This is a genomic window from Flavobacterium sp. N2038 (genome assembly GCF_025947185.1).
Taxonomy (GTDB): Bacteria; Bacteroidota; Bacteroidia; order Flavobacteriales; family Flavobacteriaceae; genus Flavobacterium.
The window spans coordinates 3,114,253-3,171,923 of sequence record NZ_CP110001.1; the positions used below are offsets into that span (position 1 = coordinate 3,114,253).

General features: G+C 33.7%; 53 protein-coding genes (1 of these 53 running past the window's edge). 14 read left to right on the forward strand and 39 right to left on the reverse strand.

Annotation, left to right across the window (positions count from 1 at the left end; translation table 11 throughout):
- The 5 genes from OLM51_RS13770 to OLM51_RS13790 form a co-directional block, all read right to left on the reverse strand.
- Window positions 1-523: the 5' end (the start) of a DNA topoisomerase IB gene (locus OLM51_RS13770; protein WP_264551178.1), read on the reverse strand. The gene continues 563 nt to the left of window position 1, outside the view; 523 of the gene's 1,086 nt are visible here — the first part of the coding sequence; its start codon is at window positions 521-523; the stop codon falls past the left edge of the window.
- A gap of 11 nt (window positions 524-534) precedes the next feature.
- On the reverse strand, window positions 535-774 hold the full coding sequence (locus OLM51_RS13775) for a Rho termination factor (protein WP_264551179.1): 240 nt from the start codon (window positions 772-774) through the stop codon (window positions 535-537).
- 210 nt (window positions 775-984) lie between these two features.
- Window positions 985-1,662: a hypothetical protein gene (locus OLM51_RS13780; RefSeq protein ID WP_264551180.1), complete on the reverse strand. Its 678-nt coding sequence runs from the start codon at window positions 1,660-1,662 to the stop codon at window positions 985-987.
- 11 nt (window positions 1,663-1,673) lie between these two features.
- Window positions 1,674-2,069 (reverse strand): hypothetical protein, encoded by a 396-nt coding sequence (locus tag OLM51_RS13785; protein ID WP_264551181.1) that lies wholly within the window; start codon window positions 2,067-2,069, stop codon window positions 1,674-1,676.
- Between the two features lie 25 nt (window positions 2,070-2,094).
- On the reverse strand, window positions 2,095-2,967 hold the full coding sequence (locus tag OLM51_RS13790) for an XAC2610-related protein (protein ID WP_264551182.1): 873 nt from the start codon (window positions 2,965-2,967) through the stop codon (window positions 2,095-2,097).
- 407 nt (window positions 2,968-3,374) lie between these two features.
- On the opposite strand from OLM51_RS13790, the gene OLM51_RS13795 reads away from it, so the two are divergent.
- On the forward strand, window positions 3,375-3,791 hold the full coding sequence (locus OLM51_RS13795) for a DUF4142 domain-containing protein (protein WP_264551183.1): 417 nt from the start codon (window positions 3,375-3,377) through the stop codon (window positions 3,789-3,791).
- A gap of 175 nt (window positions 3,792-3,966) precedes the next feature.
- Here the strand turns inward: OLM51_RS13795 and OLM51_RS13800 are convergent, their stop codons facing one another.
- From OLM51_RS13800 to OLM51_RS13815, 4 genes are all read right to left on the reverse strand, one after another.
- Entirely contained in the window at window positions 3,967-4,950 is a 984-nt protein-coding gene (locus OLM51_RS13800; RefSeq protein ID WP_264551184.1) for an aldo/keto reductase, read from the reverse strand.
- An 89-nt stretch (window positions 4,951-5,039) separates the two neighbouring features.
- A complete protein-coding gene (locus OLM51_RS13805; protein ID WP_264551185.1) occupies window positions 5,040-6,092 on the reverse strand; it encodes an NAD(P)-dependent alcohol dehydrogenase in 1,053 nt (350 codons plus the stop codon).
- Between the two features lie 291 nt (window positions 6,093-6,383).
- Complete coding sequence (locus OLM51_RS13810; RefSeq protein WP_264551186.1) at window positions 6,384-6,791, reverse strand: cupin domain-containing protein; 408 nt, start codon at window positions 6,789-6,791, stop codon at window positions 6,384-6,386.
- Window positions 6,792-7,099: 308 nt separating this feature from the next.
- The gene (locus OLM51_RS13815; RefSeq protein WP_264551187.1) at window positions 7,100-7,972 is read right to left on the reverse strand and encodes a helix-turn-helix domain-containing protein; all 873 of its coding nucleotides are present in this window, start codon (window positions 7,970-7,972) and stop codon (window positions 7,100-7,102) included.
- A gap of 450 nt (window positions 7,973-8,422) precedes the next feature.
- Here OLM51_RS13815 and OLM51_RS13820 point away from each other — a divergent pair, with 450 nt between their 5' ends.
- The 4 genes from OLM51_RS13820 (at window position 8,423) to OLM51_RS13835 (ending at window position 10,638) form a co-directional block, all read left to right on the forward strand.
- A complete protein-coding gene (locus OLM51_RS13820) occupies window positions 8,423-8,806 on the forward strand; it encodes a hypothetical protein (RefSeq protein ID WP_264551188.1) in 384 nt (127 codons plus the stop codon).
- 18 nt (window positions 8,807-8,824) lie between these two features.
- Complete coding sequence (locus OLM51_RS13825) at window positions 8,825-9,670, forward strand: chromate resistance protein ChrB domain-containing protein (RefSeq protein ID WP_264551189.1); 846 nt, start codon at window positions 8,825-8,827, stop codon at window positions 9,668-9,670.
- Between the two features lie 80 nt (window positions 9,671-9,750).
- Entirely contained in the window at window positions 9,751-10,251 is a 501-nt protein-coding gene (locus OLM51_RS13830) for a hypothetical protein (RefSeq protein ID WP_264551190.1), read from the forward strand.
- Window positions 10,252-10,374: 123 nt separating this feature from the next.
- Entirely contained in the window at window positions 10,375-10,638 is a 264-nt protein-coding gene (locus OLM51_RS13835; RefSeq protein WP_264551191.1) for a chromate transporter, read from the forward strand.
- Here OLM51_RS13835 and OLM51_RS13840 read toward each other — a convergent pair.
- The gene (locus OLM51_RS13840) at window positions 10,631-11,101 is read right to left on the reverse strand and encodes a hypothetical protein (RefSeq protein WP_264551192.1); all 471 of its coding nucleotides are present in this window, start codon (window positions 11,099-11,101) and stop codon (window positions 10,631-10,633) included. The two genes, OLM51_RS13835 and OLM51_RS13840, sit on opposite strands and share 8 nt — an antisense overlap.
- Before the next feature lie 8 nt (window positions 11,102-11,109).
- The gene (locus tag OLM51_RS13845; protein ID WP_264551193.1) at window positions 11,110-11,610 is read right to left on the reverse strand and encodes a TlpA family protein disulfide reductase; all 501 of its coding nucleotides are present in this window, start codon (window positions 11,608-11,610) and stop codon (window positions 11,110-11,112) included.
- Between the two features lie 360 nt (window positions 11,611-11,970).
- Between OLM51_RS13845 and OLM51_RS13850 the strand changes: the two genes are divergently transcribed.
- The gene (locus OLM51_RS13850) at window positions 11,971-12,273 is read left to right on the forward strand and encodes an ArsR/SmtB family transcription factor (protein ID WP_012025367.1); all 303 of its coding nucleotides are present in this window, start codon (window positions 11,971-11,973) and stop codon (window positions 12,271-12,273) included.
- Window positions 12,274-12,279: 6 nt separating this feature from the next.
- Entirely contained in the window at window positions 12,280-13,386 is a 1,107-nt protein-coding gene (locus OLM51_RS13855; RefSeq protein ID WP_264551194.1) for an NADH:flavin oxidoreductase, read from the forward strand.
- 344 nt (window positions 13,387-13,730) lie between these two features.
- On the opposite strand, the gene OLM51_RS13860 is transcribed toward OLM51_RS13855, so the two are convergent.
- The 4 genes from OLM51_RS13860 to OLM51_RS13875 all read right to left on the reverse strand — a co-directional run bounded on the left by OLM51_RS13860 (window position 13,731) and on the right by OLM51_RS13875 (window position 19,971).
- A complete protein-coding gene (locus OLM51_RS13860) occupies window positions 13,731-14,885 on the reverse strand; it encodes an acyltransferase family protein (protein WP_264551195.1) in 1,155 nt (384 codons plus the stop codon).
- Window positions 14,886-15,040: 155 nt separating this feature from the next.
- The gene (locus OLM51_RS13865) at window positions 15,041-15,691 is read right to left on the reverse strand and encodes a DUF1349 domain-containing protein (protein WP_264551196.1); all 651 of its coding nucleotides are present in this window, start codon (window positions 15,689-15,691) and stop codon (window positions 15,041-15,043) included.
- 209 nt (window positions 15,692-15,900) lie between these two features.
- Window positions 15,901-18,117, reverse strand: a complete 2,217-nt coding sequence (locus OLM51_RS13870) for a glycoside hydrolase family 3 C-terminal domain-containing protein (RefSeq protein WP_264551197.1) — start codon at window positions 18,115-18,117, stop codon at window positions 15,901-15,903.
- A 210-nt stretch (window positions 18,118-18,327) separates the two neighbouring features.
- Entirely contained in the window at window positions 18,328-19,971 is a 1,644-nt protein-coding gene (locus OLM51_RS13875; RefSeq protein ID WP_264551198.1) for a DUF6377 domain-containing protein, read from the reverse strand.
- A gap of 130 nt (window positions 19,972-20,101) precedes the next feature.
- Here OLM51_RS13875 and OLM51_RS13880 point away from each other — a divergent pair, with 130 nt between their 5' ends.
- Window positions 20,102-20,446: a 5-carboxymethyl-2-hydroxymuconate Delta-isomerase gene (locus OLM51_RS13880; RefSeq protein ID WP_264551199.1), complete on the forward strand. Its 345-nt coding sequence runs from the start codon at window positions 20,102-20,104 to the stop codon at window positions 20,444-20,446.
- Between the two features lie 443 nt (window positions 20,447-20,889).
- Here the strand turns inward: OLM51_RS13880 and OLM51_RS13885 are convergent, their stop codons facing one another.
- Both OLM51_RS13885 and OLM51_RS13890 read right to left on the reverse strand, forming a co-directional pair.
- On the reverse strand, window positions 20,890-23,148 hold the full coding sequence (locus tag OLM51_RS13885; protein WP_264551200.1) for an acyl-CoA dehydrogenase: 2,259 nt from the start codon (window positions 23,146-23,148) through the stop codon (window positions 20,890-20,892).
- A gap of 310 nt (window positions 23,149-23,458) precedes the next feature.
- Window positions 23,459-24,376 (reverse strand): EamA family transporter, encoded by a 918-nt coding sequence (locus tag OLM51_RS13890; RefSeq protein WP_264551201.1) that lies wholly within the window; start codon window positions 24,374-24,376, stop codon window positions 23,459-23,461.
- Window positions 24,377-24,477: 101 nt separating this feature from the next.
- Between OLM51_RS13890 and OLM51_RS13895 the strand changes: the two genes are divergently transcribed.
- Window positions 24,478-25,899, forward strand: a complete 1,422-nt coding sequence (locus OLM51_RS13895) for a PLP-dependent aminotransferase family protein (RefSeq protein WP_264551202.1) — start codon at window positions 24,478-24,480, stop codon at window positions 25,897-25,899.
- Window positions 25,900-26,105: 206 nt separating this feature from the next.
- Here OLM51_RS13895 and OLM51_RS13900 read toward each other — a convergent pair whose 3' ends face one another.
- The 5 genes from OLM51_RS13900 to OLM51_RS13920 form a co-directional block, all read right to left on the reverse strand.
- Window positions 26,106-27,053 carry a bestrophin family protein gene (locus tag OLM51_RS13900; protein WP_264551203.1) on the reverse strand — a complete coding sequence of 316 codons (948 nt, stop codon included), beginning with the start codon at window positions 27,051-27,053 and terminating at the stop codon, window positions 26,106-26,108.
- A gap of 208 nt (window positions 27,054-27,261) precedes the next feature.
- Window positions 27,262-27,984 carry a hypothetical protein gene (locus OLM51_RS13905; protein WP_264551204.1) on the reverse strand — a complete coding sequence of 241 codons (723 nt, stop codon included), beginning with the start codon at window positions 27,982-27,984 and terminating at the stop codon, window positions 27,262-27,264.
- 77 nt (window positions 27,985-28,061) lie between these two features.
- Window positions 28,062-29,465 (reverse strand): sensor histidine kinase, encoded by a 1,404-nt coding sequence (locus tag OLM51_RS13910; RefSeq protein ID WP_264551205.1) that lies wholly within the window; start codon window positions 29,463-29,465, stop codon window positions 28,062-28,064.
- Window position 29,466: 1 nt separating this feature from the next.
- On the reverse strand, window positions 29,467-30,141 hold the full coding sequence (locus OLM51_RS13915) for a response regulator transcription factor (RefSeq protein ID WP_213256210.1): 675 nt from the start codon (window positions 30,139-30,141) through the stop codon (window positions 29,467-29,469).
- 150 nt (window positions 30,142-30,291) lie between these two features.
- Window positions 30,292-31,563 (reverse strand): BamA/TamA family outer membrane protein, encoded by a 1,272-nt coding sequence (locus tag OLM51_RS13920; protein ID WP_264551206.1) that lies wholly within the window; start codon window positions 31,561-31,563, stop codon window positions 30,292-30,294.
- 218 nt (window positions 31,564-31,781) lie between these two features.
- On the opposite strand from OLM51_RS13920, the gene OLM51_RS13925 reads away from it, so the two are divergent.
- Entirely contained in the window at window positions 31,782-32,360 is a 579-nt protein-coding gene (locus OLM51_RS13925; RefSeq protein WP_264551207.1) for a pentapeptide repeat-containing protein, read from the forward strand.
- Here OLM51_RS13925 and OLM51_RS13930 read toward each other — a convergent pair.
- The 6 genes from OLM51_RS13930 to glyA all read right to left on the reverse strand — a co-directional run bounded on the left by OLM51_RS13930 (window position 32,347) and on the right by glyA (window position 38,331).
- Entirely contained in the window at window positions 32,347-33,786 is a 1,440-nt protein-coding gene (locus OLM51_RS13930) for an MFS transporter (RefSeq protein WP_264551208.1), read from the reverse strand. The genes OLM51_RS13925 and OLM51_RS13930 overlap by 14 nt on opposite strands.
- A 40-nt stretch (window positions 33,787-33,826) precedes the next feature.
- The gene (locus tag OLM51_RS13935) at window positions 33,827-34,393 is read right to left on the reverse strand and encodes a TetR/AcrR family transcriptional regulator (protein ID WP_264551209.1); all 567 of its coding nucleotides are present in this window, start codon (window positions 34,391-34,393) and stop codon (window positions 33,827-33,829) included.
- A 133-nt stretch (window positions 34,394-34,526) separates the two neighbouring features.
- Window positions 34,527-35,024: a GNAT family N-acetyltransferase gene (locus OLM51_RS13940; RefSeq protein WP_264551210.1), complete on the reverse strand. Its 498-nt coding sequence runs from the start codon at window positions 35,022-35,024 to the stop codon at window positions 34,527-34,529.
- 18 nt (window positions 35,025-35,042) lie between these two features.
- The gene (locus tag OLM51_RS13945) at window positions 35,043-36,083 is read right to left on the reverse strand and encodes a GMP reductase (RefSeq protein ID WP_264551211.1); all 1,041 of its coding nucleotides are present in this window, start codon (window positions 36,081-36,083) and stop codon (window positions 35,043-35,045) included.
- Between the two features lie 244 nt (window positions 36,084-36,327).
- Window positions 36,328-36,921: a tRNA-(ms[2]io[6]A)-hydroxylase gene (locus tag OLM51_RS13950; protein WP_089055797.1), complete on the reverse strand. Its 594-nt coding sequence runs from the start codon at window positions 36,919-36,921 to the stop codon at window positions 36,328-36,330.
- A gap of 135 nt (window positions 36,922-37,056) precedes the next feature.
- Window positions 37,057-38,331: a serine hydroxymethyltransferase gene (gene glyA, locus OLM51_RS13955; protein WP_264551212.1), complete on the reverse strand. Its 1,275-nt coding sequence runs from the start codon at window positions 38,329-38,331 to the stop codon at window positions 37,057-37,059.
- Between the two features lie 108 nt (window positions 38,332-38,439).
- On the opposite strand from glyA, the gene fahA reads away from it, so the two are divergent.
- Window positions 38,440-39,723, forward strand: a complete 1,284-nt coding sequence (gene fahA, locus OLM51_RS13960; protein WP_264551213.1) for a fumarylacetoacetase — start codon at window positions 38,440-38,442, stop codon at window positions 39,721-39,723.
- A 500-nt stretch (window positions 39,724-40,223) separates the two neighbouring features.
- On the opposite strand, the gene OLM51_RS13965 is transcribed toward fahA, so the two are convergent.
- Complete coding sequence (locus tag OLM51_RS13965; RefSeq protein ID WP_264551214.1) at window positions 40,224-41,264, reverse strand: agmatine/peptidylarginine deiminase; 1,041 nt, start codon at window positions 41,262-41,264, stop codon at window positions 40,224-40,226.
- A 185-nt stretch (window positions 41,265-41,449) separates the two neighbouring features.
- On the opposite strand from OLM51_RS13965, the gene OLM51_RS13970 reads away from it, so the two are divergent.
- A complete protein-coding gene (locus tag OLM51_RS13970; protein WP_264551215.1) occupies window positions 41,450-42,970 on the forward strand; it encodes a choice-of-anchor I family protein in 1,521 nt (506 codons plus the stop codon).
- 77 nt (window positions 42,971-43,047) lie between these two features.
- Here OLM51_RS13970 and OLM51_RS13975 read toward each other — a convergent pair whose 3' ends face one another.
- The 6 genes from OLM51_RS13975 to clpB all read right to left on the reverse strand — a co-directional run bounded on the left by OLM51_RS13975 (window position 43,048) and on the right by clpB (window position 50,469).
- Window positions 43,048-43,938, reverse strand: a complete 891-nt coding sequence (locus OLM51_RS13975; RefSeq protein WP_264551216.1) for a carbon-nitrogen hydrolase — start codon at window positions 43,936-43,938, stop codon at window positions 43,048-43,050.
- A gap of 181 nt (window positions 43,939-44,119) precedes the next feature.
- Window positions 44,120-44,530 carry a hypothetical protein gene (locus OLM51_RS13980; RefSeq protein ID WP_264551217.1) on the reverse strand — a complete coding sequence of 137 codons (411 nt, stop codon included), beginning with the start codon at window positions 44,528-44,530 and terminating at the stop codon, window positions 44,120-44,122.
- A 342-nt stretch (window positions 44,531-44,872) separates the two neighbouring features.
- Window positions 44,873-45,763 (reverse strand): DUF808 domain-containing protein, encoded by an 891-nt coding sequence (locus tag OLM51_RS13985; protein WP_264551218.1) that lies wholly within the window; start codon window positions 45,761-45,763, stop codon window positions 44,873-44,875.
- 390 nt (window positions 45,764-46,153) lie between these two features.
- A complete protein-coding gene (locus OLM51_RS13990; RefSeq protein ID WP_264551219.1) occupies window positions 46,154-47,194 on the reverse strand; it encodes a hypothetical protein in 1,041 nt (346 codons plus the stop codon).
- A 21-nt stretch (window positions 47,195-47,215) separates the two neighbouring features.
- Window positions 47,216-47,707, reverse strand: a complete 492-nt coding sequence (locus tag OLM51_RS13995; protein WP_264551220.1) for a T9SS type A sorting domain-containing protein — start codon at window positions 47,705-47,707, stop codon at window positions 47,216-47,218.
- A 158-nt stretch (window positions 47,708-47,865) separates the two neighbouring features.
- Window positions 47,866-50,469, reverse strand: coding sequence for an ATP-dependent chaperone ClpB (gene clpB, locus OLM51_RS14000; protein WP_264551221.1), 2,604 nt, complete (start codon window positions 50,467-50,469; stop codon window positions 47,866-47,868).
- A gap of 205 nt (window positions 50,470-50,674) precedes the next feature.
- Here clpB and ytxJ point away from each other — a divergent pair, with 205 nt between their 5' ends.
- Window positions 50,675-51,064, forward strand: a complete 390-nt coding sequence (gene ytxJ, locus OLM51_RS14005) for a bacillithiol system redox-active protein YtxJ (protein WP_264551222.1) — start codon at window positions 50,675-50,677, stop codon at window positions 51,062-51,064.
- Window positions 51,065-51,238: 174 nt separating this feature from the next.
- Here the strand turns inward: ytxJ and OLM51_RS14010 are convergent, their stop codons facing one another.
- Both OLM51_RS14010 and OLM51_RS14015 read right to left on the reverse strand, forming a co-directional pair.
- Window positions 51,239-52,405, reverse strand: a complete 1,167-nt coding sequence (locus OLM51_RS14010; protein WP_264551223.1) for a hypothetical protein — start codon at window positions 52,403-52,405, stop codon at window positions 51,239-51,241.
- Entirely contained in the window at window positions 52,405-53,400 is a 996-nt protein-coding gene (locus OLM51_RS14015) for a DUF2157 domain-containing protein (protein ID WP_264551224.1), read from the reverse strand. The genes OLM51_RS14010 and OLM51_RS14015 overlap by 1 nt, the downstream gene beginning before the upstream one ends.
- A gap of 234 nt (window positions 53,401-53,634) precedes the next feature.
- Between OLM51_RS14015 and OLM51_RS14020 the strand changes: the two genes are divergently transcribed.
- Window positions 53,635-54,948 carry a T9SS type A sorting domain-containing protein gene (locus tag OLM51_RS14020; RefSeq protein ID WP_264551225.1) on the forward strand — a complete coding sequence of 438 codons (1,314 nt, stop codon included), beginning with the start codon at window positions 53,635-53,637 and terminating at the stop codon, window positions 54,946-54,948.
- Between the two features lie 82 nt (window positions 54,949-55,030).
- Here OLM51_RS14020 and argH read toward each other — a convergent pair whose 3' ends face one another.
- Window positions 55,031-56,311, reverse strand: a complete 1,281-nt coding sequence (gene argH / locus OLM51_RS14025; protein ID WP_264551226.1) for an argininosuccinate lyase — start codon at window positions 56,309-56,311, stop codon at window positions 55,031-55,033.
- A 60-nt stretch (window positions 56,312-56,371) separates the two neighbouring features.
- Entirely contained in the window at window positions 56,372-57,442 is a 1,071-nt protein-coding gene (locus tag OLM51_RS14030; RefSeq protein ID WP_264551227.1) for a M20 family metallo-hydrolase, read from the reverse strand.
- Between the last annotated feature and the right edge of the window lie 229 nt (window positions 57,443-57,671).

Genomic DNA, 57,671 nt, shown 5'->3' on the forward strand with positions numbered 1-57,671 from the left:
AAAGTCCGTACGATTTATTGTCTTTGGCATACTTTTCATTTCCAATTCTGATATGCGTTTCCTCCATCAATCGAATAACAAGCGCTATAACCTTATTTTTAGACCACTCCATCTCTTCTAAATCCTGATCGACACATTTCCTTATCGAAGGTAGTTTTTGTCCAAATTCGGCGATTTTATAGAATTTTGTCTGATTCCGTATTTGATTCCACTTTGGATGGTAGCGATATTGTTTCCTGTTTTTAATATCTAAACCAACTGCCTGCAAATGTCCGTTGGCCAAATCTGAAATCCTGACATTTACCCAGGCCGGCGGCAAAACCAAACTATTAAAGCGTTTCAATTCGCTTTTCTGTTTGATGAAACGGCCATTCTTTCTATATACAAATCCTTCTTTTTCCTGCAATCGCTCAATAGGCAATTTCTGATTGCTGATATAGACCAAATCTAATTTCTCCAGTACCAATTGTGGTGACTTGATTAATTGATTCATCATTTTTTCCTGAGCGATTTTTCCTGGCATGATTTTAAACTTTAGTTGTTTCTCAAAGAATATATTAATGCTTTCTTATTCATATACGAACGCCCTTTAATCCCCACTTTTGTGGCTTGTTTGAGCAAATCGACTTTTGTCCATTCTTCATAAGGCTTTGCTTTTCCGCCTTTTTCTCCCGCATCTGGTGTGTTGGCAATTCGAGCTGATTTCTCTTTACTGTAACCTTTTTTTACCAATGCCTCATATTGCGCTTCATTCTTAATTCGTGGATTTGGCATGACCTATTTTTTTTAGATTAATAATCTTAAATATATGGTATTCCAAAGTTCATCGAAAAGACAGATTTTTCTGTTATATAATTTTGGGGTTAACTTTCATAATTTGAGTTTTTTGTTAGTCGAAAGTTTTAAAGTCGAAAGTCATAAAGTCCGGAGCAAAAAAAATCCCAATTCTTTTGGAATTGGGGTTTTATAATTTTACAAGGGAGATTATTTAACTTTTTTAAAACTAAATATTTTTTCCTTTTTTATCTGGGTTTCATAAGAAATATCGAATCCTATTTTATCTGCATTTAATTTCAGCAGAGAAATTTTATCTTTTTTAATTTTCTTCCCTTTAATAATTATATCAGTGCCAAAATAACCTTTAAACTCAATTTCCAGATTTGTCTTGCTGATTTTATATTCAATTTTGGTAACAGTAAAATCTGCTTTATTCTTAATAGATGCAGGATTTAGTATTTTAATTATTTTTTGATCAAAACCTAAAGAAACTCCTTGTGCTCCAATCTCTATTCTACCACTTCCTTCTGAATTTTCTTTATCTATAAGCTCCTCAAAACTAACAGGAAATGAAGCAAATTTCTCTCTTAAATTCACGTTGAATCTTAAAATTACTCCCGAATGTAAAAAATTATACTCCCGTACAGACGTTGGTACGACTTTAAAGGCATAAAAACCACTAGATCTACTCGTAGATGTTTGTACATCTCCTACATAAATGGTTTTACTAGCAACTTTTAATTCTTCTCTAAAATAATTAATCTCCGGACTAAATAGAGATTCATCTGGATCATTTAAAAAGAAATCTGTAAATCTTGGATAATATGCTTGCGCAGAAACACTAAGATTTAAAAGAAACAATATAAAAAGGAAAAGTTTTTTCATTATTAAATTAATTAGCTCCAACTCATATTTATTAAAACTGTATTTCCTTCTATTTCAACTTTTCCTCCATAAGCGTCACTATCTCTTGGATGAATTTCATACGTTTTAATTCCATTTTTTATTTCAGGTTTGACATTCCTAAAACCTCTGCTTTTTAAAATCCAATTTTTAATTGCAGGTTTAGAACTTTTAAATTCAATAATAAATTGTCTGGTAAACATACTTCCTCTTTTTTCTAGACGAAAAATAGCAGCATCCTTAGGAATTTCATTTAATTGTCCCCAGCTTAAGGCGGCTTTAATCGCATCTTCTTTTTGCCAAGGCATAACAAATGACGAAAAGAAATTTAAGTAAAGAAAAAACATTCCTAAAAATAGTACTACAGCAATTACCTTAGTTATTTTCATTTGAAATTGAATTTATGCTAAACATTTAATCACATTTACTTTCGACAAAATCACCAGTTTTTTCATCTAATTCCTGACAAGTTTTCTTTATTAAAACCATTTTATTATTCACCACTTTATATTCGGCGTTCATGTGTCTACTTCCTGCACAACATTGATTGTGTTCGTAAATTCTTTTGGACTGAGAATCAAATTCTAAAGAAGTTCCGTTGAAACTACTTTCAAAATATTTTCCAGTTTTCGGATTATAAAGAAAATATAAACTAGAAGTATTCGGTCCGGCATAACTGCTTTCAAAAACCGAAAAATCAGGAATTCCGTCAAAATTATAATCGTCAATACTTATGTTGTTTACCCCCCAAAGCTGACATTCTAAATCTATTTTCTGAATCAGTTTATCTGTCTTTTTCTCAATGATTTTTACACCGGTAACCTGGGCATAAAAACTACCTTTTTCCTTAGAAATAATCAACTTAAAATATTTGCCTTTAAAAGATTCCGGTTGCAGAATTTCTCTATTTGTCCATTCAACATTATCGCCATAATCGATATCAAATTCTTTCGACAAAGTAATTTTAAGTTCTTTTCCTGAATTTAAATCTTTCCATATTCCATTTAACTGGTTGCTTTTTCCATTATAATTCTGAAAAGTCAATTTTGCAGTTTCCTTATCCGTTTTGTCTTTTTCGGTAAAAACCATAGTCTTTCCGGTAAGTTTAGCACTTAAAACAATTGGCGTGTCAAAATTAGAATAAGCATAAATAGCCGTTCCTACTCCATCAGAATAAACATAGGAAACAAATTCAATTGGGTATTTATCAATAAATCCAGTGTAGCTTATTTGGGCAGATAAAAAAGTTGCTGCAAGAAGAAATAATAAAGTAATTTTTTGTTTCATTTAATAATTTTTTAGATTAAATCTTTCCGATTTCTTCAACAGAGTCTTCTGATATAAATTTCGGTTTTAATAACTTCAAACTAAATCTTATCAGCTAATATAAAACTATTTCTATTACAAAATAACTTACAATAACAGTATCATATCCAAATCCTATAACAATCCCTAAAAATCCTGTAAGATATTCTTTTGGCTTCCTTAATACTTTTACATTATAACATTAAACTATTAAAATCATGAAAAAGATACTATTTGCCGGAAAAGTAATTTTAGGGGCGGGATTAATTATTCTGTTTTTAAACTCTTGCTAAAACGAAACCAAACAAGAAGATCCAAAAGAAGTAGCAGAAGACGCTAACGAAGCCAAATTTGACTCTATTGAAAGTAAAGAAGATGATTCGGAATTTTTGGTAGATCAGGCTGAAATTAATTTAGCTGAAATCGAAATTGGGAAATTGGCTCAACAAAAAAGCTCTAACGCCGAAGTGAAAAAATTTGGAAAAATGCTGGTTGACGAACATACTAAATCGGCATCTGAAGTGAGTGCTTTGGCTAAAGCTAAAAACTTTACTTTGCCTACTTCTCTTACTGAAGAAGGACAGGACGAATACAATAAACTTAGCGAAAAAACAGGTGTTGATTTCGATAAAAAATTCGCCGATATGATGATCGACGGCCATGAAAAAGCAATCGATAAACTACAGAAAGCTTCTAAAGACGCCACAGACAACGATGTTAGATTATGGGCTTCAAACAATATTGCAGGTTTAACAGCGCATTTGGAACATGCTAAAATGCTAAAACAAAATCTGGAAAAAAAGTAAGCAAAGGTAATTAAGGTACTAAGATGCTAAGATTCTGAGACGCTAAGTTTTCTCTTAGCAGCTTTTTGAAACTCAAAAAAATAAGGTTCTAAGAAAAACTTAGAACCTTGTTTTTTTACCTTAAATTCTCAACAAACAGAACTTAGAAGCTTAGCATCTCAGAACCTCAGTACCTCTATTTCCCAACTATCTTTTGTAAATGTTGCGGATAGCGTGATCCTTCGATAGTTATTTTTGAGGCGGCTTCGGTGATTTCTGTAATATCCTGAGCTAAAAGTTGCAGATTTACTGCTCCGATATTTTCTTCTAAACGATGCAGTTTTGTTGTTCCCGGAATGGGTACAATCCACGGTTTTTGAGCTAAATTCCATGCTAGTGCAATTTGCGCATTGGTTACCCCGCGGTCAGCTGCCATTTTGGCTAATACCTCAACAAATGCCTGATTTATTTTTCTGGCTTCAGGCGCAAAACGTGGTAATGTATTTCTAAAATCAGTACTATCAAATTGCGTATTTTCGTCGATTTTTGCGGTAAGAAAACCTCTTCCTAACGGACTAAAAGGGACAAAACCAATTCCAAGTTCTTCTAAAGTTGGAAAAACCTCATCTTCGGGATTTCTCCACCAAAGTGAGTATTCGCTTTGCAACGCTGTAACGGGTTGTACTGCATGCGCACGACGAATGCTCTCTGCTCCTGCCTCTGAAAGTCCAAAATGTTTTACTTTTCCTTCCTGAATCAAATCTTTTATCACTCCGGCAACATCCTCAATAGGAACATTAGGATCTACACGATGCTGATAATACAAATCAATAACATCCGTATTCAGTCTTTTTAATGAACCTTCGATGCTTTTTCTGATCCATTCCGGACGGCTGTCTAATCCTTTTTTAGAATCACCTTCCAAAAATCCGAATTTTGTCGCAATCACGACTTGATCCCTAAAAGGCGATAAAGCCTCACCCAAAAGCTCTTCGTTTAAAAACGGTCCATAACATTCGGCAGTATCAAAAAAAGTAATTCCTTTTTCATAAGCCGAACGAAGTAATGCTATCATTTCTTTTTTGTCATGAGCAGGACCGTAACCAAAACTCATTCCCATGCAGCCAAGCCCCAATGCAGAGACTTCAAGACCACTATTTCCTAGTTTACGTTTATGCATTTTTTTCCTTTTTTAGGGGCAAAGGTTCATAGGAACAGAGGTACAAAGGTTTTCCTCTCTGCCTCTTTGATCCTTTGCCACTTTGAACCTTATTTAAGCGAAGCCATATCAATTACAAAACGATATTTAATATCTCCTTTTAGTAATCTTTCGTAAGCGTTGTTTACATCGTTTACGCCAATTAATTCGATATCAGCAGTGATATTATGTTCTGCGCAGAAATCAAGCATTTCCTGAGTTTCGGCAATTCCTCCAATCAATGAACCCGAAAAACTTCTTCTGCCTAATATAAGGCTGAAAGACGTTACAGGAAGCGGATCCATTGGGGCTCCTACAAGCGTTAAAGTTCCGTCTACTTTTAATAAATTCAGATATGAATCAATACTATGTTCTGCCGAAACGCAGTCCAAAATGAAATTCAGACTTTTAGCGTGTTGCTCCATTTGTTCAGGATCTGTAGACAAAACCACTTCATCTGCTCCCAGACGTTTTGCATCTTCCGTTTTTGATAATGAAGTTGTAAAAACTACTACATGAGCGCCCATAGCTTTTGCTATTTTGATTCCCATATGGCCTAAACCTCCAATTCCAACAATTCCCACTTTTTGACCAGGACCAACTTTCCAGTGTTTCAGAGGAGAATACGTTGTAATTCCGGCACAAAGTAAAGGTGCAACTCCTGCAAGATCTAATTTGTCTGAAATATGTAATACAAAACTTTCGTCTACTACAATACTTTGAGAGTAACCTCCAAAAGTTTGTCCGCCAATATGAACATCCGGTGAGTTGAATGTCAGCGTACTTCCTTCATCGCAGTATTGCTCTAAATCATTTTTGCAATGGTCACATTCTCTGCATGAATCAACCATACAACCTACTCCTGCTAATTGACCTACTTTAAAATTCTTTACATGATCTCCAACTTTAGTAACACGGCCTACAATTTCGTGCCCCGGAACAATTGGATAAACCGTTCCATGCCACTCATTTCTGGCAGAATGTAAATCAGAATGACAAATTCCGCAATACAGGATTTCGATTTCTACATCGTGTGCCTGTACAGCTCTTCTTTTAATGTCTAATGTTTTTAATGGTGCTTCGGCAGCTTCTGTACCAAAGGCTTTAATGTCTTTTGTTTCCATTTTTTTATTGTTTTTTTGTTTCAAGTTTCAGGTTTCAGGTTTCAGGTTTCAGGTTTACTTGGCATGAAAAAGTTGCACGCGGATTTGGCAGATTTAAGCTGATTAACGCAGATAAATTACATATCTATTTCATAATGATGAAGTTATGAAAAATATTTCAGGAATTGATATAAAATAAAATCTGATGCTTTTATATGGTGATTATTACTTCTGTTTGAGAACAAATCCCAATAACCAGCAGAACAAAACCTTAGCGTCTTAGTAGCTTAGATCTCAGTATCTTTAAAAAAACTAAACGTTCTGAAAAGAAAAATATTCCTCGTCACTTACTTTATCAAGCCAGATTCCTACACCCTTATCTATTTCTGTAATGATTACGATGTATGAAAATTTATTAAAAGGAGTTGCTCCATACCAATGTTCAATTCCCGGTAAAATGGTAACAACTTCATCTTTTTTAAGCAATCTGATTGCGCTTCCTTTTTCCTGATAATAGCCAGTTCCATTGGTCGCAATTAATACTTGCAGACTGGCATTACTATGCCAGTTGCTTCTTGCAGAAGGTTCAAATGATACTTCTTTTATAACTGTATTTTCGGGATGAATGTTACTAGTTTGCTTTTTATATGACACTTCACCTGTCATATAAGTATTTGGAACTCTTCCTTCTTCGGTCACGGTGGTATATTGTGTCGACATAATTTAAGTTGTTTTTAGGTTAATAATGTATTTAAAAGTTATTGTAAACTATCTTTCGATAGAAAAATCAGAATATCCAGCCTCTTCAAAAAAGAGACTTCGGGTTACTTAATTCCTTAAAACTTAATATTATTTTATATCTGGTATTTAAAACTAAACCGTAAAGCGGGGACATCGCTTTTATGAAGTATTCTATTAGTCTTTAAAAACCGATAAATGATTTATGCATTAATCTGGGACAAATGTAGCACAATACTGCAATCCGAAAATTACAATATTCAAACAAAAAATTATGAAAATGAAACAATTTACATTCTCAACGATTTTGGAACCGTTCCTGTAAGTCTTTTAAAATAATTATTAAAGTAGCTTGGGTATTCAAAACCCAATGAATAGCCAATATCTGAAATACTCCAGTCTGTGTGCTGCAAAAGTGCTTTTGCTTCGTTTATAACGCGATCTGTAATATGCGAAGTGGTTGGTTTTCCTGTAACTTCTTTTACGGAGCGATTTAAATGATTTACGTGTACTGCAAGACTTTGCGCATAGTCCTGAGGGGTTTTTAATAAAAGGGGCTGATCTTTTGTCTCAATCGGAAATTGCCTTTCTAATAATTCTAAAAACAAAGAGGTAATTCTTGAAGAAGCATTTTTAGGTTTAAAAAAGTTTTCTGAAGGCTGCATCTTCATGGATTCATGCAGAATCAAATTAATATAATTACGCATCAAATCATCTTTGAAAGCATAATCTGTAGCTTGCTCTTCGATCATTTTTTGAAATAAAGAATCAATAAAAACCTTTTGTTCAGGCTTTAAAGAAAAAATAGGAGTTCCGCCTATTTTAAATAAAGGCGATTCGTGAAGTGTTTCTGAACGGTCTTTGGATTTCAGAAACTCTTCGGTAAAAACACAAGCATAACCATGATGATCGGGAGATACAAACTCCCAGGAATATGGAATAATCGGATTACCGAAAAACAGAAAAGTTCCATCGGTTTCTATACCACGATCTGCATAATGTATAAGACTTTTGCTGGTATTGATGCATATTTTGTAAAAATCCCTGCGGTTGTAAGTCGGGATTTTACTTACATCTCCATTTACTTCGTATACTTTAAAGCCTTTTAGTTTTAAATCTAAAGTATTAAAATCACAATTGTTGTTTTCTGTCTGATTATCCATTTTGCAAAGTTATGAAAATCAAACATTATTCTTTTGTTATTTTTTTGTTTCAGGTTTCAAGTTTTTAACTATTGGAAACAATTAAAGTTTTTGACTGGATACAATAGTCTCACAAAGCTGCAAAGTCACAAAGTTTTATTTTCTGTGCACGTTTCGCGAATCCTTTATAAATTTTGCAATTAAAATCCTGAACCTGTTTTAAGTTTAATATTCCAACTCTTAATTAATTCTTATAAAAAATGGTTTGGTAAAACAAGAAAGAGCAAAATCATAAATTAAGTTTTAGAATGATTATGGTTAATCGTATTTTATCAAAAACATAAAGTATAAATGCTGTATACCTGGCTAAAAAAGGCTAATAAAAATTTAGAATCATTCTATTGGCTCTACTTTCAAAAATGATTTTCTTTTGATGTAATTTTATACTAAAATTAAAAAAACAAAGAATTTATGAGTGTTATAAAAGATGAAAAAAAGCTTCTTACCACCATTAAACGTATCGATGAAAAAATCGATAAGATTAATGATCAAAAGATAGTTGCCTTTTTTGATTCTCTTGGATTAACAGAAAGAGAAGATGTTCCCAAAAATTTTCTGGATTGGGACACAATTCTTATTGTCGTTCCTGACAGACACATTTCCCAAGAGTTAAAATATTATAAATTCTCTATATCAAGACTTTTCTTTGTTACAAATCCGTATGCTGATCAAATTTATATTTATGATTTTGATGAATGGAAAAATGTTACGCGAAATAAGACACAGTTTCAGATTAGAGAAATGATGAAAACGAGTTTTGGTGGTGTCAAAAAAACGGCTTCCGAAAACGATTAATTCCAAGATCATCAAAAAATGAAATGGATCACGCGCGAAAGACCCAAAATTGACAGAATTGCATGCCCATGGCTGATTCAAAAATTTGTTGACCCAAAAGCTGAATTCATATATGTTCCTTTTAATGAAGTTTTAGACAAGGCAAAAGAATTAGATGCAATTCCATTTGATATTCCTAATGTAGAATTCACGCATTATAATGAAGAATGCACTTTTGATTATATTATCAAAAAATATCAAATAAACGATCCTGCTGTTTTAATCATGGCAAAAATTGTGCGTGGTGCCGATACGGATCAACATAATTTAGCTAAAGAATCAGCAGGACTGTGGGCAATTTCCGCGGGACTTTCGTATAATATTACAAATGATGCCGAATTATTAGAAGCAGGTTTAAAACTCTACGATGCATTGTACAGCTGGGCAAAACATTTGTACCAACAAAATCATCTCCAAAATAGTCCTTTTGAAAGCTTACTGCATGAAGTTTATAAGAAGTTTCTAATTGAGAAAAAAACGAGTAAAAAAACGCCAGCTTGGGTTAAAGAATTAAAAAATATTATTCAGGATCAAATAGATGCACAATTTACGTTTGATTTAAAGAAAATCTCCAATGATTTAGAACTTAATTCTTCTTATTTGTCAAGAGAATTTTCTAAATATTTTGAAGATTTGAATTTTGGCGAATATGTTCGAAAACTGAGAATCGAAAAAGCCATCAATCTGATTCAGAGTTCAACTTACACCTTAACCGAAATAGCTTATATGACCGGATTTTCAGATCAAAGTCATTTTACCAGAATATTCAAATTACATACTGGTAAAAACCCTTCTTCGTACAGAAAAAGTGCTTCAAAAAAGTAACTTATATACAAAAGGTAAATAGCATTCTATTTAAAAGTTTACATTCTCGATAGTTTTGTTTTTTCACTAACAAAACTATCATGATTTTATTCAGACAATTTATCCTAATTACTTTATTCTCTTTAAGTTTAAATGCTTTTTCTCAAACTACTTATCCAAAAATTACAGGTTATTTTGGAATCCTGCACCCTATCGTAACTTTTAACAGCGAGCAGACAACTGTAAATTTTCGTGATTACTATGCCGTTGGTTTTCCTACCGGAATTAATATTTGGAAGAACCAAAAAATAGGTTTTTCTTTTGAAATCGTGCCTAATATCAAAGTTCAGGGAAATAGTGATAAAGTAACTAATTTATTATTTCATCCCGGCGTTCTGGTCGCTTTAGGCAACGGCTATACTTTTGCCGGAAGAGCCGCTTTTGAAAGCAGCGGAAGATACGGCATAACTCCTGTAATCAATAAAACAGTTATAAAAAGCCAAAACTGCAGCTACTTTGCTGCTATTCCACTGCCTATTCGTTTTGGTAATGATCATCCGGCATCTTTTACTATTGGCTTTCAATTTGGAATTGCTTTTTGAAAAAAAAAGTTTCAGGTTTTAGGTTGATCATAAAATAAACCCGACAGGTTTTAAAAACCTGTCGGGTTTAAAACTTGAAACAAAGAAAACCTGGAACCTGAAACAAAAAAACTATTTTGCTATTTGTTTACTATTGCAATGGCTCCTTATTTTCATAAAATTGCAGAAAATAATTCAATAAAAGCATTTGTTAATGGTATCACTGCTGCCGTTGTTGGCGCATTAGTAGGTTCTGTTTTTGTAATTGCTTCCCGAACCATAATAGATATTCCAACACTATTAATTGCAATTATTACCGTTCTTGCTTTGCTTTATATAAAGAAAATTCAAGAACCGGTAATTATAATTGTTGCAGCTGCTTTAGGAATATTGATAAAGCTTATTTAATTTCAAAAATACGAACAAACTTTTGCTCTAGTTTTTTTTTCTTTTTCTCTTCTTTCCATCTCGAATAGAAAGCCATAAAAAGCAAAAACAAATTGACAATTGTTGACGCTCGCCTGAGTCCTTTTGCAAAAAAAAGAAAAAATATATTAATTGCCAGTATAATAACTATTGGAGAAAACCTTGACCAAATTAATTGAAATTTATTATTTGGTTCAACACTATAATCTACTTTAAGTGTATTATTAATGCTTTCATATTTTCCTTTTACAACATAAAATGTTGGAGATACTATCGAATTTACAGTTAAACTAAAAGTTTTATCATCAAAAAGTCCGTAAAAAGGTTTTATTGCGCCACTTACAGGAAAGACTCTAACCTGACCTAATGTTGCTTTTGGAGCCCCGATTTCTGTATTGTTTTGTAATCTTGTACGGAATTCTGACAAACTGAGTTTTGAAGTCATTAAAATTTCTAGTTTTGTTGCGGGGTCAACAAACTGTTAACCATATCTTCTAATGCTTTCCCATGAATATTTTTAGCTAATATGATTCCGTTTTTATCAATTAAAAAATTCAAAGGAACTGATTGTAGCATATAATCTAAAGCAGCTGGAGATTTCCAGTATTGTAAATCACTTACTTGTGTCCATGGCAATTTTCCTTTTGCGATGGCACCAATCCACAAAGGTTTTTTGGTATCCATAGAAACACTGTAAATCGATAATTTATCAGGATAAGCAGTATATAACTTCTTTAATAAAGGTTGTTCTTTAATACATGGGCCACACCATGATGCCCAAAAGTCGATTAAAACCAAAGAACCTCTAAATGATGTAAGAGCAATATTATTTCCTTTTGTGTCCGGAAGATCAATTTCGGGAGCAATATCTCCAACTTCAACACCAACAACCTGGGCTTTTGAGCTGGTTACTACACAACATAAGAATCCTAAAATGAGTAATGTTTTTTTCATAATTGATTAAGTTTATTTTAGATAATTGGGGCTATCTGGTTTTAATTCTATTTTCAAAATTAGGTTGAATTCTCTCGTAAAGTCACTAAGTATTTTCATTTTTGTCATTTCGACGAAGGAGAAATCTCCGTTGCTGAATCGACAAAGATTGACTTTTCTTTGTGGAGTTTCTTGCGAAGATTTCTCCTTCGTCGAAATGACAAGTTTGTGTCTTAGCTTCGCGTCTTCGCGAGATTAATTCGTAAGCAAATATAAATTTTCTTTATTAAATTCTTTATCATTTCCTCTCCTCCATCATAAAATTTTCCTAAAAACATTTTACTTAATTGGTATATCGGGAAAAGTCGATATATTTGCGTCATGGAAAATATAGAAATTTTTAAAGCTTTATCAAATAAGTCCAGACTACAAATGCTGGAATGGCTTAAAGAACCCGAAATTAACTTTCCCGGCCAGCTTGAGCATGGTGGATTTGAACACGGAGTCTGTGTGGGACAAATTCAGGCCAAAGCCGGCTTAACACAATCTACAGTTTCAGAATATCTGTCTATTTTACAACGTGCAGGCTTTATAGAGGCTAAACGTGTTGGACAATGGACTTACTATAAACGTAACGAAGGTGCCTTTGAAGCACTCAGTAAATTAATTCAATCTAATTTGTAAATTACTATGAGTACAAACAACCTATTTTCGCCATTTAACTTAAAAACGTTAAATCTTAAAAATCGAATCGTAATGGCGCCAATGACGCGCTCATTTTCTCCAAACGGAGTTCCAACTAACGAAGTTGCTTCTTACTATCAAAAAAGAGCTGAAGGTGAAGTTGGTTTAATATTATCTGAAGGTACTGTAATTGACAGACCTTCCTCATCAAACGATGCTAATGTTCCTCATTTTTATGGCACAGAATCATTAAAAGGCTGGGAAAAAGTAATTAATGAAGTTCATGCTGCCGGCGGACAAATGGGGCCACAAATCTGGCATATGGGAATTATGGATAATCATCATTCGGGATGGGTTCCTCCTGTTCCTTTTGAAGGACCGTCCGGATTAAATCGTCCTGATTTCAGAAACGGAATTACTATGTCTGAAAAAGACATAGAAGATACTATTCTGGCTTTTGGAAAAGCTGCAGCTGATGCTAAAAGATTAGGTTTTGATACTATCGAAATTCACGGTGCACACGGATATTTAATTGATCAGTTTTTCAGGGCTGAAACTAACTTACGTACTGACATTTATGGTGGGAAAACTTTGCCAGAGCGTAACCGTTTTGCTATTGAAGTGGTAAAAGAAGTTAGAAGACAAGTAGGAAATGATTTTGCTGTAATCATGAGATTTTCTCAATTTAAACCTTCTGATTATAATTATAAACTGGCGAAAAACCCACAAGAATTAGAAGCCTGGCTTACACCACTTGTTGATGCAGGAGTTGATATTCTGCACGCTTCTCAACGCAGATTCTGGGAACCAGAGTTTGAAGATTCTGATTTGAACTTTGCAGGATGGGCTAAAAAGGTGACCGGAGCTCCAACAATTACGGTTGGTTCTGTTGGTCTTTCCAGTGATTTCTTTGGTGCATTTGCGGGAGAAAGTTCTGAGCCAACATCTTTAGAAGAATTAAACAGACGTTTTGACCGAGGCGATTTTGATTTAGTTGCTGTTGGAAGACCTCTTTTATCTGATCCAAACTGGGTTGCTAAAATTAAAGCGGGGCAATTAGATCAGTTAAAAGGTTTCAGTAAAGAAGCTTTGGGTCAATTGATTTTAGAATAATTTTTTGAGATTCTAAGATGCTAAGACTCTGAGATTCTAAGTTTTTCTTCTATTCTTTATTTAAGATTAAGAATAGCTTTAAATACAAAAGGGATAAACAAATTGTTTATCCCTTTTTTTGTTCTTCTATCGTTTCGTTTTTCTCGGTAGAGACGCACAGCAGTGCGTCTAATCAATGAGTATGTTAAAAAATCATTTTTAATCCTAATAATCTGTGGCAAAAAAATAGATGCACACCAGTGCATCTCTACATTACATTGAAACAAAATAAAAAGGATGAAATCAATTGACTTCATCCTTTTTTTGAATATCTATAACTAACAAAATTAGAAATTCAATATCGTTTATTCGGCAATTTCGACAATAACAGGTTTTCTTTTTTGAACCTTCTTCTGAAGCCAATTACGTACTGGTTCATCATACAGCTTCAGACATAAATATGCAATTACGATGCTGGAAATTAAAACTCCGATTCCTATAATATAACCGTCTTTTAGAGGAATTTTATTCTCGAATACCCAGGCTGTGTACCAATAAATTAATGGATAATGTATGATGTAAATTGGATACGAAATATCTCCCAGGGCTTTACATATTTTCAGCGAAAGCGGATTCTTTATCTCTCCTCCTGCTCCAATGGCAACAATTAACGGGAACATTAGAATAATACAGAATGATTCGTATAGACCATTCATCCATAAACTATTCTCGTCTCCAATTCTTGGTATACTGAATACTACAACAATCATAATACTGCAAATCCAAAATGCTCCTTTTACATGGATCAACTTTCCTAAACGGGAAAGTAAGACTCCGGCAAAAAACGGATATAATAAACGGGTAAAACCAACATTCATTTGTTCCAGATTCAATGACCAGCCGCCAATAACATCTCCTTTTGGCCCAAAAACGGTATAATTAATCAGCATTCCTGCAAAGATTACAACAAATACTCCTAATACTTTATTAGAGAATTTACGGAAGAATAGTGCGTATAGAATATTGGCAATATACTCAAAGAAAAGTGACCATGCAGGTCCATTTAGCGGATGCATTTCTCCCCAGCCTCTTATTTCTAAAGACGGCGGAATTGGAAGTAATGTAAATCCAATTACCATGGTTAAAATTACTTTCCAGACTTCCATTCCTGCTATCATTGGAAATACTGTGTCTGAAGCCTGAAAATAATAAAACAAAGCTCCAATAATCATCCCCATAATGACCATGGGCTGCAAACGGATTAAGCGTCGTTTGTAAAATTCCCATTGACCCATTTTCCCCCAACGGTCGTCATAGGCGTAGGCCACAACAAAACCGGATAAAAGAAAGAAGAAATCGACCGCGAGATAACCGTGATTCATGATTTGCTTAAAGCGGCTTCCTTCATTAAAAGTTTCTAAAATGTGAAAAATAACTACTAAAAGAGCGGCTACTCCGCGCAGGCCGTCTAAAATTTCATAATGCTTTTTTGGTTTAATGTCCATTGAAATTGAACTCATAAAAATATTTTTTTGTGGTTAAATGGTTAGTATTGTTTTTTGGTGAAAGCTAAAATAAGATTTTTTTAAACAATTAATATTTGCTCTATTGGATAATTATTAAACAACTCATTCATAATTATCTAATTATCTAATTGCCAAATTATCTAATTAAATTATTCCTGATGATTTTTAAGCCATTCTAATCTGCGTTGATCCGGTAAGTGTGTTACTTTGAAATTTTCAAATTTGGCTTCAAAACCTTTTCCGTCCGGAGATGCAGCCATTAAACCTACCATAACAGGCTTATTATCTTGCAATGGGGCATTTCTGGTTAGAATATAATTTTTGTCATCATAGGAAAAGAAAACCTCAACAGCATCTAATCTTCTCACGACTTTTATCCATACAAATGGTGGCGCTTTATCCAGAGTAGTAACACTCCAGTCGCTTTTATCGTGCGTTACGACTGTACTTATATTAAATTTCCCATCTACAAATTCAACTCCGGTTTTGATATAGTTTTTTTCATCAACGCGAATCATTAATCCCATTTGGTCAAAACGGGCGATGTAATTTCCGGTCAGTTTTACTTTAGCTTCAAATTCTCCTCCGTAATTAGCGTAGTAAAATGGTGCGTCATCAACTGTAAAACCGTAATGCGAAATACGCCAGTAATCACTATTGGCAGTAACATTCATAATCAAAGCGTTGTTTTTAATTTCCCATTTTTCAGGTTCATTAAACCATTGCATTTTATTCAGGCTTTGCGCCGAAAGGTTTTGTACCAAAAACAAACCCAATACTACAAGTATATTTTTTTTCATGTCAATTTTTTGTTTTTTTTTTACCATTAAGATATTAAGCTAATTAAGCATTGTGTTTGCGACACTAAAAAATGGATTTACTATTAAGAAAGTTAAGTTTTGTACTTAATATCTAAATCGTGAGAAAATAAAAATCTAGTTTTAAAAAGCAAAGCTGCAAACTTTTACACTTGCAGCTTTACAAACCAACCAATTTAGAAATAATGAAATTATTGAAGTGAAAAAATCACTTTAGATTTTATATCTGTTGAAGAGGCTCCAACAATAGCTTCAAAATCACCTGGCTCGGCAACCCAGTCATGTTTTTTATCGTCAAAGAAACTTAATGCAGTTTTATCAACTGTAAAAGTTACTGTTTTTTCTTCTCCTGCTTTAAGCAAAACTTTCTCAAATCCTTTTAATTCCTTAATCGGGCGTGGTAATGAAGATTTTAAATCACTAATGTACAATTGTACAGTCTCAGCTCCTTCTCTGTTTCCCGTATTTTTTACTTTTACAGAGAATGAAATTTTATCTCCGGCAGCTAATTGTTTTTTATCGGCTGTTACTTTTCCATAAGCAAAAGTGGTATAGCTTAACCCGTGACCAAAAGAAAATAAAGGTTTTACCTTTTGCTTGTCTGCCCAACGGTAACCAACAAAAATTCCTTCGTTGTATTTTACCTCGTCACCACCAGGAAATTCCCCTAATGCGTGTGCACCGTTATCTGCTAATTTTACCGGGAAAGTAAAAGTAAGTTTCCCTGAAGGGTTTACATCTCCAACCAAAACATTTGCCAAAGCGTTTCCTGCTTCTGTACCTAAAAACCATCCCTGAACAATTCCCGGAACTTCTTTTACCCATGGCATTGCCACAGCATTTCCTGAAATATTTACAAAAACAATATTCTTATTTACTTTTGCTAACTCACTGATTAATTTATCCTGACCATAAGGCAATCCTAATGCTGCACGATCATGTCCTTCGTCATCCTGATTTTCGCTTTTATTTAAACCTCCAATAAAAAGAACAATATCTGCATCTTTAGCAATTTTTAAAGCTTCAGCAGTTAATTCTGCCTGCGGACGTTTTTCTTCTAAACTTACTTTTGCAATTACGCCATTATAATTACTTGTCGGATCACCAACATAACCACGAGCGTACACAATTTCAGCCTGATTACCAATTCTTTTCTTTAAACCCTCAAGTGGAGTAATTTCATATCTTGCTTTTAGAGACGAACTTCCACCTCCAACAGTCATCATTTTGATTGCATTTTCACCAATTACCGCAATTTTCTTTGTTTTAGAAAGGTTAATTGGCAAAATGTTATTGGTGTTCTGTAATAATACAATTCCTTCTTCAGCAATTTTACGTCCTGCATCTGCATGTTCCTGAGTTCCAAACGATCCAAAAGGACGATTTTTATCCATTGTAGTTAAGAAAGCTAAACGAAGTACACGACGTACTTTTTCGTCTAGTTCTTTTGTTCCTACTTCTCCTTTTCTGATCATTTCAGAATATGGTTTTGCTAAAAAGTAGTTATCATAAGCATTACTTGTTCCCCATGAAAGGCCGTTTGTCCATGAACCAAATTCCATATCCAGGCCATTATGAATAGCTTGTTTGGTATCGCTTACTCCGCCCCAATCTGACACCACAACTCCTTTGAAACCCCATTCTCCACGAAGAATGTCATTTAACAAATATTCGTTATGACAACATTGTTGCCCTTTGTATTTATTATAAGAGCCCATAATTGACCAAACATCCCCTTCCTGAACTGCCGCTTTAAAGGCCGGAAGATAGATTTCGTACAAAGCACGATCATCAACAATTACGTTTACAGAATTTCGGTTTGTTTCCTGATTGTTTAAAGCAAAATGTTTTACACAAGCGGCAACTCCGTTTGCCTGTACACCTTTTATATAAGGAACCACCATTTTTGAAGCTAAAAACGGATCTTCTCCCATATATTCGAAGTTACGGCCGTTTAATGGGCTTCTGTAAATGTTTACTCCTGGTCCTAATAATACATTTTTGTTACGGTAACGTGCTTCTTCTCCAATAGATTTACCATATAAAGAAGCCAAATCTTTGTTCCAGGTTGCAGAAAGGGCTGTAAGGGCCGGAAAAGCAATACAAGAGTCGTTTGTCCATCCTGCCTGATCCCATTCATCCCATTTAACCTCTGTACGAATTCCGTGTGGTCCGTCGGTCATCCAGTTTTCAGGAATTCCAAGACGTTTTACTCCAGGAGAACTAAATTTAGACTGTGCATGGATAATGGCAATTTTCTCCTCGGTTGTCATTCGCTTAAGCGCATCTTCTACGCGCTCATTAATTGGCATTTTATCATCAAGATAAACCGGAACTTTATTTTGCGCATTCAATCCGAATGAACTCAATAAAACTAAAACAACGATTGTTTTAACGTTTTTAAACATAACTAATTATTTATTTAAGCATTCAATATATAATCTAAAAGATACTAGTAGTCAATAGTACCTTTTAATAATATTGTAAAGCTAAAACGTTATAGTGTGTGTTAAATTTTTAAACGAAAAAAAGTAGTAAATAAAAAAATTAAAACATTAATTATCAGATATATAACTAAAAATAAAACCAAAAAAAAGTAGTGATTTTAAAATAAATCTTTATGATTTCAATGTAATTAAACCAATTTTCATGACCATTTCTTCAAAATCATTTCGGGAAACAGCAGCTTTATTTCTGCCTCTTGTTCGATAATTATAAATTGTACTTAATGAGTAACGAAGAAAGGCTGCTATTTTGACACTATCTGTAATTCCTAAACGAATCAGTGCAAAAATGCGAAGCTCCGTATTTAACAATTCTCCTTGTTTTAAAATTATTTGCTCGTCTTTAGTAAGCAACTCGTTAAAGTCTTTCACGAAAGTGGGATATAAATTCAAAAAGATAATATCAAAATTCTTGTACAATTCTTCCAGTTCATTATCAACTAAAGTTGTTGATTTTAGAATTTTATAGATTTCGTCAAACTGTTTTGCTGTTGCTTTTTTGTTTAAAATAATACGGTAGTTTTCTAGTTTATTGATATAAGTAGAACAAAGACTAAAGAAATGAGCAATATATTCTTCTTTAATATGATTTGATTCAGACAATTGCGCATTACGTTCCTGAAGCTGCTCGTTGGTTTTGGTAATGTCCTGATTTAGTCTGGCTAGTTCTTGACTAGTTTCATAAAGCTCTCCACGAATTCTGGAAACTTTTTTCATTTGTTTGTAAACATAAATCACTGCTGCAATCAAAAATACAGACAGTAAACTTATACACAACAAATAAAGCTGCAATTCTGTTTTTCGTTTGGCTTCTTTCTCTAAATAAACGGTATTAATGATCGAATACACTTCAGACATTAACAGGGTTCTAAACTGAACATTACAATACAGGGCATCTTCAATGGCTGATTGTGTCAGTTTATAAGCCATATCTACATCGCCAATTTTATAAAATACTAAGGCCAGTTCCTGAAGTGAAGCATTGTCTTTATTAGCATTTTTGATATCTGCTGTTGCAGAAAGTGCATAATATTTTTTTCTCAGTTCAAGCTGGTTTGTGTTTTCATAAATATTGCCCAACAGATACGTTATCATCGCATATTGGGGATTATCTTCTTTGATGTTTTTTAATAAAATTAGCAACTGCTTTTGAGAGCTGACAAATTTTTTCTGCGAAATTCCCTGTTGAATTTTATTGATTTTGTAATTTAAAGTATTTGGATCCAGGACTGTCAATAAAGAATCTCTATAGCTGCGAATTTGCTGAATGTATTTTGCATCGTAGCTATTTGCAGCATAATGCTCAAAAAACTCACGATACGCAACGTAATAAGTGGGCAATAAAGAAGCTGACAGTTTCTTTTTGTCGATACTTTTTAGAATTGCTTCAGACTCCCGGTATTTTCCAGAAGAAGAGTAAAGCGTAACCAATTGCAAATTGGCCAGATCAGACAATTCTTTATTTTGAAGTTCAGCGGCAAGTTTCAGATTCTTTTTAACATAAAAAATAGCCGAATCCGAATTGAATTTTTGATATTCAGCATACAATGCTTTATTGTAATTGTATTCCTGTTCTTTGGTTAAATTATCGGACTTTATTTTTTTGAAATTTAAAATCCGTTCTTCCTTTAACCGAACATAATGTGCTTTGTTTTGCAAGGCCAGATTTAAGTTCGTCAGAATATCATCTGTACTTTCCGTCGCATTAACAGTACAGCAAATAAGAACGATAAAAAGAAACAGAAATGGATTTTTCAAACTAATAAAAAGATAAATGAAACATACAAATATAATAAAGCTTCGATAGAAAAATATACTTTATAAGATTATTACAAGTATTGTTTTTTATATTTTTGTTACAACAGAAACTAACTTAAAATATAAGATCATGCCACATTTTATAATTGATTGTTCCGAAAATGTAATACGATTAAAATCTCCGGATGAAATAATGCAAGAGGTTTTTGATTCGGCTTCATCAACAGGGCTTTTTCCACTCTCGGAAATTAAAGTACGCATAAACCCATTTAGTTATTACAATAACGGAAATAGTCTGGATGATTTCATACACGTTTTTGGATACATCATGGAGGGCCGAAATTCTGAACAGAAAAGCAATTTATCTCAAGGTATTATAACCCGTTTAAATACTTTACTTCCTGAGGTTTCTGTTATTTCAATTAATATTAGTGACTTTGAAAAGGCTAGTTATTTTAATAAAACGATGATTTAAAAAGAGTTAATGATATAAATAATTTTATCACAATAAACTAATTACTATAACAAAACAATATCTCACAACATAATCTTATCATTGTAAGGAACGAGAAATCGCACCACAGAATCAACAAAGATTATAAACATAGCCCGCAGTTTCAACCGTGGGAACGTATAGAAGATTTTGATAACCGTTGCGTTCCCGCGGTTGAAACCGCGGGCTATAATAATTTACATGAATTCTATTTTTAGATTTCGCATCTATGTCTTGTCATCCAGAGGAAGGAGAAATGGCAAGATTGTCGATTATGATCGCGAAGGATGGATTAAAATCCATCCCTACAATATAATTTGTTCCTTTGGAACGCTTTTAAAAAATCATTTTCAATCCCTCTAATCTGTGACTAAAAAAACAAAACTTTAAATGAACTTATATAACTTATATGGTTCAAAAAAAAACTAAACAGCAATTGGCGCCGCCAAACAACTCTCAGGAATATCAAAAGCATTTACCAAAGCCACCGCATCAGGACGAATATCCCAGCATAACTGATTGACCATTTTTCGAACTGCTTTTGTTTTTACCGCTTCCATATACCCATCTTCCAAAAACCAGCCTTTGTTTTTTTCTAATTGAGAAAGTGCATATAGCTGATTTAATCTGGTTAGTATTTCTTTTGTTTTCTGATCTTCAACTGATTTAACTGCTAATTGAAATTGCTCTAAAACAACCCGTTCCAAATAGGCCTGCGCCACATCTATCATTTGATGCTGCACTACATTAAAAGCATCATAAGCATCTAAACCTCCATCTATTAATTTTTTAATACGTTTTGCTGCAGATGCTATAATTGTTTTTTCTCTGTGAACAAACGCCTGCAGATGAAATTCACCATCTAATAAATGTTCTTCATCTGTTCTGCGGGTTGCAATGGGATTTTTCTCTGCCAGTGCCGTTTTAGCATTTTCATAAACATAATTTATAATTCCGGCTGCTCCCATTTCACCAAATGCTTTTCTAAATTCAGATAAACGATTTTTGGCTACCAATTGCATTAAAACGGTGTTATCACCTTCAAAAGTGGTATAAATTTCGGTGTCATTTTTTAAGGCATCAATTCGGTTTTCAGACAAATATCCTTTTCCTCCGCAGGCTTCACGACATTCCTGTAGAATATCTCTTGTATTCCAGGTTGAATAGGATTTCATTCCGGCTGCCAAAGCTTCTATTTCCTGCATTTCGGCTTCGGTTCGGTTTAAAAATCTGCTGGTTAAATATTGAAGTGCAAAATGAACAGCATATGTTTTAGCCAAATTAGGCAATAACCTTCTCTGATGCATTCTGTAATTTAAAATCGGAACTTCTGAGCCGCCTTCAGGTCCAAATTGTCTTCTTTGATCGCTGTAGCGAATGGCGATTGTTAATCCTGATTTGGCTGCAGCCAAAGCTGAACGCGGAATTCCGATTCTGCCTCCTACCAAAGTCCCTAACATGGTAAAGAATCGACGATTATCACTCGGAATCGGGCTTTCAAACTCTCCGTTTTCATTTACAGAAGCAAAACGATCGAGCATATTGTCTTTTGGAATCACGACATGATCAAAACTAATGGTTCCGTTATCTACTCCGTTTAACCCCATTTTATGTCCGCAATCGCCAATAGTTACGCCTTTTACAACATTTCCGTTTGAATCACGCAATGGCACTACAAAAGCATTTACGCCATAATCATGATCGTCAATAATTAGTTTTGCAAAAACCGTTGCCATTTGCCCGTGAACGGCCGCGTTGCCTATATATTCTTTCTGTGCATTTTTATTGGGTGTATGAATAATAAAAGTCTGATCGTTATGATTGTAAGTTGCCGTAGTTTCCAGTCCTTTTACATTTGATCCGTGATGTGTTTCGGTCATCGCAAAACAACCCGGAAGTTTAAGCGAACCAATATCTTTTAAGTATTTGGCATAATGTTTCTCGGTTCCTAACGATTGAACGCTCATGCCCCAAAGTCCAAACTGAACGCCAAATTTTATTACCAGACTCAAATCGTGATAACTCAGCGTTTCCATAATGGCAAAATAATCTTCTATGTTTCCTCCACCGCCATATTCTTTCGGATAGGCCATATTTCCAAGGTTTTCTTTGGCCAGGATTTTACACCAATTGTATACAGTTTGTCTAAATACATGGATATCTGTTGATGTCTCATAAGCGAATTCCGGTCTGGAAATAATCGCTTTTACTCTTTTGATGATTGGAGCTTCTTTTCCGTCCAAAAGCTCCGTAATCTTCTTAACATCAAAATCAGAACTTACTTGTGACCCCGCCGTAAGAGAATTGACTTTGGTTTTAAAACTCTGAATTACTTCTTCACCTAAAACTCCAAGATCGTTTTCGAGTTTTGTAAAATCTGATTCTATTGGTGTCAAATCTAAATCATTTCCTGAAAGTGCTTTTGCAATATCAAAAATCGACTTAATGGATGATTTATCCTGAATACTTTTTTCGATATCCAATTTCCATTGCGTGAGTTCATTTCGCGAAGGCGGATTTGAAATATCTACTTTAGAAAGTAAATAATCTTTTTCTTCTTCTGATAAAACATTTAAGGAATTTATGAACTCTTTTAGTGTCGAAAACTCTTTCTGAGTCAAAAGATCATCAGACCACACTAAATAAAACAACGGAGTAAAGGCTTGAAGTTTGGAAATTTTCATAGAGAATAGTTTTTATTATTGGGCCACAGATTACACAGATTTAAGGGATTATTTTTCTTTGTGTTGAAAATTAGCCACGGCTCGAGCGATAGCGAACAGGCGAAGCAATTCACGATTTTTTTTAAATGTATTTTACACAATCATTCGTGAATTCGTGGTTAAAAAAACTTTTAAATCTATACAATCTATGTTCAAATTCAATTTTACTGCATAAAAAAACAGGAATGAAAAATACTCATTCCTGTTTTAAAACCCTGTTAAGATTCTCGTAATTTTACATTTTAAACCAATAAAAAATATAAGATTATGTCTATTGAGAATCTTTAGACGACAGGATATATTTTTGTTTTAAAGCAAAAATATGATGTGAATTAAAAACTAACACTGCGATAAAAATAATGCAGTATGCTATAATTTGTATGATCCCGAATGGTTCTTTATAAAAAAACATAGCCAAAAGGAAAGCAATCATTGGATTAATATTTAAAAGCATTCCAACGGTTGACGAATTAATTCCGGAAAGTGCGTACAGATTAAGAAACAACGGAAAAATGGTAAACAATATCGCAATGGTCTCTATACAAAAGTAAAACTTAAATTCCATAGGTACCACCCCGCTATATGCCGGATAAAATGGCAATAAAAATAGTGCTGCCAATGTGATATGAAATGTGAGTACTATAAATTTATCAAATCCTTTATTAATACGCTGACTTACTAAATAAGAAGCATATGTAAATCCAATAATGATACTAAAAAACATATCCATAATATTGGCATAAGATAATAGTATACAGCCTGAAACACTTAACCCGACCGCAATCCATTGTGTTTTACTTAATTTTTCATGCAAAATGAAATAGGCCAGTAATGTGGTTAGAATTGGACAAACCAAATAGGCCAAAGAAGTCGCTTTTACGCTTACATGATTCATCACATAAATAAAGGTAAACCAGTTTGCCATCAGGAAAACGCTTCCTCCAATGTTTAACAGAGTACTTTTTCTTTTCTCTGCTTTTGGCAATGCTTTAAAAGTTTCGATTGTTTCTCTGACTTTTTTTCTCCTGAAGGTAAAAGAAATCAGTAACATCAAAATACTACAACTGAAAACACGGTAAAACAAAATATCCAGAGAAGGGTAATCATGGATGGGTTTTAGCACTAAACTAAAAAATCCCCAGATTACAAAACAGGTAATCGCAGCAATGTAATATTTTGTTGTTTTCACAGGATCGAATTTTTAAATTTCTTTGATGAAACAAATTTCTAAAAAATAAAACAGCAATACAGATACAGTTTTTGTAAATTGCACCATAACAGTTTTTTTTTATGAAAAATTCAAATTACTTGTATCTTCAGTTTGCAGACCGAATCGAAAAACAAATAAAATCGGGCGTTTTAAGTGTTGGCGATAAACTTCCTTCTATACGTGAAGTCTGTGCCGAAACGGGATACAGCATGAGTACAGTAAGTAAGGCTTACTATGAAGTAGAAAGCCGTTCTCTGATTGAATCACGACCGCAATCAGGGTATTATGTAAGCAATACATCTGCCCGAATAATTACGGAGCCTTCGCCAAGCAGTCCTATTTTTAAAGGTGCAAATATTAATCGGGAAGATTTAATTGATCAGGTTTACGGTAATATGACGGATAAAAATATCACAATGCTTTCATTGGGATTTCCGTCAAATGAATTATTGCCTATTGCCAAATTAAACAAAGGAATGATTCAGGCCATGCGATCTCTGCCCAATAGCGGAACAAGTTATGATCAGGTAAAAGGGAATCTTAATTTAAGAAGAGAAATTGCACGCTGGTCGTTTACCTGGGGCGGATCGCTTACAGAAGAGGACATTATTACAATGCCGGGCTGCACAAGTGCGATATCACATTGCTTAATGACACTGACTAAGCCCGGAGATACTATTATTACAGAAAGTCCCGCTTATTTTGGTATATTACAACTTGCTAAATCACTAGGTTTGTATATCATGGAATTGCCTACTAATATGACTACAGGAATAGAGCTGGAAGCATTAAAAAAAGCATTGGCCTCTAAAAAGGTAAAACTATGTTTGCTCATGAGCAACTTTAGCAATCCTTCCGGAAGTATGATGCCTGCTGAACATAAAATTGAAGTGGTGAGATTAATGGAATTTTATAATATTCCATTGATTGAAGATGATATACACGGTGATTTGTATTTTGGCTCCAGCCGTCCAACGAATTGTAAAACGTATGATGAAAGCGGAATTGTACTTTGTTGCAGTTCGGTCTCTAAAACACTTTCTCCTGGATATCGTGTGGGCTGGGTTTCTCCGGGGAAATTCAAAAAGCAAATTCTACGCAATAAAATTTATCATTCTCTCTCCTCTCCTACTATTACCCATGAAGTTGTGGGAGATTTTCTTAAAAACGGCCGTTACGAAAATCATCTTCGCAAAATACGTCAGATTTTAAATCACAATTGCAATAATTATATCAATACCGTTTTAGAATCTTTTCCTGCGGGAACTAAAGTGAGTCAGCCACAGGGCGGTTTTTTTCTTTGGATCGAATTGGATAAAAGTATCGATACTGCTGATTTTTATAATTTGGCAATGCAACATAAAATTAGTATTGCTCCAGGCAGGATTTTCTCATTTCAGGATCAGTTTTCAAATTGTATGCGTTTGAGTTTTGGGCTTCCGTGGACTAATGAATTAAGAACTGCTATTCAGACATTGGGAAGATTAGCGAAGCAATTATAAATATTTTAAAACTCTTCAAATTAACATAGCCCGTGGTTTCAACCACAGAAACACACGGGAGGTTTTAATATTCTTTACGTTCCGGCGGTTGAAACCGCTGGCTATGTTTAAGATGTTTGTGTGCAATTCCTGTTTAAAAAAAAAAAAGCAGAACAGCACAATTAAGCACTGTCCTGCAAACAATTAACAAGACCAAAATTAAATTTTTACAGAACGAAATACGCGTCTTTTTCGACTTTCTTTGGTTCGTCTTTTAAATCAAATTCTCTTAAAATATCAAATTCACTTTGATATTCGTTTAGCATCTGTTTAATATTCTTCTCAATTGTATTCGCAATTGTTGTTACGGGCGTATCTGTAGGTCTGTTTTCAAACGGATCCTGTAAATGAATTGCCATTCTTTCAATCAGAAAAAAAGCTGCTGCAATGGCTGTAATCAATGGAATAGCAAACCAGCTTAATACACTGGTTAATCCAAATGGCAATAAGAAAACAAACAAACACAGTGTAAGTCTTATATACATACTGTATGTCGTTGGGAAGATCGTGTTTTTAATTCGCTCACATTTTCCCATTTCATCGCACAATCTCGACAATGTATTATCGATCTCAACCTGCTGATACATATTGAATCTCTTGTCGTTTTTTGCGTTTCTTAAATCTCTTGCATGAAGCATTAAAATTGCATTAGGAATGTTCTGATGGTTTTTGATGTATTTTATTTCATCTTCATTCATTAAACCTTCAAGTGGTTTTATGGCATCTTTATTTCGAAGCGCCTGACCTAAACTATAGCACCATGCGATTTGTCTTTTTGCGAAATTCTCTTTGAACTCACTGGCTTCAACAGAAAAATCAGGATCTTTGTAAAATGTCAGTACCTGACGTATTAAGGTTCTCGAATCATTTACAATTGCTCCCCACACAATACGGGCTTCCCACCATCTGTCGTAAGCCTGATTGGATTTGAAGGCCAATAATAATGATATAATGGTACCAATCATGGTTGGAATAGCAATTGGAATATCGACCGGCAGATTGATAAAGTAGTAATGAAAAATTTCAAATAAAATGGTATAAGCTAATACCAATAGTATTTCGACTTTAATTTTTCCGAGAACGTACTTCATTGGTATTCTTTTCTTTAATAACATATTTTCGGTTTTAAATTAATTTTTGGGCTGTTTAGTTCTAAGTAATTAGTCCTTAGTGATTAACATTTAGGAATTGGTTCTTTGTAATTGTCTTTAGACTCAATAAATGTTCTTAATACTATATCTATAAAGTTTTAGATTTTCAAAATCAACTCATTGCCCAAACTAAAACAGAAACAGCTACTAAAAACTAAGGACTAAGAAGTAATTAAACCATCTCTTCGTACAATGAAAGCACCGGAAGTCCCAGCTTTTCATTCATGTCCTGCTTTTTTGTTTTTTTGAATTTTATTTTTTCTCCTTTACGGGTTTCTACCAGCAAATCAATTTCATACTTCGAAATTGCTTCAGATAAAAAAGGAGCCAACTCATCGTAATTATCATCAATTTTAGAAGTCTGACTTACAATTTCATAAGAGAAATTCTCACTCAAAAATTGCTGAACATCTTTTACATGTAGTTGCGCACCAGAATTTTCAATGTAAAGTGCTTTATTGAAATCGTTTTTGATTTGTTCTGTCCCCAAATGCAGAATTGGACATTTCTGATTTCCTGCTAATTGAACCAAATATTGATGAATGCGCTTTGTCTCCTGCTTATAAGAGTTGGTCAGAATAACCAATTTTACAGAAAAATGCTCTATAACACGTTTAAAAATTGGAGATGAAAGCCCATATTGGTTGTGAATTTTGATTTTGCAGTTTTTAGTATGATCGATCATATATCGACAAGTTTCCAAAACCTCTTCCTGACTTATGGTAAGTCCGGTTTTCATTTCACGCAGAAAAAAAGACGACGAAAAGGAATCCGGGGTTTCAGCTACCATCATTAAAATGATTTCGCAGTTGCAGTCTTTTGCCTGGCTAATGGCTGATTTTACAGCACAAATAGTATCGTCTTTTAATGTAGTAGGTATAAGGAAATTTTTCATATGTATATTCTTTTAGTTTATACATACAAAATAACTCCGCTTACATTAGAAGGGTCTTAATCTGAAATTAGAATTTCTTAAGATTCAACATTAGAAATTTTAATGTTATTCTTCTTTATATTTGATTTATTGAAAATAAGAGTAACAATCGTTCCTTTATTTTGTTCTGATTGCACCTGAATTTCACCACCGTGCATTCTGATTATTTTGGAAGCCAAAGGAAGTCCTAAACCATAACCTATATACTTTGTAGCAATCTTACCTCTGAAAAAAGGTTCGTATAGATGTGGAATATCTTCCGGCGGAATACCAATCCCGATATCATTAATCGAAATTTTAATAGCTTCCTGATTTGCCGAAAGCGTTACAAAAACTTCATTATTATCAGAATACTTAACTCCATTGGTAATAATGTTATTTATTGCTAATTCTAAAAGTGGCTTATTGCACGGGATTAAAAGTAAATTTGAATCTTTTGGTGCAAAATTAAGTTTTATGCTTACTCTGTTATCAGGGAAAATCTTATCCAAATCTGATTTTACATCCAACAACAACTCGTCGATTCTGGCGATATCCAACACCTGTTTTTTGCCGTCATAACCGGTTTGTGTCAGTTTTAACAGACTTTCGGTTAGATTTCCTAATCTGGATGCCTGACTATATATATTTTGCAGAGATTCTACATACTCAGCAACATTTCTTTCTTTCAAAAGCATAATTTCAGCTTCGGCAATAATGGTGGTTATTGGAGTTTTTAATTCGTGTGAAGCATTATTTATAAAATTAGCCTGAATTTCAAAAGAGGTTTCCAGCCTGTCCAGCATATCATTGAACGTTGCGGTAAGATCTGAAATTTCGTCTGAGTTTTTTACTTCCGGCAATCTGTTGTGCAGGTTTGATGCACTTATTCGATTTACTTCTTTAGTGATTCTGGCAACAGGATTAATAACACGCTTTGCTAAAAAACGTCCTAAAAAAAAGGCAAGGAAAACAAATCCAATTCCGCCAAAAAGTAAAATTCTGACGATATAAATTGTTGTTGTTTTTCCACGTTTATCTCTGGCTCCAACAACTACAATATACTTTTGATTATTTTCTGTAAAAACCTGTCCTAAATAATATTTACTATTGATCTCAAAGTAATCTTTTCCGGTATTTAAAACATTGGTATAAAACTCATTCGGCAAATTTAGTTTTGTATTATAATCAAAACTATTGGCACTGTTTATTTTAAGAACAAATTCTTCTTCTTCAATTAATTCTTCGAGTCCGTTTTCTTTAAGATTACTATAGTACTTCTTTTTCTCAGGATCATTCTGAAAGTGAATTGAAGCCACAATTTTTGCTCTGTCTTCTAATCGTTTTAAGAAATGATAACGGTTATTTTCCTTGAATAAAACGAGTACAATAATACACAATAGCAAAGTGCTAAAGGTAGAAAGTGCAACATATGTAAAGGTTATTCTTTTTCTTATATCCATTCTATGGCTTTATCACATAACCTAACCCTTTCATGGTATGAATTAGTTTGGTTTTAAAAGGTTTATCTATTTTTTTTCGCAAATAGGTAATATATACATCGACAACGTTGGTATTCATATCAAAATTAATATCCCAGACATTATCCAGAATTTGATCTCTTGAAACAATACGTCCTGAATTTTTAGCCAGATAGTACAATAATTTAAACTCTTTAGCTGTTAAGATAATAGATTCATTATCTCTTTTTACTGTTTTGGCTTTGCCATTTATTTCTAAATCGCCAATCTGTAAAGTATCTATTTTTTCTGTATCCTGATTGGCTCTTCTGTTTAAGGCATTAACCCTCGCATCGAGTTCTCCAAATTTAAATGGTTTAACCAAATAGTCATCGGCTCCGGCATTAAGTCCGGTTACTATATTCTCTGAAGTTCCAAGGGCTGTTAAAAGCAAAATAGGTACGAAGTTTTTACTTGCTCGTAATCTTCTACAGATTTCAATACCGTTTATATCCGGAAGCATGACATCCAGTACAACAACATCAAAATCATAATTCTGAATCATCTCAAGGGCAGTTTTACCATCAAGAGCTACGCTTACTTCGTTATTATTTTCAGCAAATCCTTTGCGCAAAATGGACAAAAGATTTGGTTCATCTTCGACTATCAGTAATTTCATTTAAACTTGTGTATACAACAAAAATAAGGATTGAGTTCAAAAATAGTGCTCTAAACCATGATAATTATGATTTAATTATGAACAATAAAATTTAATAGAAGTCCTGAAGTTTGACTTTTATACCTTTTTTATCCTTTGAAATTATTCATTTTAGAATGTTTCTCCGGCATTTAAGTAAAATCCTTTAGAATTATTACCCCAGGCATAATCTACAATAAGATTGGTTCGGGTCGCTTTATCAATTAAAATACGTAATCCCACACCCGCTGCAGGTTGTATGGCGTGAAAAAGATTGGTGTTAGTATCAGGATTACTGGTTGTAATAAAGTTTGTAAAGACAGTTCCGCTAAACATCTGATTACAGCTAAGTGGAAATCTAAATTCAGCTGCTAAATACACCAAATTGGTTCCTCTAAATAATCCCTGAGTATATCCTTCTCCACTTCGACTGCGTTGATCCCAGCCAATTGCCGGCAAATTTAAATAAGGGACTTTACCTTTTGTCACAAATTGTCCGTATGTCCAAAGTGCCAGTATATATCTCTTATCTTTTGCAGAAACGGGAATAAAGTTTCTATATTCTGCATACAGTACATTACTTACTTCCTGATTATCAAACAATACAGGATTAAAACGATAATTTAAGTTAGCAAACCATCCGTGAGTCGCATTAACCTGATTGTCTCTTGAATCGTAAACCAAATTAAGGCTCATTCCGTTCAGGAAATACTCCTTATCATCAAACCCGTATTTTTGATTGTAATTGTAATGATAAGTAAACTTTCCGTTGGCTACATCAAGATCTTTGTCTACAATACTGGAATACCAGTCAATATTGATTCCTCCGCCAACATAAAAATTTTTCTTTACCTCAAAAGAAACAGATTGATGAAATTTAAAATAATTATAATCCATTGGCTGCGCAATAGAATCTATACTAAATCCAGGAACCTGATCCCGACGTGGTGGTATAATATCTGTTCCTAACCCATAATTAGGCTGCGAAAATATATACAAACGATAATCACCACTTAAAAATATCTTATTATTTTTTAGCAAAATATTGTTCTTTACATTTACAAGCCACTGTTTTTTTGTTGTATACGTTATCCCAAGATTTGCGATAGAATATTTATCGGCTTTTTCTTTTCCTTTAAAGGTATACTGTGCAACACCTCCAAAGAAAAACCCGGTTGCAGGCTGAGAACCAATTGCAGGAATTACTAAAAAGAAGCTGTTTTTTATAGGCTTAACGACATAAATAGAATCTTTCTTTTTAAAGATTTCCAGTATTGTTTTGGGTGGGCAAATTTTGGAGCTGTCTATTTCATTTTGAGCTGTTAAACTAAAAGAAATAAAAAAGAGTAATCCCAGGATTCTATATTTATTCTGAAAATAATTATTTTTTAAAAATTTTACCATTTTCAAGTTTTATTTTTTTAGAAGCAATAATTAATTCATTGTAAATATATAGCTTATTTTCAAGATATTACACTTAAACAATCAAAAACTTACCTCTTAAAATATGCAGCTATTATGCTCTTAAAAAAGCATGTTAATTTAAAATGTTTTAAAAATTAACTGAAATATTCAGTTGTAAATTAGTACCTTTTCAGTCTCAAAAAACAGCCAGAATAAACTTGAAAAAAGAAAGCGAATATTTCCTTGACAAGGAATACAATACTATTACTTACGCAAAAGAAGATCTGAATTTTAAAGACTTTGAATGCTGTATTTTTAATAATTGTAATTTTTCTGCCTGTACTTTTCTTGCCGTTACTTTTATCGATTGTGTTTTTAATGATTGCATTTTTAATGACGCAAAAATTAATTATGTTGCTTTTAGAACCGCTACTTTTAATCGTTGTGAAATCAAAGAAGTTAATTTTGCCATGTGCGACAAATTAATTTTCGAAATTGAGTTTAATGACTGTGTACTTGATTTTTCGAAGTTTTACACTTTAAAAATAAAAGGAACAACTTTCACTAATTGTAGTTTGATTGCTGTTGATTTTATGGCTGCAGATCTTACAAATGTAGTTTTCTACAATTGCGATTTATACCGGTCTGAATTTGATAAAGCAATCGCCAATAAAACTGACTTTCAGACAAGCTACAATTATACCATAGATCCTTCTAAAACTAAACTGAAAAAAGCTGTGTTTTCTTTGAAAGAAGTAAAAGGATTACTTTTTAAGCATGATGTTATTGTGAGTTAGATATAATTATCTTTTTTTCTTTAATTTTTTGCTTTTTAGGAAGTATTGATTTTGGCAAAAAAATCAAAATAGACAACACGCCGCCTAAGCAAAACAAATGAATAAAAGCCGTGTACAAAAAGGCATTATAAAAATGCTGAAAATCCCTATTCTCTTTTAGAAAATAATAAAATACACTTCCGGTTAGCGCAATTCCCAAAGCTCCAAACAATTGCTGAAGTGTTGAATAAACTCCAGATGCATTTCCAATCATATTTTCAGGTAAGCCTTTCAGAGCAATATTAGCAAATGAAGGTAAAACTAATGCTACTCCAAAACCATGTACGAACATTACCAGATATCCTCTAAAATCAATTATTTGGAAGTAAAAAAATACAAGCTGCAAAATCAACGCAAGAATTAGAAGTAATACACCAAAAATTAACACCGTCTTACCGAAACGCAGTACTAATCTCGCAGAGAAAAACGAAGCAAAAATAAATCCACCACCCTGAAATACAACAAAATACCCTGCTTGCATAGGTAACAATTTAATCCCCTCTTGTAAAAAAACTGCAAGCACAAAAAAATAAGCATCCAGCATTAGCATAAACAACGCCGAAGCAGAAACTGCAATATTAAAATTCTTGTTGCTAAAAAGTTTCAGATCCAATAATGGTTCTTTGTTATTTAATTTCCTTTTCTTTTGTCTAAAAAGGAATGCTAAAAGAAATAGTAATGATAGTGGTATGAATAACTTCATTAAGGTATTTTGCTCAAATCCAACGGCTATTGAAAACACCAATATTATAAGTCCGACACATAATATAAAAGCGCTGGTATAGTCTATTTGTAAAGCCGAATTATCTCTCGACTCATCCAGATAGCATATCGCCAAAACAAGAGCTATTACACAAATTGGAACATTAATAAGAAATATATACCGCCACGATTGATCAACAATAAACGGTTCAAGCTCTACAAAAAAACCTCCTAAAAATTGCCCCAGCATTGTACCTATACCAATGGCAATTCCGTACCACCCCATCGCATATGTACGTTCTTTATGATCAGCAAAAAGAACCTGGATATAAGAAAGTACTTGTGGAGACATCAATCCTGCACTTACTCCTTGAAAAAATCTCAAAGCGATAAGCTGGTTTGTTGACATCGCGATACCACATCCCACAGACGTACACAGAAAGAGCAACATTCCTAAAATAAAAATTTTCTTTCTGCCATAGTAATCCCCAATTTTTCCTCCGAATATTAAAAATGATGCAAACCCAACCATGTACATCGCAACTACCAATTGAATTTTTCCATCAGGAGATTCAAGTCCTTCCTGAATTGATGGAATAGCGACGTTTACAACAAAAATATCTAAAATTGTCAGCAAATGCGCCAACAACAGTATAAGTAATGAAATATGTTTTTTATTTTTCATGATATATAGAATGATCTATCTATTTTTAATTAAAAAAAAATTAAAATAATTGTGCAATTGCTTTTTTTACTTCGTTTAGATCTTTACTATTTCCATGTATACTTGCCGATACAACGGCACCTTCTATCATTAGAAAGATCATATTACCAAGAATATTCCTTTCTATCGAAAGCTTTTGTTCTGCACTGATTTCAGCAACGATTTCATCAATATAATCGCTTTGACGCTGTTTGTGAGCAACGATAAATTGCTCTATTTTAGCATCTGTTCGTCCTATTTCTGCATTTATTTTAATAAAATGGCATCCCGAATAACTTGCCTCAGTCTGGAGTTTTGTACGATAATCTACTAATTTAAGAAGCTTTTTAAGAGGCTGTTTTTCCTCTTTTAGATAATCATTAAGATTCTCGAAGTACTCAATTTCCTGCTGCTCCAAATAATGATACAATAAATCATTTTTAGATTGATAATGTTTGTACAGAGAACCTATTGCAATATCAGCCTCGGCAATAATCTGATTGATTCCTGTACTATTAAATCCCTGATGGTAAAACAAGCGTGATGATGTATCAAGTATTCGTTCTTTTACACTTTTTTTCTGGTTCATTTTGTTTTTTATCAAAGGTATAATAAAAAATAGATAACTCTATCTATTTTATCGCTTAAAAAATAAAAACTCTTTTACCCTAATAACCTTGTATTTAGTAAATTTCTAAAAGAATAAATACACTCAAAAGAGACTATAAAGTTTTCCCCATCACATAATCCTCCATCAAATATCCATTCCCAATTTCTATATCAACCGTCTCTTTAATTTCGAAACCTATTTTTTTATAGAAATTTAATGCCGTATTAAAACGGTTTACATTTAAGGAAAGGGCACTGGAATTGTTTTCTAGAGCCAATTTTTCAATTGAGTCAAAAACAATTTTTCCGTAACCTTTACCTTGTGTTTCCGGCAAGAGATAGATTTTATGGATTTTGGTAATGGCTTCATATTTATAATTATGCTCAATTCCTATAAAACCAATTGTCGATGATGAATCTGAAATTAGATAAAACAACTGTTCTTTATTCTCAATTTGTTTTGCTAAAGCTTCGTCAGAATAAAATAAACCTAACATATAATCTAACTGCTCCTGAGATAAAATTTCTCCATAAGTAATAGGCCACGTGATATTTGTAATTTTCTGAATTATTTTGATATCCCCTAAACCTGCTTCTGAAATTGTAATCATAATCTATTTAAAAGTATTTTAATTTGTAAAAACTTGATTTTCCTGTTCGCTTACGCGAATGAAGGTTGTTCGTTTGGTTAATTCTTTTAATCTGGAAGCACCAACATAAGTACAAGTACTTCGCAAGCCACCCAAAATATCTAAAACTGTTGCAATAACATTTCCTTTAAACGGAACCTGAACTGTTTTTCCTTCGCTTGCTCTGTATTCTGCTACTCCACCAACGTGTTTATCCATTGCAGTTGCAGAGCTCATTCCGTAAAACTGTTTATATTTTTCGCCTTTTATTTCAATTAATTCTCCTCCACTTTCTGCATGTCCGGCCAGCATTCCGCCCAACATTACAAAATCTGAACCTGCACCAAAAGCTTTTGCAACATCACCCGGAGTTGTACAGCCGCCATCACTTATAATGTGCCCACCTAAACCGTGGGCAGCATCAGCACATTCAATAATGGCAGAAAGCTGCGGATAACCTACGCCGGTTTTTACTCGTGTGGTACAAACTGATCCCGGTCCAATTCCGACTTTTACAATGTCGGCACCTGCCAATAATAATTCTTCTACCATTTCGCCTGTTACCACATTTCCGGCAATAATTACTTTATCAGGATATTGTTTTCTGGTTTGTTTTAAAAACTGAACAAAGTGCTCTGAATAACCATTGGCAACATCAATACAAATAAATTTAAGTAACGGGTTTGCAGTGATTACCTTCCCTATTTTCTCAAAATCATCTTTTCCCGTTCCGGTACTTATAGCGATGAAATTGTAGAAATCAGGAGTTGCGTTTTTCAAAAAATCATTCCATTGCTCTAACGTGTAGTGTTTATGAATCGCAGTAAAAAGCTTTTCTTTTGCCAAAACCTGAGCCATTTCAAAAGTACCTACAGTATCCATATTGGCAGCCATAATCGGAATTCCAGTCCAATTTGTTGTGCTGTGCAAAAACTTAAAATTTTGCTCTAGAGATACTTCAGATCTACTTTTCAGTGTTGATCTTTTTGGTCGAATCATTACATCTTTAAATCCCAATTTCAGGTCTGTTTCTATTCTCATGGCATTGAATTTTGATTACTTTCAAATATAATGATTTTAGATTTTAGATCGTAGATTTAGGTTGCTAACTGAACATTAAATTTAGCACACAGATGACACAGATTCGCTATCGCGAAAACACAGATTAAAACGGATTTTTTATTTTTGAAATTTCATAGAGACACACTGAGTTTCTCAAAGACTCACAAAGTTTACACGCTGTTATTTTGGAATTTGGAATTTTAAAATTGGAATTTTATTTTAATTATCCGTGTATCGTCTCTCCTTTTCCGTAATTAGTAATGATTGACTCTTCAAACTCCAACCATTCTCTCCAACGTTTTTCAACATCAATTCCAACTCCGTATTTACGTGCGTAAGTGATAAAAGTAGTATAATGTCCGGCTTCACTTTCCATTAATTCTCTGTAAAAAACAGCCAGTTCTTCATCTTTAATATTTTCAGAAAGCACTTTAAAACGTTCACAGCTTCTTGCTTCGATCATGGCAGAAAACAGTAATCTTTCTACCAAACCAGAAACACGACTTCCGTCACCGCTTTTCTTCATATATAAATACAATTCATTTACATAATCGTCTTTACGCTCACGTCCTAATTTTAATCCTCTTTTGATGATGATATTATGGACTTGTTCAAAATGATCGATTTCTTCTTTGGCCAGAGCCAATAAATCCTGGACTAAATCCTGATGTTCAGAATTGTTTGTAATAATTGTAATCGCGTTTGTTGCTGCTTTTTGCTCGCACCAAGCGTGATCAGTAAGGATTTCTTCAATATTTTTCTCAACAATATTTACCCATCTTGGGTCGGTTGGCAATTGTAATCTTAATACGCCCATTCTTTTAAGTCTTAAAGTTTGAAAGTCGAAAGTTATAAAGTCTAAAAATAAAAGTCGAAGATCAAAATTAAAATAGAATTTTACATTCCATTTCAAGACTTTCGACCTTCGACTTTAAGACTTTATGACTAATTTTTAATAAGCAAAAATTGGTCTTTCGCTCATCATTTCGTTTACTTGTTCAGCAACTTCTTCGATAACTGCTTCATTTGTATGATCAGCAAGTACTCTGTCGATCAAATCAACAATAGTTTCCATATCTTTTTCAACTAAACCACGAGTTGTGATTGCAGCTGTTCCTACACGAATTCCAGAAGTAACAAATGGAGATTTGTCATCAAAAGGAACCATGTTTTTATTTACTGTAATTTCAGCTTTTACTAATGCATTTTCAGCTTCTTTACCAGAAATATTTTTATTTCTTAAGTCAATAAGCATCATATGGTTATCTGTTCCGCCAGAGATAATGTTGTAACCTCTTTTTACGAAAGCATCAGCCATTGCATTTGCATTTTTCTGCAATTGCATTGCATAAGTAAAGAACTCATCTTTAAGAGCTTCACCAAAAGCAACTGCTTTAGCAGCGATAATGTGCATTAAAGGCCCACCTTGATTCCCTGGGAAAACAGCTAAGTCTAATAATGAAGACATCATTCTGATTTCTCCTTTTGGAGTTTTTAAACCTTGTGGATTTTCAAAATCTTTCCCCATTAAGATCAAACCTCCACGAGGTCCGCGTAATGTTTTATGAGTTGTAGTAGAAACAATATGACAATGTGGGATTGGGTCATTCATTAATCCTTTTGCAATAAGACCAGCAGGGTGAGAAATATCAGCAAATAAGATTGCTCCTACACTATCTGCAATTTGTCTGAAACGAGCAAAATCCATATCACGAGAATAAGCCGAAGCTCCTGCGATAATTAATTTTGGCTGTTCTTTAGTTGCAATTTCTTGGATTTTGTCATAGTCTAAACGACCAGTTTCTGCATCTACACCGTAAAAAACAGGACGATATAAACGACCTGAGAAATTTACAGGAGAACCGTGAGTCAAGTGACCACCGTGAGATAAATCGAAACCTAAAATAGTATCACCAGGATTTAAACATGCATGGTAAACTGATGTATTTGCCTGAGAACCTGAGTGAGGCTGTACGTTTGCATATTCAGCACCAAATAATTCTTTAGCTCTGTCAATTGCAATTTGCTCAATAACGTCAACTACTTCGCAACCGCCGTAGTATCTTTTGCCAGGATATCCCTCAGCATATTTATTAGTTAAAACAGAACCAGCTGCTTCCATTACCTCATCACTTACAAAATTCTCTGAAGCGATAAGTTCTAATCCGTGAATTTGTCTATCTTTTTCCTCTAGAATAAGATCAAAAATTTGTTCGTCGCGTTGCATTTTTTCGTTTTTCGTTAATTTGATGCAAAAATACAAAAAAACGTTTGCCAAACTGTTAGATTATGATATATTTGACATAGAATTTTTCAACAAATAATTAACACTCACATGCCAATAACCGCCAACGATACCAAAAGAAAATCATGGTTAGAAGTACCAGAAAATAGTGACTTCCCTATTCAGAATATCCCTTTCGGTGTATTTCTTACTAAAGAAAATGTCGTTACAGTAGGAACGCGAATTGGCGATTATGCCATAGATTTAGGGGCTTTGCAACAATTAAACTATTTTGAAGGAATAGATTTAACAGATGATATGTTTATGCAGGACACGCTTAATGATTTTATTTCCGACGGAAAAAAGACATGGCGTTTAGTCCGAAATCGTATTGCTGAGATTTTCGATGCAACCAACCCACAACTTAGAGATTCAACAAAAGATCGCGATATTGTTATTTTTAATATTGACGATGTTGAAATGCAATTACCGGTTTTAATTGGTGATTATACCGATTTTTACTCTAGTAAAGAACATGCTACAAACGTAGGAAAAATGTTCAGAGATCCGGAAAATGCTTTATTACCAAACTGGCTTCATATTCCGGTTGGATACCACGGAAGAAGTTCTACAATTGTGCCTTCCGGAATTCCGGTTCACAGACCAATGGGACAAACTTTGCCTGCTGGCCACGATACACCGGTTTTTGGTGCTTCACGTTTAGTCGATTTCGAATTAGAAACCGCTTTTATTACTACCGATGTAAACATAATGGGAGAAAACATCCCGACTTATGAAGCTGAAGATTATATTTTCGGAATGGTTTTACTAAATGACTGGAGTGCCCGTGATATTCAAAAATGGGAATATGTACCACTTGGGCCATTTTTAGCTAAAAACTTCGCAACTTCAATTTCTCCGTGGATTGTAACTATGGATGCTTTGGAACCCTTTAGAACTAAAGGACCAAAACAAGATCCGTCTCCGCTTCCTTATTTACAGACTAAAGGAAAAAGAGCGTTTGATATTCACTTAGAAGTTTCAGTAAAACCTGAAAATCAAGAAGAAACTGTTGTTTCAAAATCAAACTTTAAATATTTATACTGGTCAATGTGTCAGCAATTAGCGCATCATACTTCAAATGGTTGTCGCGTAAATTCTGGTGACATGATGGGCTCCGGAACAATTTCTGGCCCAACTCCGGATAGTTTTGGTTCGATGTTGGAATTAACATGGGGAGGAAAAAATCCGATTCAGTTAAATGGTGGAGGAGAACGTAAATTTATCGAAGATAATGATACTGTAATCATTAGAGGTTTCTGCGAAAGCAATGAAGTTAGAATTGGTTTTGGTGAAGTTTCCAGCCAATTATTACCTCCCTTCGTGAGACAATGAAGAGCAGATAATTTATCTGAAGAGATATAGAAATAGAAAAACCTTGTTAGTTGTCTAACAAGGTTTTTTGTTTTTATCCCTTACCACAGATTATATGGATTGAAATGATTTTTTATCTGAATATTTTAAATCTCGCAAAGTCGCGAAGACGCTAAGTTTTTTTATACATTGTCAGGCTGAGCGAAGTCGAATTCCTGCAAAGTTTTTTGTTGCCTCCAGTTTTAACTGGAGGGATTTATATTGAGCATAAAAAAGGCTTTAGCCAAAAATGCGAATTTTGGCTAAAGCCCTTTACGGTGACTTTATTTTTCCTCCAGTTAAAACTGGAGGCTATTTGATAAATTATAAAAACTTTGCGACTCTGCTACTTTGCGAGATTAAATCTTTATACAATACTTTGAAAAAAACTTTGCACGGCTTCTCCCGAAGCCTCGGGATCGCTCAGCCTGACAAAACAATTCAAAAAAACTTAGTGCCTTTGAGCCTTTGTGGCAAAAAAGCTAAGCAGGAATTTGCTGGCTCAAACAATGTAATGTCCCGAATCCCCAGATAAAATCAATACAACTTATTCCGATTACTTCTCTATCAGGAAAACATTCTGATAATATATTTAAAGCCACACGATCGTTGCTATCATTAAATGTTGGAACTAAAACACAATTATTCAAGATTAAGAAATTAGCATAACTTGCCGGTAATCTTAAATCTTCAAAATCTACTCGTTTTGGCATTGGCAATGCTACAACAACTGGCGATTTTCCGTTTTCTAATTTTGCATTTTGCAAACGTTTTAAATTATCCTGCAAAGGTTTATAATTAGAATCGTTTTTATCTGTTTCTACAATAGTTACGATAGTATCTTCATTTACAAATCGGCATAAATCGTCGATATGTCCGTGAGTATCATCTCCTTCAATTCCATCTCCTAACCAAATTACGTTAGTAACACCTAAATATTCTTTAAAAACTGCTTCGTAATCTTCTTTAGTAAATCCTGCATTTCGTACCTGAATTGTTGGATGCATTAAACACTCCTCAGAAGTTAGTAAAGTTCCTTTTCCATTTACATCAATTGCTCCGCCCTCTACAATTACCGGTTTTCCTTTGTACATCACCTGTGTTAAAGGAACATCAATAAAATCAGCTATTTTACCCGGAACAAATTTATCCAACTGATAATTTTTATATTTCGCCCAACCATTAAAGTTAAAATTTAGCGCTTCTCTTTTCGATCCGTTTTTAACCACAATCGGTCCGGAATCACGCATCCAGCTTCTGTTTGTTTTATGGATAATAAATGAAACATTTTTAGTGTTCACACGGGCTCTTTCAAGCATTTCAGCTACTTTCTCTTTTAGCTTTTCATCGGCTACAACCAGGAAAACAGTTTCAAAAGTCGCTACTTTTTTTATAAATTCTACAAAAGCCCATTGAACTGCCTCGTATTTTCCGGGCCAATCGTTACCATTATGCGGAAAACACAAAACAATCCCTTGTTGTTTTTCCCATTCTGCTGGAAATCTTCTATTATTTGTTGACATAAACTGGTTCTAATTTAGAAAGTGCAAAGATAAGCATTCGTTAGGATTATAAAACAACTGAATAAAATTCATATAAAATTTCACAAAAAATATCCTGCAAAAATTAGTTAAAGATTAAATAATACCTGCTTAATATACCGCTAAGTTATGCGAATTACTTTTGGCAAAACTAAAAACTAATAAAAATGAAAAAACTAACCATCTCATTATTAACAGCACTTTTAATTTTGACAAGCTGTAATAACGACGAAAAATCTAATAATGAACAAGAAGACCTTACGGCGAATGAAAATCCGGCAACTTTTAAAGAAATTGGTTCTATAACTATTGGCGGTGAAGCTGCAGCAGAAATTTCTGCTTATTGCGAAAAAACAAAAAAATTATTCACAGTAAATAATAGTGGAGTAAATCAAATTGATGTAATTGATTTAACTGACCCAACAAAACCTGCTAAAATTGGCAAAATTGATTTAACAGCTTATGAAGGTGCATCAAACAGTGTTTCTGTTTATGATGGAAAACTGGCCGTTGCCTTAGAATCTACTGTAAACAAACAAGGAAACGGTAAAGTTGTTGTTTTTAACACTACTGATTATAGCTTAATTAAACAAGTTACAGTTGGTGCTTTACCGGATATGATTACTTTTTCTCCTGACGGAAAATTTATTATGACTGCCAATGAAGGTGAACCAAATACCGATTATTCACAAGATCCAAACGGAACAATTTCAATTATCGAAACAAGTACTTATGCTGTAACAACATTAGATTTCAGTTCTTTCAGTGGTCAGGCTACAACTTTAGCAAAAGACGGATTCAGAATTTCTAAAGTTGCGAAAAGCTTTGCTCAGGATATTGAGCCAGAATACATTACTATTTCTGATGATTCTAAAACTGCATGGGTAACTTTACAAGAAAATAATGGCGTTGCAAAAGTAGATTTGACTTCTAAAACCATCACTGCTATTTATCCTTTAGGTTTAAAAGATTATAATACTACAGAAAATGCTATTGATGTGAGTGATCTTGATGACAAAATTGCTTTCAATCCATGGAAAGTAAAAGGAATGTATATGCCAGATGCAATCGGTCATTTTTCTGCTAACAATGTTCCTTACTTTGTTACCGCAAATGAAGGTGATGCAAGAGAATATACAGCTAATACTGACATCAAACGTATGAAAAGCTTTAAACTTGACGCAACCGTTTTTCCTGATGCTGCGAATTTAAAACTGGACAATATTTTAGGACGATTAAATCTTGTTGCAGATATGGGCGATACTGACGGCGACGGAGATTTAGACCAAATAGTAAGTTTTGGAGCGCGTTCTTTCTCTATCTGGAATGGAAATACAGGGAAAATTGTTTATGACAGCAAAAATGATGTTGACAGAAAAACAAATGAATTAGGAACTTATGATGACAAACGCAGTGATGATAAAGGTTCTGAGCCAGAAGCGGTGGTTGTTGCTAAAATGGGAAATCAGAATATTTTATTTGTGGGACTAGAACGATCTGATGCATTTATGACTTATGATGTTACAAATCCTGCTTCTCCACAATATTTACAAACTGTAAAAACAGGTGATGCTCCAGAAGGAATTTTATTCATTCCAGCTTCTAAAAGTCCAACAAAAAGAAGTTTGCTAGTGGTTAGCAGTGAAGGTGACGGAACTATAAAAATATATCAGCCGGATTTAAAATAAACGGTATTTTAAATATTAAAAAAAGCGGTTTCAAATTATTGAAGCCGCTTTTTTACTTTATATCAAGATAAACTTAATTATCTATCGATTGCTCTTTTTGTAATATCACCAAAGGCATCAATTCTTCTGTCTCTGAAGAATGGCCAGTTCTGACGAACATTTTCCTGTAAGTCTAGATCAACTTCGGCAATTAAGATTTCTTCTTTATCGTGAGAAGCCTGAGCTAAAATCTCTCCTTGTGGGCCAGCGATGAAAGAAGCTCCCCAAAACTGAATTCCTTCTGTTCCTTCAATATATTTTTCAAGACCAATTCTATTAGCAGCTGCAACGAAAACACCATTTGCAACGGCATGACCTTTCATTACATTCATCCACGCTCCATATTGGTTTTCTCCGTATTGCTCTTTTTCTTTCGGATGCCATCCAATTGCTGTTGGGTAAAATAATACCTCAGCACCTTTTAAAGCTGTAATACGTGCTGCTTCCGGATACCATTGATCCCAACAAATAAGTGTTCCAACTGTTCCTTTTTTAGTTTCGATTGCCTGAAAACCTAAATCACCCGGAGTAAAATAGAATTTTTCATAGAAATGCGGATCGTCCGGAATGTGCATTTTACGGTATAAACCAGCTTCTGTACCATCTGTATCGATGATATAAGCACTATTGTGGTAAATTCCAGCCATTCTTTTTTCGAAGAAAGGAACAATAATAACTACTCCTAATTCTTTTGCCAATTCGCTGAAAGCAACAAATGAAGTACTGTAAAGCGGTTCTGCTAATGCAAAATTATCTACATCTTCGCTTTGGCAGAAATAATGACTGCTATATAATTCCGGAAGTAAGATAACTTCTGCTCCCTGACTTGCAGCGTCTCTTACCCAGCTGATACATTTTTTTAGATTGTTTTCGGCAACATCATTCAGATTTAACTGAATAACCGATATTTTATATTTTCTTTTCGGCATGACATAAAATTTAGAGTGCAAAAATAATACTTTTTAAAGGAATGGCAAAGTCAATAACTTTTATATAACATCGAATAAAACATGGAAAATAATTAAATTAAAAAAACCATTTCACATCAGCTTAATACTAAACTTCCGCAAAATGGCTTTCAACCTAAAAAAATATCAACTAAGAGGGTTGTTATTCAATAACTACTTTTTGAGTTACAAATTCAGTTTCTGATTTTTTGAATTTGATTTCGAAAGTTCCTTTTTCAGTTGCTTTAAATTTGTAAACTGTCTTTTTAGGATCTGGTACCTGTTGTGTACAAAGTTCTGACGGGTATTTTGCTTCAACTTGCAATCCTTTTACTTCGCCAATTTTAGTTTCAGAAATTTTATCAAATTCTCCACAAGCATTATCTACAAGAAAAGTTACATCATAACTTAATTCATCATTTACTTTTCCAGTTTCCGGTCCTTTGATTTCTGTTACAAATGCAACTTTTGTTTTTATGGGAGCAACTGCTTTATCATCATCGTTACTGCATGAAATTAATACTGTAGATAAAAATAATACTACTAAAACTGATTTTAATTTAAAACTTTTCATATAAAATAATAATTAATTGTTAATTACTATGAAGACGCGATAGAGTTGCGATGGTTGCTTTTTAAAAATGTTAATTATTTCACCAAAACCATTAAACACCTGAAATTAAGAAACTTATTAAATAAAAATAATTTTAAAAAGAACCGTAATTTCTTATGAAAAACATATTTTATCATACAACCATTATAGCATTAGCATCCTTTTTCCCGCTCTTTTAGCACTAAAAAGACAGAGTACCAAGAGCTACCGGAAAGGGACTAAAAATGCAATAAAACCAGATTTTTTTTGCAAAAAAAACACCAGCCTTTCGGACTGGTGTTTGTAATTTATATGAAGTAATATTTAAAGTGCCGGTTCTTTCTTTTTAAATATCAGTTTGAAGAGATTTACAAATCCCAAAACCACAAATCCTAATACCAAACCTGCTACAAATTCTTTTATTATTGATGGGATGTTTATCTCGGCTGCTAAATGATGGAAATATGGAATATAATGCACGAAGATACCTCCGGCCACTAAAATTAAAGCTATTGTACCAATTACGGTTAAACTTTTAATAACCAACGGAAGAGCTTTTACCAAAATATTCCCAATGAATTTTGAGATACTTTTTTCTTTTTTACTAAACTTAATAAGTTTATAACCTGCTTCATCCATTCTCACAATAAGCGCAACAATACCATATACACCAATAGTTGCAATTAGTGCAATAATAGAAGTTACGATTATTTGTTGTGTTATAGGCTGTCCAATAACGGTCCCTAAAGCTATAATTACAATCTCTACAGATAATATAAAATCAGTTACAATTGCCGATTTTATTTTTCCTTTTTCAGCTTCCAGAATTTGTTCTTCTGTCATAACATCTTCTGTTATTCCCTGAGATTCTTCATGTTTGTGCGGAAAAATAAATTCATATATTTTTTCAGCTCCTTCGTAAGCTAAAAACAATCCTCCTAATACTAAAATTACGATTATCGCTACTGGAAAAAATGCGCTTAATAAAAAAGCTATTGGCAAAATAATGATTTTGTTAAGAAGTGATCCTTTACTAATTGCCCACAATACCGGAAGCTCTCTTGATGATGCAAAACCCGAAGCTTTTTCTGCATTTACCGCCAAATCATCACCTAGAATTCCAGCTGTTTTTTTTGCTGCAACTTTACTCATTACTGCAACATCATCCATAATTGCTGCTATATCATCTAATAGAACGAAAAAACCTGAAGCCATTTTTTAAATTTATTTTTAGTGATGCGAATCTAGACATTTTGCCTTAATCTTCCCAATAATATTACATCAAAATTTGTCTTTTTATCCCTAATTTTCTGTAAATAGATTTTAGCTGCATTGACCTAGAAGAACCCACAGGATTACAAAAACTATAATAGTCCCAAAGCATCCTCCTCCTAATTTTTTAGCTCCGTAGCCTGCCAATAACCCTCTAAATATGTTATTCATGATTTTAAATTTTAATTAATAATTTGCTGATTTTTACTTGTTTAAAATTGAACATTTTTTTTAACCTAATTATTATATGAATTGAGTAAAAAGTTTCAGAATTTAAGGATATAAAAAAGCATCAGCGGTCTACTGATGCTTTTTAAATATTGCATTTTTAAATTAATCTACCGTGACACTGTTACCTCTGGTTAATAAAGTTGCTTTATCAATAATCCCTTGTCCTGTTGGAGGAGCTGGAGGAGTTTGACCCTGCAACTGAATAAAATTTCCTGATGATGGTGTAATATTTAATAATTTATTTAAAATCGAATTAACCTGAGAGCTCGGAAGCCCATTATTGTTAAAGTTTAGACTTGTTTGAGAGTTATAAACTTTTGCAAGCATCGGAAAATCAATTGAACTAAGAGATGTATTGTAGGTAAAATAAATACCCTTGGTTTTAGTTAGTGCAGGAAAAGAAATAGACTTCAAAGATGAATTGTTCATAATACTAATCTCATACCCATGCATTACATTGAATACAGGAAACACAAGTGAACTTAATTTTTCGTTGTTTTCAATTTCTAAATCACCATAAACTTCAATAAGATTATCTACTTTTAGGGAAGTCAGTTTTAGATTATCCATTACAGTAAAATTGATTAAACTCTTTACAGCGCTCAAATCTAAGGTTGTTAAGTTTGTTGTATTCGTAACATAAATGTTTTCTGTATAAGAACCTAATTGCGCTTGTATTTGTGCTGCTGCATCTGCATCTGTAATATCGCCTGTCAATATAACACTAGTTTTTCCCTTATTTACAGTACCTCCAGCATATAATGCATACGGAACGCTTAAAAGCTGGCTTGTCCCGCTAATGGTGTAATTGCTTCCTCCAGTTGGATCAATTTCTGTTTTAATAAAATGCGATCCTGCACCCCAGTCTATCGATGCAAAAGTTCCGGTAGTTGCTGCTCCGCCACCTATTTCTATTGTTGCTAATCCGTTGCTGTTTGTTGTTATGGTTTGTGTTTCTGCGTACGAAGCTGTCCCCGTCGCCGAACCTAATAATATACTGGTTTTTATACTTACTAAAGTATTCGCTACCAACGTTCCGTCTGCTTTGCGAATAACAGACTGGTAATTCATTTTTTGAGGAGCTTGTGCAAATAAAATGCTGAAAGAACTTAGTAATAGTAATGCGAGAGTAATTTTTTTCATATATTTTCTACTGTTTAATCTTTATTTTTTAATGATTTTAAACGTTTTTATGTTTTTGGCATTGTCATTTACTTTCAGAAAATAAATTCCCTGGTTTAATCCCTGCATTGACACTGTTGTTTCTGAGGATACAATTTTTAGATTCTGTGACGCTACTCTTCCATTAATATCAAACAAACAACATGATAGATTATCAAATTTGTGATCAGTAACTACTAAATTGAGATTATCAGTTGCAGGATTTGGATAAGCAGACATTACAAGATTAATTGCGCTAAATTCATCTTTACCTAGTGTCGCTATTTCATAAGGCTGCTGAATCCCCTCTATAGCATATCGTTGATTCCCTGCTAAACTGGTATATACTATTTGTCCAACAGAAAAAGTAGATGTGCCTCCTGGCCCTGAAGAACTTCCGCCAGCCGCCACAATACTTTCCTGAGCATAGGTACTGCTCATACATAAAACACTAATGATAAGTGAATTTAAAAAAATTCGTTGGTTTCCTTTCATATATTTGATTTAATTGTTAATTACTCAAATATATAATAATTCTGACGTAAAATATTATTAAAAAAATGAAAGTTATATTTTTCTACATAAAAAAACACCAACATTTCTGCTGGTGTTTTCTAACTTTAAAAATATATTACTGCATTTAGGTTTATAAATTATTCTACTGTATGTGTCTGGTTTCTAAATACCAGATTTCCATCAAAAGCATCTATTAAAATAATACTGTCAGTACTAATATTTCCTGCCAGAATTTCTTTTGACAGTTGGTTTAGAACCTCTCGCTGTACCACACGTTTTACTGGTCTGGCTCCAAATTGAGGATCATATCCTTTGTCTGATAAATAAGCAATCGCTTCTGGTGTTGCATCCATTGTGATACCTTGTAAAGCCAGCATTTTTGAAACACTCTTTAATTGCAGACTCACAATTCTTGAAATATTATCCACTGTAAGTGGTGTAAACATTACAATTTCATCGATACGATTAATAAACTCCGGACGAACAGTTTGTTTCAATAATCCTAAAACTTCTGTTTTAGCTGCCTCTGTAGCTGCTTCAACGCCACCTTTTAGATTTTCAAACTTCTCTTGTATAATCTGACTTCCCATGTTAGAAGTCATGATGATAATTGTGTTTTTGAAATCGGCTAGACGACCTTTGTTATCTGTCAATCGACCTTCATCAAGAACCTGCAATAAAATATTGAACGTGTCCGGATGCGCTTTTTCGATCTCGTCTAATAAAATTACAGAATATGGTTTTCTACGAACGGCTTCTGTCAATTGTCCACCCTCATCGTAACCTACATATCCTGGAGGCGCACCAACTAAACGGCTCACACTGTGGCGTTCCTGATATTCACTCATATCGATACGTGTCATGGCATTTTCATCATCAAAAAGGTATTCGGCCAATGCTTTTGCAAGCTCTGTTTTACCAACTCCTGTTGTTCCTAAAAATAAAAATGTTCCAACTGGTTTTTTCATATCCTGCAAACCGGCACGACTTCTTCTAACGGCATCACTTACCGCTTCTATTGCTTCTTCCTGCCCCACTACACGCCTGTGTAATTCATCTTCAAGATGCAACAGTTTCTCTCTTTCAGTCTGAAGCATTTTCATTACAGGAATTCCGGTCCATTTAGCAATTACTTCTGCAATATCTTCTCTGGTCACTTCTTCTTTTATCAAAGAATTTCCAGATTGAAACTCCTGCAATTGTTTTTGCAATTTGTCCTGACGTTCCTGCGCTTCTTTTATTTTTCCGTAACGAATTTCGGCTACTTTTCCGTAATCACCTTCACGCTCTGCACGTTCAGCTTCATATTTAAAGTCTTCAATTTCTAATTTTACAGCCTGAATCCCGTCAACAATGTCTTTTTCAGATTTCCATCTGGCATAGATTTCATTTCGTTCTTCTTTCAGATTTGCCAAATCCATGCGCAAAATTTTCAGCTTACTTTCTTCTTTTTCACGCTTAATGGCTTCGATCTCAATTTCAAGCTGCATGATTTTACGATCCAAAACATCTAATTCTTCGGGTTTTGAATTGATTTCCATACGCAATTTAGAAGCTGCCTCATCCATTAAGTCGATTGCTTTATCTGGTAAGAAACGATTCGTAATATAACGTTGCGAAAGTTCTACCGCAGCAATAATTGCCTCATCTTTGATCTGAACTTTATGGTGTGCTTCATATTTTTCTTTGATTCCACGCAAAATCGAAATTGCACTTTCGGTATCCGGTTCATCAATTAAAACCTTTTGAAAACGTCTTTCAAGGGCTTTATCTTTTTCAAAATATTTTTGATATTCGTCTAAAGTTGTTGCTCCAATAGCTCTTAACTCCCCACGTGCCAAAGCCGGTTTTAGGATATTAGCTGCATCCATAGCACCTTCACCCCCACCTGCACCAACTAGCGTATGAATTTCATCAATAAACAAAACTATATCACCTTCTGCAGAAGTAACTTCTTTTACAACTGATTTTAAACGTTCTTCAAATTCCCCTTTAAATTTCGCTCCGGCAATCAAAGCTCCCATGTCAAGTGAGAAAACGATCTTATCTTTTAAGTTCTCCGGAACATCACCGTCAACGATTCTATGTGCCAAACCTTCTGCGATAGCTGTTTTACCAACTCCCGGCTCACCAATAAGCATTGGGTTATTTTTGGTTCTACGCGTTAAAATTTGCAATACACGACGGATTTCTTCATCACGGCCAATAACCGGATCTAATTTTCCAGTGCGTGCTAATTCGTTTAAGTTTTTAGCATATTTATTAAGCGAATTATAGGTTTCTTCAGCTGAAGCAGATGTTACTCTTTCGCCTTTTCTTAATTCCTCAATTGCTGCTTTTAAGCCTTTTCCAGTTACTCCCTGATCTTTTAAGATTTGAGAAACTTTACTTTTTGATTCAAAAATGGCTAAAATTAAATGCTCGATCGAAACGTATTCGTCGTTCATTTTTTGTGCGATAATTTCAGCTTCGTTCAAAGCTTTATTAGCATCTCTGGAAAGTAAAATATCACCTCCTGAAACTTTTGGAAAACTCTGAATTGTACTATCTAAAATTTGTAAAAACAAAGGCACGTTTACATTTAATTTTTTTAAAATAAACGGCGCCACGTTTTCATCAACTTCAAAAATTGCTTTGAAAATGTGTTCATTTTCAATTTGCTGCTGGCCATTTCGTTGTGCTAATTGTTGCGACAACTGAATGGCTTCCTGCGATTTAATTGTAAATTTATTTATATTCATATTTTTTCGATTTGTGATTGATTATTTGTTTGATTTTCTATAGGATTAAAGTTACGATTTATTGAGGTACATTATTAACTCAAATAATTTAACTTTGCATTGAAATAGACAAAATACATTCCATAGTAAAAAAACAGACAAAATGACGCTAAAAATCAAGTTTTTACTATTTTTAAATGTCAAAAAGTCGTAAAATAAGCCAAATATGAGTTTTTTAAATTCAATCTTTGGAAGTTCTGAAAATACAGAAACTCCAAAAAGCAATGTAAACTGGACAGAATTAACCGATATTGTTCAATTAATGGAAATCGAAGCCATCTCTAATGAAAAACCGGTTGTAATTTTTAAACATAGTACAAGATGCAGCATCAGCCGTATGGCGCTAAAACAATTTGAACGAGAGTACGATCTTGAAAATGTAGTTGATCCATACTTTTTAGATTTAATTGCCCATCGTGATGTTTCTAACGAAATCGCAAGCAGATTTGATGTGTACCACGAATCTCCACAATTGATCTTAATCAAAAACGGGAAAGCAATTTACAATGTTTCGCACAGCGATATTGATGCTGAAGCATTGAAAAGCAAGATCTAAGTTATAAGTTATAAATTATGAGTTATGAGTTAATTACTTAACTTAGATCACAACAAAATTAAAAACCTGAAATTATTTGTATAATTTCAGGTTTTTAATTTTTTATGTCAAGTCTAATTTTTATTCAAATTAGTGATCAACTCATAATTCACAACTCATAATTCACAATTAAACTTAAAAACTTCCTTCTGATCCTCCTCCGCTAAAACCTCCTCCTCCAAATTCCATTGGAGAATCTTGTGGTTTAGCTTCCGGTTTCATTCCAAAGGCAGAAGCAACTACTAAAGCTTCGGTATTTAAAAATGCATCAGAATTATTGATTCTATCTGACTTAAAGGTTAAACCTGTTTCTTTATGTTTTAATTTTTGTATTGAAAAATAGGCAATAGCAAACATAACTATTCCACCTATTGTCAACGCCACTTCTATTGGCATCACCGAATAGTAAAATCGGATGGTATAAATAGAAAAAGCTATCGCTAAAAAGCTGATCCAAAGCATTATTCTGTCTTTTGTTTTTAAGGCTTGTACCAAATAGACAACAGGAACAATAAATGTAAAAGCATAAAAGAAAATGGCAAAAGGAATGTCTTTACCCGGAAGAATTTCATTATCTAAAAGCATTACAGAAAGCTCTCTGACTACCAGATAATTACAAGAAAGATAAAACAAAACCAAACAGAATGCATTGACCAATAAAAGTCCGTTATAATGATATCTTTCAGTCAGATTACTTATTAGTCTTTTACTTAAGAAATAAAATCCCCCAGCAAACAGCATAGCAACAAAAGGCAAAATAGTTTTTCCGATTGGTCCAAATTCAAATAAACCGTAAAACAAAATAGCTGAACTGGCGAGACAAAAAACTAACAAAGCCAAAAGATGTAAATATCTCGAATACAATAAAAATGAAGCAACTGCTACAAAAGCTGCGATTACTAATTCATAGCCATCAGTTGTAATAGCAATTGCAAATCCAACGTTTAAAATAGCTCCTAAAATAAAAGCATCATCCAGACCATGATTATAATATTTTTGCGTAGCCAACAATTCCGCTCCAACAAAACCCACTGCTGCAAAAATATAGCAGCAAATTTTGAAAAAGAATTCTTCTCCACTAAGACCTAATAAGGAAATCGCGCCGCATATTGATAAGTATAAAAATGATCCTAACAAAAAGAATCCTAACCTAACCAAAACATTCTTTTGCCTTTTAAAATCGGGCAATTCTTTTTTAATCAAATCTTTTTGCTCTTTACTTATAAAACCTGCATGCTGTAAAGAATTTGCTTCATCAAGCAAAGTCAAATCCTTTAACAATTGTTTGTCGTGTGCTATCATTAGGCAACTTCTTTATTGAATTTTTTAATAAGTTTAATAAATACTACTATTGAGCCAATAAAATAGGCCGGCAACAGAAAAATAAACAATTCCCATATATCAGAGAAATCGACATTTTCAAAAACTCTGAACAGGAAAATATTAAACCCTATATAGGCATAGATAATCATAAAAACATACAACGAAATAGCCTTAAACTCGTAACTTGCTTTATAGAAATAAAAGGTAGAACCTGCTAAAACAAGGGCAAATAACATCCAGATTAAAGTATCATAACTGGTTAAATTGCTAATAGCCGCAATACTAACGATATGTAATGCAAAAGTTAGAAAGATTAAACTAAAATGTGTTTTTAGCATAATTCGATTGCTGTATATGGTCCATAAAACTAATAGAACACTTAACATCACAGCAGAATAACTCAAAGTCTGACTTGAATAAAAATCATTATTATTTAACAAATCCTGAGGTGATACTGAAAGCCCGACATAAGCCGCCAAACCAGTAACTGCAATAGTTAAAACACTTTTGTTATCGAAATAATAGGCACAAAAGAAACTGACTAAGGTAGGAACCAGAGTTGCCAGCCCGTAATGTGTTCCAAAAGGTTTGTACTGAAATTGCAGATATCCGATAAAAATACAGGTTAAAATATTTGCTGCCAAAACCAGATATTCTAAAACTGGATTCTCAAAAACTGTTTCTGCTTTCTGAAATCCTTTAGCGTTTTTAAAACAGTAATAAAAACAAACTACAATAACAATCAAAAGTAACGAAAGAATAGCGATATGACCGATAGTATCAATGTTTTCATAAATCAAGATCCCTATTCCTGATGTAAACAACAAAACAGACAAATACAGAAATAGCTTTAACTCTGCATTTAACGAAAAAATATTCAAATTACGATAAGAAGTAATTTCCTGATATTGATTCTCTGTGATTAAATTTTTCTCAAATAGTGACTTAGTGGCCTGATCATCAAATTTATTCATGTGTTGCATTTAAAAAGTACAGATCAAAAATAGTTTTTTTTTATTTAACAGGATTTTTATTTAGAAATAAATTACTCCATTACAAAAAGCAATATTGAAGGGTCTTAAAAAAATCTTCCTGCTAAAAATGATAGCACTAAATCTAAATTTTTCATAAAAATTATCGACTTTAAAATTAATTAATTACATTCGTGTAATCGATTACAAAAATCAAAATCTCTTAACCAAAATATAATGAAAAAGAAACTATTCGCCTTACTTACTTTTCTAAGCCTGTCGGTATCTGCGCAAAATTATGTGATGTCAACTCCCGAAGGTTATGGAGCGGCAGCAACAGGAGGTGGAACCACAACGCCTGTTACAGTTTCAACATATGCAGATTTGACTGCTAAACTAAAACTAACTATACCTCAGGTAATTTTAGTTTCAGGAACAATTCCATGTACTTATACCAGTTTATTGATTACAAACAAAACCATTATCGGACTTCCTGGAGCCCGATTAATCAATACTGATCAAACTGCCTCTGGATCTGGAATTTTAAATTTAAAGCCTGGTTCTGATAATATCATTATCCGGAATCTTATTTTTGAAGGCCCTGGAGCATATGACGTTGACGGTCATGATAATCTTACTTCTGAAGCAACAAATCTCTGGGTAGATCATTGTGAGTTTCAAGATGGAATGGACGGTAATTTTGATAATAAAGGCGCGGCAGACAATGTAACCATTTCATGGACAAAGTTTACTTATTTAAAAACTCCAAAAGCCGGAGGCTCTGGTGGTGCCGATGATCATCGTTTTTCTGATTTAGTAGGTTCTTCCAAAACAGACGCTCCTTCTGATGGGCATTACAGCATAACTTTTAAGAATTGTTATTGGGCAGAAGGCTGTAAAGAAAGAATGCCACGCGCAAGAAACGCAGAACTTCATATTTTAAACTGCTATTATAACACTTCTGTTTCAGGTTCACTTGCAATAGGTTTAGGCGGAGGGAACAATAACACCTCTTGTTATGTTGAAGGAACCGATTTTGCAAAAATTGGAACTGCTTTTAAAAATTATGTAAGCACGGATGGAGGAACAATAGGAATTACTTTTGCAGATTGTCTGAATTCGCCAGCCAATTCCGGAACTACAATAACAAAGCCTTCATATAACTACAGTGTCCTACCAATTGCTAATGTTGCGGGATATATTTCGAACGCTTCTTGCGGTGCAGGAGCAACTCTTCAAGTTAATGCTCAAGGCGCTGTATCTACGAGCTGTAATAATTTAGGGTTAAATGATAATGTAAACAATCTGGATTTAAAATATTACCCATCAGTAATCAATCGTCTTTTGAATATTGATTTTTCAAGTTCAGACAATGGTTTGGCAGAAGTAGATTTATTTTCTTCAAATGGATCAAAAGTATATTCGCATTCCAAAAATGTTTCTCCTGATGAAAAATTAGAATTGAATGTTGGAAATCTGACCAAAGGCATTTATATCTGTAAAGTTCAAATCAAAAACCGAAGCAAAACTTTTAAACTGGTAAAAAACTAAATTTACTTCATAAAAAAAGGTCATTGAAACAAATCAATGACCTTTTCACCTTTTACAGCTCACTTTTTACATTTAACCAAAATTAAAAAGCAGCTTTCATTTTATCTTTAATTGCATCAAGACATAAATTATTAATACTGCCTTCGTGCGTGTGTTTGGTTTCTTTTGGAGATTTGTATGTTCCTGCTTCCAATTGTTCTGCAACAGCTTTGTAAGCGTCTCTAAATGGCATTCCTGCTACAACCATTTCATTTAAAGTATCAACTGTAAACAAGTAATCGTATTTTTTATCTTCTAGAATATGATCTTTTACCGTTATGTCTTTTATTGAAAAAATTGCAATATCTAAACAAGCTTTTAAAGTTTGAATTGCAGGAAACAAACCTTCTTTTAAAAGCTGTAAATCTCTGTGATAACCACTTGGAAGATTATTTGTAATTAAAGTGATTTCGTATGGAAGCGCCTGAATCTTATTGCATTTCCCTCTGATCAATTCGAAAACATCCGGGTTTTTCTTGTGAGGCATAATGCTTGACCCTGTTGTAAGATGTGCCGGAAGACCAATAAAATCAAAATTCTGGCTCATATACAAACAAACGTCCATGGCAAATTTTGACAATGTTCCTGCAACACTTGTCATGGCAAAAGCAACTGTTTTTTCTGCTTTTCCACGGCTCATTTGTGCTGCTACAGCATTGTATTTTAAGGTTTCAAAACCTAATTCCTGTGTTGTAAATGTTCTGTTGATTGGGAATGAACTTCCGTAACCTGCAGCAGATCCTAACGGATTCTGGTCTACAATTTTAGAAGCTGCGTTCAACATTGTTACATCGTCAATTAAGCTTTCGGCGTAAGCTGAAAACCACATTCCGAATGACGATGGCATTGCGATTTGTAAATGCGTATAACCTGGCAATAATACATTTTGATGTTTTTCTGCCGATTCCATCAACAAATCAAACAATGTTTTTACTTGTTCTTTTATGGCTTTTAATTCGTCTTTTAAATACAAATGAACATCTACCAAAACCTGATCGTTACGAGAACGCGCGGTGTGGATTTTCTTTCCCGCATCGCCTAGTTTTACTGTTAGAAGATATTCGATTTTAGAATGTACATCTTCGAAACTGTCTTCGATTTCGAAATTTCCAACGACGATATCTGCAATAATTTCGTTTAATGCATCAACCAAAGAAGTTGTTTCTTCCTGAGTTAATAAACCAATCTGTCCCAACATTTTGGCGTGTGCAATTGAACCTAAAGCATCGTATTTTGCTAAAACTAAATCCAGTTCACGATCGTTTCCTACCGTGAATTGTTCGATTTGTTTATCTGTTGGTATTCCTTTTTCCCAAAGTTTCATAGGTACTATTTTTAGAAACCCGACAGATTTTAAAAACCTGTCGGGTTTAATTTCGTTTAATTATAATTTAAAGAAATCGGTTAGTATTTTGATATACAGGTCGACTCCTTCTTCAATTTCATTTACAAAAATAAATTCGTCTGCTGAATGCGAACGCAACGTTTCTCCTGGTCCTAATTTCAAAGACTGACAGCTTAAAACCGATTGATCTGAAAGTGTTGGCGAACCATACGTTGTTCTTCCTAAAGCTATTCCTGCCTGAACTAAACCGTGTGAAACCGGAATAGAGGAAGCGTTTAAATGCATTGATCGTGGCGTTACTTCGGCATTAACATTTGCTTTTACCACTTCTAAAATTTCAGAATTTGCATAACGATCTGTTACACGAATATCAACAACCAAATCACATTCTGACGGCACTACATTATGCTGTTTTCCTGCATTAATCTGTGTAACGGTCATTTTTACAGGGCCTAAAACATCTGAAATTTTGTCGAATTTATAGTTTTTAAACCATTCCATTACCGGAATTGATTTGTATAATGCATTATCATCGTTTTGATGTGCGGCGTGGCTTGCGGTTCCTTTTACTTTTACGTCAAGAACTAACAACCCTTTTTCAGCAACAGCTAATTGCATCAAAGTCGGTTCTCCGACAATAGCGCAATCTAATTCTGGCAAGCTTTTTAAAACACTGTTTAAACCATTTTTTCCGCTGCTTTCTTCTTCGGCGGAAGCCACAATTACAATATTATGCGAAAGATTTTGATTTTCGTAAAAATGTACAAACGTTGCTAATAATGAAACTAAGCATCCTCCTGCGTCATTACTTCCTAAACCAAATAATTTGCCGTCTTTTTCGATTGCTTTAAACGGGTCATTGGTGTACGCCTGATTTGGTCGTACAGTATCATGATGCGAGTTTAGTAAAAGTGTTGGTTTGTTTTCGTCGAAATATTTGTTGAAAGCCCACACATTATTGTTTTCTCTCTTGAAAGGAATTTCATTCTGATTGAACCAATTTTCGATTAAAAGAGCCGTCTGATCTTCCTCACTTGAAAATGAAGGGGTTTCGATAAGGCTTTTTAATAAACTAATTGCTTCCTGGGTAAGCGTATCTATATTTTTCATTTTGTTGTGTTCTTGCCGCAAAGGCGCTAAGTCGCTAAGTTTTTTGTTAAGCTTTTACTTTCTCAACTAAATAATATGCGACATTTTTAATTGGCGCAAATTTCTAAAATTAAATTCTAAAAGCACTGCGCAGCCCTATTTTTTTGCCACTAAATGCGCGAATTTTCACAAATTATCTTTTTGTTACAGATTTAAAATCAAAATAAACTTTTTGATGTACGTCTAAAAT

What these genes read in the sequence shown, in the direction of transcription:
- OLM51_RS13975 (WP_264551216.1), bottom strand. Translation starts at nt 43,938, where the DNA reads ATGCCGAAAAGAAAATATAAAATATCGGTTATTCAGTTAAATCTGAAT.
- OLM51_RS13870 (WP_264551197.1), bottom strand. Translation starts at nt 18,117, where the DNA reads ATGTTTAAAAACGTTAAAACAATCGTTGTTTTAGTTTTATTGAGTTCA.
- OLM51_RS14020 (WP_264551225.1), top strand. Translation starts at nt 53,635, where the DNA reads ATGAAAAAGAAACTATTCGCCTTACTTACTTTTCTAAGCCTGTCGGTA.
- ytxJ (WP_264551222.1), top strand. Translation starts at nt 50,675, where the DNA reads ATGAGTTTTTTAAATTCAATCTTTGGAAGTTCTGAAAATACAGAAACT.
- glyA (WP_264551212.1), bottom strand. Translation starts at nt 38,331, where the DNA reads ATGCAACGCGACGAACAAATTTTTGATCTTATTCTAGAGGAAAAAGAT.
- OLM51_RS13980 (WP_264551217.1), bottom strand. Translation starts at nt 44,530, where the DNA reads ATGAAAAGTTTTAAATTAAAATCAGTTTTAGTAGTATTATTTTTATCT.
- OLM51_RS13910 (WP_264551205.1), bottom strand. Translation starts at nt 29,465, where the DNA reads ATGGATATAAGAAAAAGAATAACCTTTACATATGTTGCACTTTCTACC.
- OLM51_RS13900 (WP_264551203.1), bottom strand. Translation starts at nt 27,053, where the DNA reads ATGTTATTAAAGAAAAGAATACCAATGAAGTACGTTCTCGGAAAAATT.
- OLM51_RS13815 (WP_264551187.1), bottom strand. Translation starts at nt 7,972, where the DNA reads ATGGATAATCAGACAGAAAACAACAATTGTGATTTTAATACTTTAGAT.
- OLM51_RS13915 (WP_213256210.1), bottom strand. Translation starts at nt 30,141, where the DNA reads ATGAAATTACTGATAGTCGAAGATGAACCAAATCTTTTGTCCATTTTG.
- OLM51_RS13865 (WP_264551196.1), bottom strand. Translation starts at nt 15,691, where the DNA reads ATGAAAAAAAATATACTTGTAGTATTGGGTTTGTTTTTGGTACAAAAC.
- OLM51_RS13845 (WP_264551193.1), bottom strand. Translation starts at nt 11,610, where the DNA reads ATGAAAAAAACATTACTCATTTTAGGATTCTTATGTTGTGTAGTAACC.
- OLM51_RS13825 (WP_264551189.1), top strand. Translation starts at nt 8,825, where the DNA reads ATGAAATGGATCACGCGCGAAAGACCCAAAATTGACAGAATTGCATGC.
- OLM51_RS13850 (WP_012025367.1), top strand. Translation starts at nt 11,971, where the DNA reads ATGGAAAATATAGAAATTTTTAAAGCTTTATCAAATAAGTCCAGACTA.
- OLM51_RS13965 (WP_264551214.1), bottom strand. Translation starts at nt 41,264, where the DNA reads ATGTCAACAAATAATAGAAGATTTCCAGCAGAATGGGAAAAACAACAA.
- clpB (WP_264551221.1), bottom strand. Translation starts at nt 50,469, where the DNA reads ATGAATATAAATAAATTTACAATTAAATCGCAGGAAGCCATTCAGTTG.
- OLM51_RS13820 (WP_264551188.1), top strand. Translation starts at nt 8,423, where the DNA reads ATGAGTGTTATAAAAGATGAAAAAAAGCTTCTTACCACCATTAAACGT.
- OLM51_RS13905 (WP_264551204.1), bottom strand. Translation starts at nt 27,984, where the DNA reads ATGAAAAATTTCCTTATACCTACTACATTAAAAGACGATACTATTTGT.
- OLM51_RS13970 (WP_264551215.1), top strand. Translation starts at nt 41,450, where the DNA reads ATGAAAAAACTAACCATCTCATTATTAACAGCACTTTTAATTTTGACA.
- OLM51_RS13805 (WP_264551185.1), bottom strand. Translation starts at nt 6,092, where the DNA reads ATGGAAACAAAAGACATTAAAGCCTTTGGTACAGAAGCTGCCGAAGCA.
- OLM51_RS13810 (WP_264551186.1), bottom strand. Translation starts at nt 6,791, where the DNA reads ATGTCGACACAATATACCACCGTGACCGAAGAAGGAAGAGTTCCAAAT.
- OLM51_RS14015 (WP_264551224.1), bottom strand. Translation starts at nt 53,400, where the DNA reads ATGAATAAATTTGATGATCAGGCCACTAAGTCACTATTTGAGAAAAAT.
- OLM51_RS13985 (WP_264551218.1), bottom strand. Translation starts at nt 45,763, where the DNA reads ATGGCTTCAGGTTTTTTCGTTCTATTAGATGATATAGCAGCAATTATG.
- OLM51_RS13930 (WP_264551208.1), bottom strand. Translation starts at nt 33,786, where the DNA reads ATGAAAAATAAAAAACATATTTCATTACTTATACTGTTGTTGGCGCAT.
- OLM51_RS13860 (WP_264551195.1), bottom strand. Translation starts at nt 14,885, where the DNA reads ATGAGTTCAATTTCAATGGACATTAAACCAAAAAAGCATTATGAAATT.
- OLM51_RS13880 (WP_264551199.1), top strand. Translation starts at nt 20,102, where the DNA reads ATGCCACATTTTATAATTGATTGTTCCGAAAATGTAATACGATTAAAA.
- OLM51_RS13920 (WP_264551206.1), bottom strand. Translation starts at nt 31,563, where the DNA reads ATGGTAAAATTTTTAAAAAATAATTATTTTCAGAATAAATATAGAATC.
- OLM51_RS13940 (WP_264551210.1), bottom strand. Translation starts at nt 35,024, where the DNA reads ATGATTACAATTTCAGAAGCAGGTTTAGGGGATATCAAAATAATTCAG.
- argH (WP_264551226.1), bottom strand. Translation starts at nt 56,311, where the DNA reads ATGAAACTTTGGGAAAAAGGAATACCAACAGATAAACAAATCGAACAA.
- OLM51_RS13785 (WP_264551181.1), bottom strand. Translation starts at nt 2,069, where the DNA reads ATGAAAATAACTAAGGTAATTGCTGTAGTACTATTTTTAGGAATGTTT.
- OLM51_RS13780 (WP_264551180.1), bottom strand. Translation starts at nt 1,662, where the DNA reads ATGAAAAAACTTTTCCTTTTTATATTGTTTCTTTTAAATCTTAGTGTT.
- OLM51_RS13990 (WP_264551219.1), bottom strand. Translation starts at nt 47,194, where the DNA reads ATGAAAAAAATTACTCTCGCATTACTATTACTAAGTTCTTTCAGCATT.
- OLM51_RS13855 (WP_264551194.1), top strand. Translation starts at nt 12,280, where the DNA reads ATGAGTACAAACAACCTATTTTCGCCATTTAACTTAAAAACGTTAAAT.
- OLM51_RS14030 (WP_264551227.1), bottom strand. Translation starts at nt 57,442, where the DNA reads ATGAAAAATATAGATACGCTTACCCAGGAAGCAATTAGTTTATTAAAA.
- OLM51_RS13950 (WP_089055797.1), bottom strand. Translation starts at nt 36,921, where the DNA reads ATGGGCGTATTAAGATTACAATTGCCAACCGACCCAAGATGGGTAAAT.
- OLM51_RS13945 (WP_264551211.1), bottom strand. Translation starts at nt 36,083, where the DNA reads ATGAGAATAGAAACAGACCTGAAATTGGGATTTAAAGATGTAATGATT.
- OLM51_RS13995 (WP_264551220.1), bottom strand. Translation starts at nt 47,707, where the DNA reads ATGAAAGGAAACCAACGAATTTTTTTAAATTCACTTATCATTAGTGTT.
- OLM51_RS13935 (WP_264551209.1), bottom strand. Translation starts at nt 34,393, where the DNA reads ATGAACCAGAAAAAAAGTGTAAAAGAACGAATACTTGATACATCATCA.
- OLM51_RS13895 (WP_264551202.1), top strand. Translation starts at nt 24,478, where the DNA reads ATGAAAAATTCAAATTACTTGTATCTTCAGTTTGCAGACCGAATCGAA.
- OLM51_RS13840 (WP_264551192.1), bottom strand. Translation starts at nt 11,101, where the DNA reads ATGACTTCAAAACTCAGTTTGTCAGAATTCCGTACAAGATTACAAAAC.
- OLM51_RS13885 (WP_264551200.1), bottom strand. Translation starts at nt 23,148, where the DNA reads ATGAAAATTTCCAAACTTCAAGCCTTTACTCCGTTGTTTTATTTAGTG.
- OLM51_RS13800 (WP_264551184.1), bottom strand. Translation starts at nt 4,950, where the DNA reads ATGCATAAACGTAAACTAGGAAATAGTGGTCTTGAAGTCTCTGCATTG.
- OLM51_RS14010 (WP_264551223.1), bottom strand. Translation starts at nt 52,405, where the DNA reads ATGATAGCACACGACAAACAATTGTTAAAGGATTTGACTTTGCTTGAT.
- OLM51_RS13790 (WP_264551182.1), bottom strand. Translation starts at nt 2,967, where the DNA reads ATGAAACAAAAAATTACTTTATTATTTCTTCTTGCAGCAACTTTTTTA.
- fahA (WP_264551213.1), top strand. Translation starts at nt 38,440, where the DNA reads ATGCCAATAACCGCCAACGATACCAAAAGAAAATCATGGTTAGAAGTA.
- OLM51_RS13775 (WP_264551179.1), bottom strand. Translation starts at nt 774, where the DNA reads ATGCCAAATCCACGAATTAAGAATGAAGCGCAATATGAGGCATTGGTA.
- OLM51_RS13830 (WP_264551190.1), top strand. Translation starts at nt 9,751, where the DNA reads ATGATTTTATTCAGACAATTTATCCTAATTACTTTATTCTCTTTAAGT.